The sequence below is a fragment of the Sphingomonas sp. UYEF23 genome, assembly GCF_040546165.1.
Taxonomy (GTDB): domain Bacteria; phylum Pseudomonadota; class Alphaproteobacteria; order Sphingomonadales; family Sphingomonadaceae; genus Sphingomonas; species Sphingomonas glacialis.
The window spans coordinates 115,343-171,289 of sequence record NZ_JBEPNG010000006.1; the positions used below are offsets into that span (position 1 = coordinate 115,343).

A 55,947-nucleotide genomic window follows, 5' to 3' on the forward strand; every position below is an offset into this window, starting at 1 on the left:
GGCATCGCCACTCCGGCGTTCGCGAATGAGAGCGCACCCCCGCCCCGCCCGCTCCCCGATGCGGCGCAGGTCGGCGCGCTGCTGTCGAGCCCGCTCGTCCAGGAAATCATCGCGACCACGGTCGACCAATATGCCGATGCGCTGCTCCAGACGCATGTCGGCCCGCTCGCCAAGCTGACCGACACGCGCGACCATGTCCGCCCCGAGGACACGCTCGGCGATCTCGCCGCGCGCACCCACCCCGATTACCGGCGCGACCTGCACAACCAGACCCGCAGCGCGGTCGCCGCGACTGGCCAGGCCGCGCGCGACATCGCCAGCCTCAGCGCCCAGCTCAAGCACACCACCGAACGCCTCCGCGCGGCGATTGCGCTCACCCAGGCCGAGGTTAACGCGGTCCGCTGATCCGGGGTGGCCCGACACAAAGTCGCGTGACGCCTTCCCCTCCCGGCTCGTGCGTTCTACCAAGCGGGCATGTGGCAACTCTACCAATTCCCGCTCTGCCCGTTCTCGCGCAAGGTCCGGCTTCTGCTCGGCGAAAAGGGCGTCGGCTGCGAGCTCGTTCGCGAAAACCCGTGGGAACAGCGCGATGAGTTCCTCGACATGAACCCCGCCGGCCAAGTGCCGGTGATGACCGATCCACAGCGCGGCATCCGCCTGATGGATTCGATGGCGATTTGCGAATATCTCGAAGAGACGGTCAAGAAGAACGCGATGATCAACGGCACCGCGGTCAACCGCGCCGAGATTCGTCGGCTCGTCGCCTGGTTCGATTCGCAATTCTTCGCCGATGTCGTTGCGCCCTTGTTGCACGAGCGGATGGAGAAGCGCCTCGTCACCAAGGAACCGCCCGATTCGAAGCGGCTGCGCGATGCGATGAAGGCGGCGGTGCGCCACCTCGATTATATCGATTATTTGCTCGACCATCATAACTGGATGGCCGGCGCGACGATGAGCCTCGCCGATCTGGCGGCGGCAGCGCAGATCTCCGTCGCCGATTATCTCGGCGGGATCGACTGGCGCAACCACGAGCAGACCGCGAAATGGTATCGCGGCTTCAAGAGCCGACCGAGCTTCCGTCCCCTGCTGTCCGAACGGATGGAAGGGATCATGGCACCGAAACATTATGACGATGTCGATTTCTGAGCAGGTCACCTTCGACGATTTCGCGAAGCTCGACATCCGTGTCGGGACGATCGTCGAGGCCTTGCCCTTCCCGCAGGCGCGCAAGCCCGCATTCCGCCTGACGATCGATTTCGGCCCCGAAATCGGGATCAAGCGCTCCTCGGCGCAGATCACCGCGCGCTACACGCTCGAGGAATTGCCCGGGCGGCAAGTCGCCGCGGTGGTCAACTTCCCGCCGCGTCAGATCGGCCCGATGATGTCCGAAGTGCTGACGCTCGGCTTTCCCGATGAAAATGGCGAGGTCGTGCTCGTCCAGCCCAATCTGCCAATCCCCAACGGCGGTCGGCTATACTGAGCCGCGACGCTCGGCCCGGCGGGTCCACCACAGCATCAGCCCGAGCATCGGCAGCGCCAGATCGAGATACAGGATCAGCCCGATCCAGGGCGAAAATCCCCAATACATATTGGGCACGGTGTTGAGATAGCCGTGCGCGAGCAACCCCATGATGTTTCGCGACCACACCGGCGTCATCATCGTCTCGGGCGCGAAGATGTCGGTCGCCGCGACGATCAGGTTGAGCAGGATAGACACGGCGAGCAGCGCGATCGCCTTGATCTTGTCGCTGCGCCGCTCGATCGACGCCCAGATTGGCGCGAGGCCAATCGCGAAAAACGGGATCGCCGGGACCGAATGCCGCGGGCCGACCGACGCGCCGCCATCCCAATAGGCATAGGATGCGTTGATCGACAGTACGATAACGATCATCGCGACGCACAGCACGCCAAGGTCGCGCGTCGCGGGGTCGCGCACCAGCTTCACCACGCCGAACCAGCCGAGCAACAGGATCGGCGCAACCCAGAACAGCCCGCGCCGTACGCCGAAGGTGATTCCGAGCAGCGCGGTGATCTTGGGATAGGTCAGCCCGAACAGCCCCTGGTTCATCCCGCTGAACCCGACCACGCCGGTATAGCCCGTCATGAACGGCGTCCCGAAGGCGAGCTGGTTATAGGAGAGCATCGGCAGCACCGCGACGAGCGCGGTCGCCACCGCGACGAGATACAGCCGCCGCCGCACCGGCCAGGCCGCGTCACGGCTGCGCCACAACGCCCAGCCACCGATCACCAGCCCGCCGAGCGCCGCCTGGAACTCGATCGTCACGGCAAAGCCGAGCACCGCGCCTGCCATCAACGGATAGCGCCAGCGGCCGAACTCGCGCTCGCCCGACGTGCCGCGCCAGATCGCCCAGGTCGCGATCAGGAACAGCGCAGCAACGGGCGCATGGCCGAACAGCGTCGTCGACCAGCCCCACACGATCGACCCCAGCGAATAGCCGAGCGCGGCAAACATCCCCGCGGCCGGGCTGCCGGTGATCCCCGTCGCCAGATCGAGCAGCAGCACCGCGGCAAACGCGGTGAGGATCGCTGCGCCACACGCGACCGCGAGTTGCATCCGGAGCCGCAGGAACTCGGCAAGCCGGGGATTGGTAATGTCGATGATATGATCGTAAGAGCTGACGCCCGTGACGCGGTTGGTCGCCCACACCACCGGCGCCGCCATCAGCGTCATGCCCGGCGCCTTGTCCATATAGTAATGCGTCACGCCGCCTTGCTTGAACTCGGCCTTGTCGATCGTCAGCGTCTGGTAGCGATCGATCGTCGCTTCGCCGCGCTCGACCAGCGCCAGCGTCCCGAACAGCCGCGTCGCGCTGTTGGGATTGAATACGAACGAGCCGAACCACACGCACGACAGCCAGACGAGCGCGAACAGCAGGAGCGCGACCGCATGCGGCGCGCGAACGATCGGAGCGGAGGGGGTCATAAGGTCAGGCGGTCAACCATTGGCCGAGCAGCCGGAACGGCGGCAGCGTGAAGAACCCCGCGATGAGCAGCGCCCCCGTCACCATCCCGCGAACCTGTCGGCGATGCGCCGCGATCCGGTGCGTCCGCGCGGTCCACCAAATGAGCGGCGCGGCGAGGACGACATAGGCCGACAGGATATGGATGAAACTGAAGCGCGGCGGCGTGCCGTGGCGGACGAAGAAGGATTCGGCGGCGGTCAGGAACATCGCGACGACCCACACCTTGCCGAGCATCCGGTGCGCGGCATCGCCGCGCGGACGCAGCAGCATCACGGGGGTCAACGCCAGCGCGATCACAACCGTCGCGAGATGGCCCCATACGGCGAGCGGCACGCTTCCCCAATGCGCCGCGCCTTTGGCGAGCGCGACGAGGATGGCGACCAACAGCACCACCGCCGCGCCGGCAAGCACGGTCTCATAGCGGTCGGCGCGTAGCGATTTGCTCGCATTCGTCCGCCCTGCCCCCGCAGGCGTCGCCATCCCCCCGGCCTGCGTCAGGGAACCAGCGCAGCGTCGACGGCGCGCTGGTCGGCCTTGGCGTCCTGCTTCTCGCGCTTGTACTTGCGCCCCGCCTGCGCGAAGCAGCCCATGCCGCCCCCGGCGCCGACGTTGCTGCAGCTGCCGATTCCCGTCGCACCGACCCGATCGTTGGCTGCGCCCTTGGCGGCCCAGCTTTCGTTTTCGGGCGTAACCTTCAATTCGCGCAATTCCTTGGGAATGCGGAACTGCTCGCCCGGCGCACGCCGCACGCAGACGACGATCTCATTCCCATCGGAATCGGTCGGGCATTTCTGCTTGCCGTAGATCACCAGCGGCGGGTTGCTCACGCCCTGCGCCGCAGCAGGCGCAGAGGCGAGCCCACCCGCGCCGAAGCCAGCGAGCACGAGCGCGGCAAGCGCGCCCTTCGTCATCAGGTTCTGCATGATCCTGTCTCCCCGTCAGATACGTTTCGCGGTCGCGATCGCGACCTTGCAACCGAGCCGGATCAGCCCGCTCAACACTGGATAGCCCGGCGTGTTCTCGGCGCCCGCAGCGAGCGCTGTCTCGCGATGCTCGACTTCCTCGGCCTGGAAATCGCGGATCGCCTCGGACAGTTCGGGATCGCTGTCGCCGAGCGCGACGAGCTGGTCCTCGTAATGCTTGTCGATCTCGGTCTCGACCGCGGCGGTGCACGCCATTGCGGCGTTGGGCCCGAGCGCCGCCGTCACCGCGCCGAGCGCGAAGCCGGCGACATCCCAGAGCGGCGCGAGCAATGTCGGCCGTACCGAGCGCCGCGCCATCATCGCATCGAAAAAGGCGCGATGGCGCTCTTCCTGATTGGCCATCCCAGCGATCGCACGCGCCGCCGCGCTGCGGTCGCCGAGTACCGCCAGCTGCCCGGCATAGATCCGCGTCGCGCCGAATTCACCCGCTTGATCGACGCGCACCATCGAGCGGGTGTCGCGCTTCGGGTCGCCGGGTTTCCAGCCGCTCATGCTTTTGCTCCTCGCATCAGGCCAAAGATGGTGATCGCCCCGCCGACCGAAAAGAGCGCGTTGAAGCCGGCGAGCGAAACATGGAACAGCGTCCATTGCGCGACATCGCAGCGGATGATCGGCGCGGCCATGATGCTGTCGAGCGTGATCGCGCCCGACACGGTCGAAGTGCAGGCCGTAACACCCGCCCACCAATGATATTCGACGCCTGCGTGATAGGCGCCGATCACGCCGCTGATGAGGATCGCGACCGCCGCCAGGCTGACGAACACCTCGCGCTGCGCGCGGCTCGGCACCACGAACGCGAGCAACGCGAGCGGCAGCGCGGCGATGTGCGGGTAGCGCTGCCACCAGCACATCTCGCACGGGTAGAGCTTGCCGATATATTGGAAGGCGAGCGCACCGCCGAGCAGAGCGAGCGGAATCAGCAGCGCGAGCAGCCGGGCGAGGATGAAACGGTCGCGCGCCATTACCGCGCCGCCACCGCTTGCGTCGTGCTCGACAGCCGCGCGAGCGTCTTCAGCGCGTAGTTCAACTGGAAATCCTCGATCCCCTTCGCCTTGAGCTGATCGGGCGTCATCACGAAGCGCGGATCGGGCTTGCCGTCTTCCTCGACCGCGGCGTTGGTGGTCTTGGCTTCGTTGATCAGATGGCGGCGCAGATCGTCCTCGCGGAACACGGGGCGCGACTTGTAGTCGGGGTCGGAAAGCTGCGGCACGGCGATATCGGGCTCGATCCCGCCCTCCTGCACCGACCGGCCCGACGGCGTGTAATAGCGCGAGGTGGTGAGCCGCAGCGCGGCGTTGGCGCCCATGTCGATCACCGTCTGGACCGATCCCTTGCCGAACGAGCGCTCGCCCATCACCAGCGCGCGGTGATGATCCTGCAATGCGCCCGCGACGATCTCGGAGGCGGACGCAGTGCCGGCATTGGTCAGCACGATCACCGGCAGCCCGTGCGCGAGATCGCCCTTCACGTACGATTCGGCGTAGAACGGCTCGATATCGGCCTTGTCGCGCCCGCGCTGCGAGACGATCTCGCCCGACGACAGGAAATTGTCGGCGACCGCGATCGATTCGTCGCGCAAACCGCCACCATTGTCGCGCAGATCGATGACATAGCCGAGCGGATCGTGTCCGAGCTGCTTGACGATCCCGCGGATCGCACCCGTCACCGCGTCGCCGGTATGTTCGGAGAAGGCGGTGATGGTGATCAGCCCGACGCCGTCCTTGACGCTCCATTTGACGGGCTTCTGAACGATCTTCTCGCGGATCAGCGAGACGACGATCGGCTTGTCGTGTCCCGGGCGCAGCAGCGTCAGCGCAACCTTGCTGCCGGGCAGCCCCCGCATCTTCTGGATCGATTCGTCGAGCGTGTCGCCGAAGATCAGCTTGCCGTCGATATGCGTGATGTAATCGCCCGACTTGATCCCGGCGCGCGCGCCCGGCGCATCGGGCTGCGGCGACATCACCTTGACCGCGCCGTCCTCCATCGTGACGGTCAGGCCGAGCCCGCCATAGCTCCCCATCGTCTGGATCTTGAGGTTGTCGTAATCGAGCCCGGTTTCGTACGCGCTGTGCGGATCGAGCGCCGCCAGCATCCCTTCGATCGCGCCCTTGACGAGCACCTTGTCGTCGACCTTGTCGACATATTCGGCCTTCACGCGGTTATAGACGTCGAGGAACACCGCCATCTCGCGATACGTGCCGTTGTCGACCGCCGCCATTGCGCTCGTACCGACCGGCACGATCGCCAGCACCGCCGCGATCGCGGAAGCTTGGAGCAGCGAAGTGGTGAAACGCGACATCGGTCAATACTCGGCAAGCAAGAGGTCTTGGAGGCACCGTAGCGGGGTTTGCGCGGGGATCAAAGCGGGGCAATCGATGGCGTGCCCGGGCTGAACCGAAGCTGAGCGGGATTGCCGCCGCGGATTTCGCCTCACCCGAGCAGCGGCGTCATGTCGACCGCGCGATCGCGGCGGCGCAGCTCGACCGTCACGGTCGGCGCCTCGCCGCGCGCCGCCTGCCCGATCGGCGCGCCTTGGCCGATCGTTTCGCCGATCCGCGCGCTGGTGCTGCCGAGCCCTGAGACGAGCGTCGTCCAACCGCCGCCATGATCGAGGATGACGATCGTGCCATAGCCGCGGAACGGCCCGGCAAAGGCGACGCGCCCCGCCGCTGGGGCGACGACTTGCGCGCCTGCCAGCGGCGCGATCGTCAGCCCACGCGAATGGACGCCGGTGTCCGAGAGTTCGCCGAGCCCGGTGACGATCTTGCCCTCCACCGGCAGGCGATACGGCGGTGCGCTGTGCGACCAGGTGCCGCGGTCGATCGGCGCGGCGACCTCGCCCGGGCGTGGCGGGCGCGCGAGCGGGCCGGGCAGCGACGCAAGGCTCTCGCGCGTCGCCGCCTGGTTGCCGATCGTGTCCATCAGGTCGACGATGTCGCGCGCCTTTTCACCGAGCGCGATCGCGCGATCGGATTCGATCAGCGCATCGCGTCCGAACGCGCGCGAGCGCAGCCGGTGCGCCACCTCGAGTCGCGTCAGCGCAAGCCGCTGGACTTCGAGCCGCGACCGGCTCTCGGCGAGCGCGCGGGTCGCGACCGCGCCTGCCGCCTGCAACTGGCGGGTGCGCGCAAGATCGGCGCGGACGTCGGCGGTGCGCGCGCGGATCACCGGCATCGTGTTCGCCAGCACCGCACGTACATGGACGAGATCGTCGACCGATCCGGGCTGGACTAAACTGATGATCGCAGGCCGCCTCGCGAGCGATTGCAGGGCGCCCATCAGCCGCGCGACGGGCACTTGCTTGGCGGCAAGCTTGGTGCGCTGGGCATCGAGCAAGCGATCGACGATCGCGAGCCGCGCCTGCCCTGCGGCGATGTCGGCCTCGGCCTGCTGGATGCGGGCGGCGACCGCGGCTTCCTGCGCTTGCGCCTGGCGCGCCTGGTCGCGCTCTGCGGCGGCCTGGCGTTCGAGCGCGGCGGAGCGGCGCGCGGCGGCATCGGATTGCGCCTTGGCCTCGGCGAGCCGGGTGCGCTGGTCGACGGGTTCCTGCGCGACGGCCACGCTCGCGCCGATCGCCGCTGCGACACCCGCGATCATAAGAGCCCGCCCCCGCATCGCGCTACCCTTCGCGGTGGTAGGGGTGATTGGCAAGGATGCTCGTCGCGCGGTACAATTGCTCGGCGAGCATCGCGCGGGCTAGCAAGTGCGGCCACGTCGCCCGCCCGAAGCTCAGCAGCAGATCGGCCGAGGCGCGCTGCGCATCGTCGAAGCCATCGGCCGCCCCGATCAGAAAACGCGCCTCGCGCACCCCGGAGTCCCGCCATTTCTCGAGCGTGGCCGCGAAATCGCGCGATGGCAGGACCTGCCCCGTCTCGTCGAGCATGACGATCCGGCAGCCGTGCTCGACCGCCGGCATCTTGCCGCCGGTGTCGGGCAGCTCGGTCAGCTTGTACGGCCAGGACAGCCGCTTGACGTAGCGCTCGACCAGTTCGGCCTCGGGACTGCGCCCGATCCGCCCGCGCGCGACGATGTGGAGCAGCATGCTTGCCTCCGTTGCGAGCGATGCTCAGCGCTGTACCGCTACACGTTCCGCGGCGAAGGCCGGGGCCCAGTCGCGAAGGTCGCCATAGCCGGGCGCTGCGCACTCCGCCGCACCGCTCGCTCCTGGACCCCGGCCTTCGCCGGGGAGCAGGAGATCCAGCGATCAGTCCTCGATAACCGGCGCGGCGGGCGGGGTCGGCGCATCGCCGAACGCCCACATCCGCTCGAGATTGTAGAAGGTGCGGACCTCGGGGCGGAACAGATGGACGATCACGTCGCCGGCATCGAGCAGCACCCAATCGGCGGTCGGCAGGCCCTCGATACGCGACGGCCGGCCGTATTCGGCCTTGATCTTCTCGGACAGCTTCTGCGCCATCGACGCGACCTGGCGCGTCGAGCGGCCGCTCGCGATCACCATGTAATCGGCGATGCTCGATTTGCCCGCAAGCGGGATCGAGATGACATCGACGGCCTGATCGTCGTCGAGCGACGCGAGCACGAGCCGAAGCAGCGCGTCGACCTCTTCGGGTTCGGACGCGCGATAGACGGGAGAAGATGAGGCCAAGATGATTCCTATGCAGAAGGTGGGGTCGGGACGGCTGGCAGGAAATGCCGCTGCCAGGCGGGGTCGGCAGCACGAAGCTGTGTCGCGGAGCGCGGGTCGGGGCGGAAGCGCAACAGCACGAGTGCCGGCAATCTCCACTGCGTCCAGTTCTTCGCCTGGTGTGCGGGCCGACGTGCGCGCCGCAACCAACCCATCGCGGGAGCCGCGAGAGCAGCACGTTCATACCCCGGACGCGCGATTACCGCAATCGGAACCTCGCGGGCGATCCGGCGCCACCCTTTCCACTGGTCGAACTGCGCGAGATTGTCCGATCCCATCAACCAGATGAAGCGCTTTTTGGGGAAAGCGCGGCGGAGTTTGGTGACGGTGTCGACGGTGTAGCGCGTGCCGAGCTTGTGCTCGATCGCGCTGACGCGGATCGGCGCGTGGCGCGCCATCCGCACGGCGGAGGCAAAGCGTGCGGCGTAGGGCGCCATGTCGCCGCTCTTCTCCTTGAGCGGATTGCCGGGCGAGACGAGCCACCACACTTCGTCGAGCCCCAGCGCATCGAGGGCGGCAAGGCTGATCGCGCGGTGGCCGGCATGCGCTGGATTGAACGAGCCGCCGAGGATGCCGATGCGGGTCAGGTCCGTATCCAATTTTCGCGCGCATGACGGATACGCAGCACCTCGATGTGCGTGTCGCTTACCCGATACAGAAGGAGATAGTCGGTGGGCGCGACGCGCCATTTTCGAGCGTCGACCTCGGGAATCGCCGGCCCTGCTGCCGGGGTGGCCGCGACAAATTCGGCTGCCTCCTCAATCAGGGCTGCAATCCGCTCGGCGGCGTCGGGCGAATATGCCGACCAGTAATCGTCAATCTCCTCGAGATCGGCGATCGCGGGGTCGCTCCATTCGACGGTCCTCATGCGACGGCGCGCTGCTGCCTCCGGCGGCGCAGGTTTTCGAAGACGGTAGCTTGCGGGGTCAGGGCACCACGATCGGCCGCATCAATCCCGACTTGGACGAAGGCGAGAAGATCGTCTTCGCTCTCAACGACTCGCCGGATGGCTTCGGCCGCAAATGCGGCTCCGGTTATCCCTTGCGCAGCCGCTGCTTTGGCGACCCGCGCAGCCGTCTCATCGTCCAGGTCGATCGTGACCGATCGCGAAAAAGGCGCAGGATGGTTCATCGCGGTAAATTACACCGGAGCCCCACCGCCATCAACCCCGCACCTGTCCGCTGCCGTAACCCACCCATTTGTACGTCGTCAGCCCCTCGAGCGCGACCGGCCCGCGCGCGTGGAGGCGCCCCGTCGCGATGCCGATCTCTGCACCGAGGCCGAACTCACCACCATCGGCGAACTGGGTCGAGGCGTTCCACAGCACGATCGCACTGTCGACCTCGGCAAGGAAGCGGGTCGCCACGGTCTCGTCGGCGGTGACGATCGCGTCGGTGTGGTGCGAGCTGTGCGCGGCGATGAAGCGCAGTGCGCCATCGATGCCGTCGACCAGCCCGGCGGACGCGATCGCGTCGAGATATTCGGTGTCCCAATCGGCGTCGGTCGTGGGGGTGAGGCCCGGCACCAGCGCGCGCAGACCAGGCCCGCCGCGCACTTCGCAGCCGGCCGCCGAAAGCACCGTGACGAGGCCCGCCGGATCGGGATAGGCGCGGTCGATCAGCAGCGTCTCCATCGCGCCGCACACGCCGGTACGCCGCATCTTGGCGTCGACGACGATCGCCTTCGCCATCGCCGGATCGGCCGAGCCGTCGACATAGATATGGTTGATCCCGTCGAGATGCGCGAGCACGGGGACGCGCGCCTCGGCCTGGACGCGCGCGACGAGACCCTTGCCGCCACGCGGGACGATCAGATCGATCGCGGCAGCGCCCGCCGACCCGTCTGCCGTCAGCATCGCCCCGACCGCAGCGCGATCGGTGGTCGGCACGAGTTGCGCGGCATCCGCCGGAATGCCCTCGGCCACCAGTCCCGCGACGAGCGCGGTATGGATCGCACGGTTGCTTTCGATCGCCTCCGACCCCCCGCGCAGGATGACGGCATTGCCCGCCATGACGGCGAGTGCGGCGGCATCCGCGGTAACGTTGGGGCGGCTTTCATAGATGATCCCGATCACGCCGATCGGCACGCGGACGCGCCGCAAGCGCAGCCCGTTGGGACGCACGCTCTCGTCGATCACCGCGCCGACCGGATCGGCGAGTGCTGCGACCGCGGCGACACCGTCGGCCATGCTCGCGACGCGCGCGGTATCGAGCTTGAGCCGGTCGAGCATCGCGCCCGACAAGCCGGCGGCAGTCGCCTTCGCCATGTCGCTGGCATTCGCCGCGAGGATTACCGGGGCGGCATCGCGCAGCGCCTGCGCCGCCGCCAGCAGTCCGCGCGCCTTCACCGCAGTCGGCAGCGTCGCGAGCGTGCGGGCAGCGCCGCGGGCGCGATCGGTCATGGTGGCGAGCAGGGTCGTGGCGTCGGTCATGACGCTCGCGGTATCACGACCGCGCCCCTTGCGGCAAAAGCTATCGCATTCGCCAAAGCCACTGCTATGCTGCCGCAATGTCGGGGGGAATCGATACAGCGGGCGATATCGCCACGGGACTCTTTGTCGCGCGTGCGGTCGAGCCGCCTGCGGGCGAAACCGCGCATCGGACACTCGCGCACGGACTGTGCCTCAATTGCGGGACCGCGTTGCACGGCGAGTTTTGCCATGCCTGCGGGCAAAGCGGGCATGTCCACCGCTCGCTCCACTCGATCGGGCATGATCTGCTTCACGGCGTCTTCCATTTCGAAGGCAAGATCTGGCGCACCGTGCCGATGCTGGTGTTCCAGCCCGGCGCGCTGACGCGGCGCTACATCGCGGGCGAACGCGCGCGCTTCGTGTCGCCGCTGGCGCTGTTCCTGTTCGCGGTGTTCCTGATGTTCGCGACGATCCACGCCTTTGGCGGCGAGCTCGGCACCGACTTGCCCCCCGCTGCGCGCGAGACCGCATTGCAGAACATCGACGCCGACATCGCCAAGGGACAGGCCAAGCTCGCCCGGCTGCAGACCGCCCCACGCCGCGCCAATGCCGACGCCAAGATCGCCAAGGTGCAGGAAGATCTGCGCAGCCTGCAGGTCGCGCGTAGCGTGATGGATGGCGGGTCGGGCGTCACGATCGGCGACGTCCCGCTTTCCGGGCTGCGCACCGACTGGCACGCACTCGACAAGGGCATCGCCAAGGTGAAGGCCAATCCCGGACTGGCGCTCTACAAGCTGCAGTCGAGCGCTTACAAATACAGCTGGGCGCTGATCCCGATCTCGACTCCGTTCGTCGCGCTGCTCTTCCTGTGGCGGCGGCGCTACAAACTCTACGACCACGCCATTTTCGTGACCTATTCACTCGCCTTCATGATGATGCTGGTCGCCTCGCTGAGCACCGCCGGCGCGGTCGGCGTTCGCAGTGGACTGATCGGGTTGCTCGTGATGTTCGCGCCGCCGGTGCACATGTTCGCACAGTTGCGGGGTGCCTACACGCTGCGCAAACGCTCGGCGCTGTGGCGAACGGTCGCGCTGATCGTCTTCGCCTGGATCGCGCTTACCGCCTTCGCCTGCCTGTTGCTGGCGATGGGGTTCATGGAATAGCGGCGACCGGCCCGCTTGCAGCGCCACGGGAGGCGCCCCGTAAAGTCGCACTGCCTACGCGTCCTACTCGTTCCTCAGCGCAAACGGCGGCTTAGCGCTGTGACGGAGCACGCAAGCGACCGCGTTTCGATCGCGCCCGCCTAGTCCCGGTCGTGCTGTGCGCGTCGAAGCTCGTCCATTCTCTTGGTCGCAGCGAGAACGATAGTCCTTTGACACGCTCAAGGACGACCGGATGCGGAAAACAGCGCAGCAACGTCCGCACACCGCGCAGATATGAAAAAGCCGCGCCCGACACTTGTCGGACGCGGCTTTTTTACCGTTCCAGTCCCGCGAGCGTTACGCCCCGGCAGGCGCCGGGTTACCGAACGGCCCGCCGCCCTTGGGCCGGCGCGTCTTGGGGATCGAGGTCCCCGCGCCGGGCACGATCGATACCTTCGCATCGGCATCGTCGCGGCCGATATCGCCGTCGAACGCGAGCCGCTTGATCTCGTCGCCGGTCAGCGTCTCATATTCGAGCAGCGCACCGGCGATCCGGTGGAGCTGGTCGATATGCTCGGTCAGGATTTCGCGGGCCTGCGCCAGCCCGCCATCGACCAGCTTGCGGATCTCGCTGTCGATCATCAGCGCGGTCTCGTTCGACATGTTCTGGCGCTGCGTCTGCGAGTAGCCGAGGAAGGTCTCGCCCTGCTGCTCTTCATATTGCAGCGGGCCGAGCGCGTCCGACATGCCCCATTGCGACACCATCGCACGCGCAAGCTTGGTCGCCTGCTTGATGTCGCCCGAGGCACCGCTCGACACCTTGTCGTAGCCGAAGATCAGTTCTTCCGCCACGCGGCCGCCCATTACGGTCGCGAGATCGGCATACATCTTGTCGCGGTGATACGAGTAATTGTCACGCTCGGGCATCGACACGACCATGCCCAGCGCACCACCGCGCGGGATGATCGTCGCCTTGTGGATCGGGTCCGACGCGGGCGTGTGGACACGAACCAGAGCATGGCCCGCCTCGTGATAGGCGGTCATCCGCTTCTCATCGGTGGTCATCACCAGCGAGCGCCATTCGGTGCCCATGATGACACGATCCTTGGCGGTCTCGAACTGCGCCATCGCCACCAGCCGCTTGCCGAGCCGCGCCGCCATCAGCGCCGCCTCGTTGACGAGGTTGGCGAGATCGGCACCCGACATGCCCGGCGTGCCGCGTGCGAGCGTGCGCGCATCGACGTCGGGCGCGAGCGGCACCTTCTTCATGTGCACTTCGAGAATCTTCACGCGGCCCTCGATATCGGGCAGCGGCACCGTGACGCGGCGATCGAAGCGACCCGGACGGAGCAGTGCGGGATCGAGCACGTCGGGGCGGTTCGTCGCCGCGACGATGATGATGCCTTCCGAAGCCTCGAAGCCGTCCATCTCGACGAGCAGCTGGTTGAGCGTCTGCTCGCGCTCGTCATTGCCGTTGCCGAGGCCCGCACCACGGTGACGGCCGACCGCGTCGATTTCGTCGATGAAGACGATGCACGGCGCCGACTTCTTGGCTTCGGCAAACATGTCGCGCACACGGCTCGCGCCGACGCCGACGAACATCTCGACGAAGTCCGACCCCGAAATCGTGAAGAACGGAACGCCAGCCTCACCCGCGATCGCGCGCGCAAGCAGCGTCTTGCCGGTGCCGGGCGAGCCGACGAGCAGCGCGCCCTTGGGAATCTTGCCGCCGAGGCGGGCGAACTTGGTCGGGTCCTTGAGGAACTCGACGATCTCCTGCAGCTCTTCGCGGGCCTCGTCGATGCCGGCGACGTCGTTGAAGGTCACGCGACCTTCCTTCTGCGTCAGCATCTTCGCGCGGCTCTTGCCGAAGCCCATCGCGCCCGAGCCGCTGTTCTTCTGCATCTGGCGCATCACGAAATAGCCGAGGCCGAGGAACAGGAAGAAGGGTAGCGAATTAACGAGCAGGACCTGCCAGATCGGCGCGCCTTCTTCAGGCTTGGCGGTGATCGTCACGTTCTTCTCGCGCAAACGATCGGTCAGGCGCGGGTCCTGCGGCGCATAGGTGCGGAACTTTGTGTTGTCGCTCATCGTGCCGGTGACGACTTCGCCGGCGATGTTGACGTCCTTGACCTGCCCGTTCTGGACACGGTCGAGGAACTGCGAATAGGCGATCCCGTTGACGTTGGGGCCGACCGAACGATTGTCGATCAGCGTCACGAACAACGCCAGCGCGACGAGGATGCCGACCCAGATCAGCAGCGATTTCATCCAGGGGTTGGGCCCGCCAGAGTCGTCGCCGGGCTGCTTGTCATTGTCGTTCATGGGCACGGGATACCTTTCGTGACCCATAAGATAAGCACAGCGCGATTAATGGCAATGCAACGGCCCGCGCAATCGTCGATCAAATCGTCGATCAGTGTGAGTGACGCGGCGGTTGTGGCGCAAAATTCCAGAGGGTGTCGCGCACCGCGACCAGGATTCCGGCATGGGTCGCGGTTTTGCCGGCTTCGAGCGCGTCGAGCAGCGGTTCGATATTGGCCGAGTCGGTGAAGGCTGGCGTGGTGAGCGCGTGCGCCGCGCGGACGGCGTGGATCGCGCGCCGGGCGAGGCGGCGTTTCAACTCGCGGGGTAGGTCCGCGACGTCGAGGTCGATGACGACGCCCCCCGCCCCCGTCATACCGGGCGCGTCGCGGCATCCACCGTGCCGCACGTCGTGCGGATGTTGCTCGTGGACGGCGGTGGTCCCCGGCACGAGGCCGGGGTGACGGTTGGGGGTGGGGCTGCGGCGGGTCTGCCATAGCCAGTCTTCCATCCCCCGTATCGTGGCATCGGCTTCGGCCGCGTGCGCCGCGGCGCGCGCGATCTGCAACGGGTCGAGCCACGGCGTGTCGCGGAGCAATGCGCGAAAGCGGGTGCGCTCGTAATGCGGATCGGCGTTGCTCGGGTCATCGACGAAGGGCAGTGCGTGCGTCACAGCAAGCGCGCGCAGCTCGGCAACCCGCCAGCCGAGCAACGGCCGGATCAGCGCGATCGCGCCGAGCTGCTGGTGCGCGCGAATACCGCCGAGCCCGGCGACCCCCGCCCCGCGCGCCGCGCGCATCAGGAAAGTTTCGGCCTGATCGTCGGCATGATGTGCGGTGGCGAGGCACGTCGCCCCCGCCGCTGCCGCCCAGTCGCGCAGCAGCGCATAGCGCCGGTCGCGTGCGCGACCCTGGACCGCGCGCGAGCCGATCGCGTCGTCGACCACCAGTGTCGCATGCGCGATGCCCTGCGCGGCGCACCATTCGGCGACCATCCGCGCCTCGTCGGCGGCGGCAACGCGCAGCCGGTGATCGACCGTCGCAGCGATGATCCGTCCGGGAAAAGCGGCGGCGGCGAGCGCGAGCAGCGCCATGCTGTCGGGCCCGCCCGATACCGCGAGCGCGAGGCGTTCAGTCGAGCCCAGCGGGCGCACCCGTTCGAAATCCTTGCGGAACCGCGCGACCAGTGCCGGCTCCACCGGCACGCGGTCGGGCGCTCTCATCTCACGAGCAGTTGGAAGCGGCACGACCCTTGGCGACGCCCGCCTTCATCCGCGCATCGGCATCGACCTTCGCGCCATAGCTGCGCTGGAGCTCGGTATAGACCTTGCACACTTGCGCGGCGGGCTTGTCGAGCTTCACCAGCGCCTGGGCGAGGTAATAGAGGCTTTCGGGCGCACGATCGCCATCGGGCCATTTCTTGTAATTGTCGTAGAAAGCGAGGCTCGCGCGCGACGGCTGGCCATCCTCGAGATACGAACGGCCGAGCAGGTTCTGCGCATAGCTCGCGCGCTTGTGCGTCGGGAACTTGGTCGTGACGGTGGTGAACTGCGCCTCGGCCTCGGGATAGAGGTGCGCCGCCCACAGGCGATAGCCGTAGAGATAGGTGTCCTCGGCGACGTCACCCGAATCGGGTCGCTCGACCGCGGCGACTTGCTGCGCGCGTGCCGGATCCTTGGTGCTGACCACTGGCGGCGGGGTCACCGTCGACTTTGCCGGCGCGGGGCGTGTTGGGGTGGCGGGTCGGTCGAACCCGCGATCGGGGGTGCGATCCGCCGTCGGGCGCGCGGGCACGGGCCGGTCGAAGCTGCCGCCGTCATCCCCTGGCACAGCCGCAGGCGTCGCCGCAGCAGCGGCCGCGGCGGCATTGGCCTCGAGCGCCTTCAGGCGGCTGTCGAGCCCTTGCAGGCGGTGCTGGTTGGTCTCGGTCTGCGCGGTCAAGGTGCGCAGCTGGTTTTCGAGCGAATCGACGCGTGCGGTCAAATCGGCGACCGGGCTGGTCGGCGATCCGCCGAGGATCGCGTCGGGATCGGCCGGACGATTGTCGGGCTGGATATACTGGCCACCGCTGCCGCCACTGCCACCGGGGAACACCTTGCGCTGCACCGCGCGCATCTCGCCTTCGAGCCGGTCGACCCGGCCCTCGATCGCGCGCCCGTTGCCGCTGCTGCTCTGCGCATTCGCGGGCGGCGCGCTCAGCATGCTCCCGGCGAGCAGGAAAGCGGTCAATAGATGGTTACGCATTCGTACACCCCCCGGTGCTGATGAAGCGAGTAGCATAGCCGACATTAGCCTTGTGCCGCCAGCGTTAAGGGGCGGGCGTCGGAGCGGCGGCGGGTGCGGCCGGTTCGGGCGCCACCGCGGCAGGCGCCGCGATGTTGAGCGGCTGGAGCGACGACGACGGCGCCGAAGTCGATGCCGCAGTGCGCGTCCGCGTCGAGCGTGTCTCCTCGCGCCGCGCCGTCGGTCCAACAGCGGCCGAAGGCGTCACCGCGGCCGCGGGCGCGGTGCCGCGCGCGGTGAGCGCAGCGGCGTCGAGCGGTACGTCCTTGATCGCGCGCTTGCCGTCGCCGAGCGGCGCGACAGCCGTGCCACCGACGGTCACCTGCAGCTTGTCAGGGCGCCCGACATTGATCATCGGGCCGACCGCGTCGGCGGGGATGGTATAGCTCTCGCCCGCTTTCATCGTGCCGAGATGGATCGTCTTGCCGGCCGTGTCATAGATCCGGAGCCACACCTCGTCGGACGCGGTCAGCACGACTGCACCGGTCGGCACGCTCGGCGACGGGGCTACGGTGGGGGCGGCCGCGATGGTATTGGCGCTTTGCGTGCTCGGGGCGCTGGCGGGCTCGCCATCGCCGCGGAACAGCGAGGTGCCGTAGAACAGCCCGGCGCCGATCAGCACCACGACCGCGATCAGCAAGGTGGTGATCGCCAGGCCGCGCGGCGGAACGCGCGACGGCTCGTCGATTTCGTACGCTTCGTAATTGGTGCGCTTGGCGCTCGGCTGGTCGCTCGCGCCGCGGACTTCGCGCGCGATCGCGACCTCGTCGACGCCGACCGCGCGGGCATAGGCCTTGGCGAAGCCGACCGAATAGGTGATCGACGGAAGCGCCGCATAATTGCCCTCCTCGATCGCCTCGAGCTGGCGCACCGGGATCCGCGTCCGCGAGGCGACTTCGGCAAGCGACAGGCCCTGCGCCTCGCGCGCCTCGCGCAGCGTGTCCCCCGCGGTCTTGGGAAACAGCTTCGGCTCGTCGGCCGGGATCGGTTCGGTCATCACTTCCTCCGGCAAGGCGCGTGCGGCCCGATATGTCCCTTGCCCAGCGGCTGTCTCACAAAGGGGGCGGGACAAGTCAACGCCTTGTCACGCCGCCTGCCGTACGATCACGCCAGTTCGACACCGTTTTCGCCCGCCCATGCAAGCAGCGCCCCGCGCATGTCGCGCGGCGGAGTCTTGAGCAGATCGGCCATGAACACGGTCAGCGCGGCGCGATCGAGCGAGCGCACCATCGCCTTGATCGGCCCGACCGCCGCCGGGGTGATCGACAGCCGCTCGATCCCGAGCCCGATCAGCGCCATCGCCTCGAGGGGCCGCCCGCCCATCTCGCCGCAGACGGTGAGCTGGACGCCGGCCGCGCGCGTCGGCGCGACGAGCTTTGCGAGGAAGCGCAGGATCGCCCCGCTCAGCCAGTCATAGCGTTCTGCTAGCTTGGGATTGGCGCGGTCGGCCGCGAACAGGAACTGCGTCAGGTCGTTGGTGCCGACCGACAGGAACGCAATGTTGGGCAGCAGCAAATCGAGCTGTTCGGCGAGCGCCGGGACTTCGAGCATCGCGCCGTAGCGGATCTCGCTCGGCATCTTCTTGCCACGCGCGCTCAGCCATTCGCGCTGCGCCTCGAACAGCGCGCGCGCTTCGTCGAACTCCCACGGTTCGCTGACCATCGGGAACATCACGCTGAGCGTCCGCCCCGCCGCCGCCTCGAGCAGCGCGCGCGCCTGGACCTTCATCAACCCGCCGCGCTCGAGCGCAAGCCGGATCGCGCGCCACCCCATCGCCGGGTTCTCCTCGTCGGCGTCTTCCTTGTTGAGATACGGCAGCGCCTTGTCGCCGCCGATATCGACCGTGCGGAAGATCACCGGGCGGTCGCCCGCGGCGTCGAGCACGTCCTTGTAGAGCCGCTGCTGGCGCTCGCGCGATGGCAGCGTGGCCGAGACGAGGAACTGGAATTCGGTTCGAAACAGCCCGATCCCATCGGCGCCGGTCACGTCGAGCGCCGCCACGTCGTCGCGCAAGCCCGCATTGACCATAACCGTCAGGCGATGTCCGTCCTTGGTCACCGGCGCCTCGGTCTTGAGCGCGGCGAAGACCGCGCGGCGCTTCTGGCGCAGGTTGAGCGCGGTATCGAAAACCTCCTCCATCGCGGAGGACGGCCGCGCGAAGACATTGCCGGCAGTAACGTCGAGCAGCAGCAGATCGCCCTCGCCGATCAACCGCCGCACGTCGCGAACGCGGCCGAGCACGGGCACCCCCATCGCGCGCGCGACGATCGTGACGTGCGCGGTGAGCGACCCTTCCTCGAGCAACACGCCCTTCAGTCGCCGCCGATCATATTCGAGCAGTTCGGCGGGTCCCAAGTTGCGCGCGATCAGGATCGTGTCCTGCCGCAGTCCCATCTGCGCCGCGGTCCCCATCTGGCCCGAGACGATGCGCAGCAGCCGGTTCGACAGATCCTCGAGATCGTGCATCCGGTCGGCGAGCAACGGATCGTCGATCTGCCGCATCCGCATCCGCGTGCGCTGCTGGACGCGCTCGATCGCGGCCTCCGCGGTCAGCCCCGAATCGATCGCCTCGTTGATCCGCCGTGCCCAGCCCTCGTCATAGGCGAACATCTTGTATGTCTCGAGCACCTCTTCATGCTCGCCACCGCCACCGAACTCGGCCTGGCTGGCGAGCCGCTCGATCTGCGCGCGCATCTTGTCGAACGCGGCATAGACGCGGTGACGCTCGGCCTCGGTATCCTCGGCGACGGTATGCTCGACATGGACGCGCGGCTGGTGGAACACGGCGTAACCGCTCGCCATGCCCTCGACGAGCTTCAACCCCATGATCCGCATCGGCGCGGTCGATTGCGGGCGCATCGTCGCGGCGCCACTCGCATCGACCAGTTCGGCATTGGCGATCAGCTCGGACAGCACCATCGCGACGGTCTGCAACGCCTCGATCTCGACCTCGTCATAGCGGCGCGGATCGACATGCTGGACCGACAGCACGCCGATCGCGCGCTCGCGCCGGATGATCGGCACGCCGGCGAAGCTGCGAAACTTCTCCTCGCCCGTCTCGGGATTCTGGACGAAGTCGGGGTGGCTCGACGCTTCGTCGAGGTTGAGGATCTCGGCCTGCTGCGCGATCGTGCCGACTAGCCCCTCGCCAAGCGCCAATTTGGTGACGTGGACCGCCTCCTGCGCAAGGCCGCGGGTGGCATAGAGTTCGAGCACGCCCTCGCGCAGCAGGTAGATCGAGCACACTTCGCTCGCCATGCCTTCGCCGACGATGGCGACCACTGCGTTGAGCTTGGCCTGCGGCGCGGTGCGCGAGGCCATCACGTCGTGGAGACGAACGAGGATTTCGCGGGCGGAGGCGGCTGCAGTCATACGAATGGGCTAACAGATTGGTGCGGGGCTTGGCTATCGTGCGCCGCACAAGATTTGCTTCTCTGGTCCTTCCCTCCCCTTCAGGGCAGGGGCTTTTAGGTCAGCTATCGAACAGGCTCTCCTGCGCGCCTTCGGGCGGCGTGAGGCCGAGATGCTTCCACCCGCCCGCATTCAGGCAGCGCCCGCGTGCGGTCCGCGCGATCAGGCCCAGCTGGATGAGATACGGCTCGATCACTTCCTCGACCGTGTCGCGCGGTTCGCTCAACCCCGCCGCCAGCGTCTCGACCCCGACCGGACCGCCGCGATAGATGTCGGCGATCATCATCAGATAGCGCCGGTCCATCGCGTCGAGCCCGAGCCGGTCGACCTCGAGCCGATTGAGCGCGGCATCGGCAGCCTTCGCATCGACCAGGTCATGCCCTGCGGCGTGCGCAAAATCGCGCACCCGGCGCAGCAGCCGCCCGGCGATCCGCGGCGTCCCGCGCGAGCGGCGCGCGACCTCGGTCGCGCCATCGCTCGACAGCGGCAGGTCGAGCAGCCGCGCCGCACGCGACACGACCTTTTCGAGCTCCTCGATGGTGTAAAAGCTGAGCCGCACCGGGATGCCGAAGCGATCGCGCAAAGGGGTCGTCAGCAACCCCTGCCGCGTCGTCGCGCCGATCAGCGTGAAGCGCGGCAGGTCGATCCGCACCGAGCGCGCCGATGGCCCCTCGCCGATCATCAGATCGAGCGCGCGGTCCTCCATCGCCGGGTAGAGCACTTCCTCGACCGCGGGCTGGAGCCGGTGGATCTCGTCGATAAAGAGGACGTCGCCATCCTCGAGATTGGTGAGCAAGGCGGCAAGATCGCCCGACTTGGCGATCACCGGCCCCGAGGTGGCGCGGAAGCCCACGCCCATTTCGCGCGCGACGATCTGCGCGAGCGTGGTCTTGCCGAGCCCCGGCGGGCCAAAGAAGAGTACATGATCGAGCGCATCGCCGCGTGCCTTGGCGGCGGCGATGAACACGCGCAGATTCTCGCGCGCGGCCTTCTGCCCGACGAAATCGTCAAGCGATTTGGGGCGCAGCGCGGCGTCGATGTCTTCGGGCGTCCGCGCGGGAGAGAGGAGAGGCTTGTCGGTCATGCTGTCCAAATCGTTCGATAGCCTTGGGCGCCGATCTGGTCGATCCGCCAGAAGCGATCCTTGAGATAGGCGAGCACCGGATCGGGCACCGGGCCGACCGCCATGATCGATACCTTGTCGGGATCATCGAGATAGGCGCGCGCGATGATCCCCGACTCTTCGAATCGATAGATCAGATGGTTGTAGATCTCTGCGATGCCGCCATCGTCGTTCCATAGGATCTCGCGGATATGCTCGATCGTCGGGACCGCGTGCATGGCGTCCCCGGTTCGCGGATCTGATGCCCGTCCGCTCACGACGTTGCGAAATCCGAAACGGTGCTCCGGCGTTCGCCGATCGAGGCCTTCCACACCGTCACCATGCTACTTCGCCGCCTTGCGCAGCGCCAGCCGGACCAGCGCATCGAGCGTAGCGCCCGCCCCCAATTCCTCTTCCGCGGCCGCAACCGCGCCCGACGCTTCGGCCGGGCGGAAGCCGAGGTTGAGCATCGCCGACACAGCATCCGCGCCCGCCCCAACCGGCGCGATCGCCGTGCCAGCGTGGCCGAGCTCGACCCCGCCGATCTTGTCCTTCAATTCGCGCACGATCCGCTCGGCGAGCTTGGGGCCGACGCCGTTCGAGCGCGCCACCATCGCCTTGTCTTGGCTCGCGATCGCGCGCGCGAGGTCGGTCGGTTCGAGCGCCGAGAGGATCGCCAGCGCGACGCGCGCGCCCACCCCCTGCACGCCGGTCAGCAGGCGGAACCAGTCGCGCTCGGCCGCGCTCGAAAAGCCGACCAGGCGGATGAAATCCTCGGCCACCAGCATTTCGGTATGCAGCATCACCGCCTCGCCAACCGGGCCGATGCTGGCGAGCGTGCGGCTCGACGCGCCGACGAGATAACCGACGCCGCCGACGTCGATCACGGCATGGTCGAGTCCGGTCGCATCGAGGCGGCCTTTTAAATGGGCGATCATGCGCCGGTACGTAACAGGAACGAGCGGTCGCGGGAAAGCGAAATCAGGGCAGCCGCCGCGCGCTCGCGATATGATGCGCGTGGCAGATCGCCACCGCGAGCGCATCGGCGGCGTCGGCGCCGTCGATCTTGACGCCGGGGAGCAGCACCGAGACCATTGCATGGACCTGCGCCTTCTCCGCGCCGCCGGTGCCGACCACCGCCTTCTTGACGAGCCGCGCAGCATATTCGCCGACCTCGAGCCCCGCGCGCGCCCCCGCGCACAGCACGACGCCGCGCGCCTGGCCGAGCTTGAGCGTCGATTGCGGGTTGGAATTGACGAACACTTCCTCGACCGCGCAGCCATCGGGCGCATGGTCGATGATCAGCGCCGAGAGCATCGCGTCGAGATGCGCGAGCCGGCGCGGCAGCGGGGCGGCGGTGTCGGTCTTGAGCTTGCCGTTGGCGACATGGCTGAGCCGGTTACCCTCGGCGCGGATCAGCCCCCAGCCGGTGGTGCCGAGGCCCGGGTCGAGGCCGAGGATCAGCATTGCGCTGCGCGAACAGGATTCATGCGAAGGCGCGAAGGCGCGAAGAAGGCGTTTGTTCGCGCGGAGGCGCGGAGGCGCGGAGAAGAAGAAGAGGAAGACGGAGAGATTTTCTCGACCGCACCCTGACCGTCACCCCGGACTTGTCCCGGGGTCCACCGGCGTCCGAGCGCATCACGCGCAGGAAGTGCGGCACGGTGGATGCCGGGACGAGCCCGGCATGACGCGCGGGGAATGGTGCCCGATCCGGAGCGCACCATCTCCGCGCCTCCGCGCCTCCGCGCGAACGAACCTTCTTCTCTTCGTGCCTTCGCGCCTTCGCGTGAAACCCAAATCACCCAAGCTTCTCGAGGATCGCGTCGGACACTTCGTAATTGCCCCACACGGTCTGCACGTCGTCGTCATCGTCGAGCGTGTCGATCAGCTTGAACAGCGTCGCCGCATCGTCCTCGCCGACTTCGACCATCGTCTGCGGGCGCCAGGCGAGCTTGGCGCCTTCTGGCTCGCCGAGCACCGGTGTCAGCGCCGTCACGACTTCGTGGAGCGAATCGTTCGAGGTCCAGATCTCATGGCCGTCCTCGCTCGACTGGACGTCCTCGGCGCCGGCTTCGAGCGCGGCCTCGAACACCTTTTCGGCATCGCCCGCCGACGCCGGATAGGAAATCAGCCCCATCCGGTCGAACGCATGGCTGACCGAGCCCGAAGCGCCCATGTTGCCGCCATTCTTCGCCATGCCGGTGCGAACGTTGGTCGCGGTGCGGTTGCGGTTGTCGGTCAGCGCTTCGATGATCAGCGAGACACCGCCGGGGCCGAAGCCCTCATAGCGGATTTCCTCGTAATTCTCGGTGTCGCCCTTCGACGCCTTGTCGACCGCGCGCTGGATATTGTCCTTGGGCATCGACTGCGCCTTGGCGGCGTTGATCGCCATGCGCAGCCGCGGGTTCATGTCGGGATCGGGCAGGCCCATCTTCGCCGCGACGGTGATTTCGCGGCTGAGCTTCGAGAACATGCCCGAGCGCTTCTTATCCTGCGCGCCCTTGCGGTACATGATGTTCTTATATTTGGAATGGCCTGCCATTGGATCTCTCTCAAACTACAGTGTCGTCACCCCGGACGTGGGAGCCGGGGTCCATGGGCGACGCTCGGCCGATCGCATGGATGCTGAAACGAGTTCAGCATGACGGGTCGGCTTAGTCGAGCCCGAGCGCTTGCTTGTAGGTCTCGAGCAGCGCCTCGGCTTCCTCGCGGTGATGCTTCTCCATCTTGCGCAGCCGCACGATCGAGCGGATCGTCTTGACGTCGAAGCCGGTCGACTTCGCTTCGCCGTACACGTCCTTGATGTCGTCGGCGATGCCCTTCTTTTCTTCCTCGAGGCGCTCGATGCGCTCGATGAGAAGGCGTAGCTGGTCGGCGGCGATAATGTCGCTCACGGTAAATCCCCCGGGGTTTGAATCAGTGAAAGGCGCGCGCTTTAGGCCAGCGCAGCGCCGCCGTCACGCATTCTTCGAAACACTCTGGCGCATCCGCTCGAGTTGCTCGGGCGTCGCATCGCCCTGATGCTCGGCTTTCCACTGCGCGTACGGCATGCCGTAGACGATCGCGCGTGCCTCGTCCTTGGTCATGCCGCCGTCAGCCTCTTCGACCCAGTCCGACAGGCAATTGCGGCAGAAACCGGCCAGCCCCATCAAGTCGATATTCTCGGCGTCGCTGCGGTGGCGCAGATGGCGCACCAGCCGCCGAAACGCTGCCGCCGCTACGGCATCATCCAGTCCATCCAAATCGCGCATCGTTTCGCTCCACGGTTGATCGTGGCGAGATAGGAGGTAGAGCAGCAGCCGTACAGCCTCCCCACGGCAAGGACCTCCCCATGATCAAGACCATCGCCCCGCGCGCGCGTAAGGTACGTATCCTCGCCACGCTCGGCCCCGCCAGCAGCACCCCCGAGATGATCGCCGCTTTGTTCGAAGCGGGCGCCGACGCCTTCCGCGTCAACATGAGCCACGGCGACCAGCAATCGAAGATCGCCGTCATCCAGGCGATCCGCGCGCTCGAGAAGATTTATCAGCGCCCGACCACGATCCTCGCCGATCTGCAGGGGCCCAAGCTGCGCGTCGGCAAGTTCGAGGGCGGCAAGATCGAGCTCGTCAAGGGCCAGACCTTCACGCTCGACCGCGACACCACGCCCGGCGACACGACGCGCGTCGAGCTGCCGCACCGCGAGATCTTCGAGGCGATCGAGCCCGGCGCACGCCTCCTGCTCGACGACGGCAAGCTCGTGCTGCGCGTGACCGACCACACCGACACGACGATCGTCACCGAGGTCGTGGTCGGCGGCGCGCTGTCGAACAGCAAGGGGCTGAACGTCCCCGACGTCGTGCTGCCGATGGCGGCGCTGACCGAAAAGGACCGCAGCGATCTCGCCTTCGCGGTCGACCAGGGCGTCGACTGGATCGCTTTGTCGTTCGTCCAGCGCCCCGAGGATCTCGCCGAGGCGCGGAAGCTGATCGGCGGCAAGGCGTCGCTGCTCGCCAAGATCGAGAAGCCGCAAGCGATCCAGCGGCTCGAGGAAATCGTCGAGATGTGCGACGGCGTGATGGTCGCGCGCGGCGATCTCGGCGTCGAGATGCCGCCCGAGAGCGTCCCGCCGCTGCAGAAGCGCATCATCGAAGTGTCGCGCCGCCTGGGCCGCCCGGTGGTGGTCGCGACGCAGATGCTCGAATCGATGATCACCTCGCCCTCGCCGACGCGCGCCGAGGTGTCCGACGTCGCGACCGCGATCTATGACGGCGCCGATGCGATCATGCTCTCGGCCGAAAGCGCGGCCGGCGCGTGGCCGACCGAATCGGTAGCGATGATGAACGCGATCGGCGAAGCGGTCGAAAAGGATCCGACGCATGGCGACCGGATCCACTTCACCGTGATCCGCTCGGACCCGACCACCGCCGATGCCCTGGCCGAAGCCGCCAAGAACATCGCGCAGACGGTCGAGGCCGCCGCGATCATCTGCTTCACCGCCTCGGGCTCGACCGCCCGCCGCGTCGCGCGCGAGCGGCCCGGCGTCCCGCTGATGATCCTTACCCCGAATGCCGAAACCGCGCGGCGTGCGGGCTTGCTGTGGGGCGCCTATGCGATCCTGACCAAGGACGTCGATTCGTTCGAGGAGATGGTCGCCAAGGCCAAGCGCATGGCGCTGCGCCACAACCTCGCCAAGGCGGGCGACCGCATCATCCTGATCGCGGGCGTGCCGTTCAAGACGCCGGGGTCGACCAACGTGCTCCACGTCGTGCGGGTCAGTGGCGATGAGCTGAAGGGGTATGCGAGCTAGGTCCAACCCCTCACGGTCACCCCGGGCTTGTCCCGGGGTCCACTGCGATGCCCACCCTGCCGCCCGAGCGCGCGCGGCACGGTGGGCCCCGGCACAAGGCCGGGGTGACGAAGTGGGTGCTACGCGATGGAACCGAAGGCGTGGCTTAGGCGAGAATGCCGTAGCGCGCGAGATCCGCGCGCAGCGTCGCGGCGTCGGTGAAGACCACCGCGCCCATCCCGACGCTCTGCGCGCCCGCGACATTGTCTTCGCGGTCATCGACGAACAGCGTGTCCTCGGCGCGCAACCCGAACCGCTCGAGCGCGAGGCGATAGATCGCCGGATCGGGCTTGGTCAGCAATTCGTCGCCCGAGACGACGATGTCGTCGAAGCGATCGAACAGATCGGCCTCGCGGTCGCGGAACGACGGCCAGAACTCGCCCGAGAAATTGGTGATCGCATACAGCGGCACGCCCGCCTCCTCGAGTTCGCGCACGAGGTCGCGCATCCCCGGCAACATCCCGCCAAGCTGCTCGCCGAAGCGCGGCCCCCAGGCGGCGATCAGAGCGGCATGCTGCGGATGCGCGGCGGCGAGCTCGGCCGAGGTGTCGGCGAACGGACGGCCAGCGTCATGCTGGAAATGCCATTCCTTGGTCGCGACATCGCGCAGGAATGCATCGAGCGCCCGATCGTCACCGATCAGGCGCTCATAGAGGAATCTGGGATTCCAATCGTACAAGACGTTGCCGACGTCGAAGACGACGGCCCGCGTCACGTCGCTTAGCCCTGGCGGGCCTTGAAGCGGCGGTTGGTCTTGTTGATGATATAGGTACGCCCACGACGACGGATCACGCGGTTATCGCGATGACGGCCCTTGAGCGACTTCAAGGAATTGCGGATCTTCATGATCGATTCGCTTTGCAAAATCTGGAATGTGGAAAAGAGCCGCTGCGCATATGGTCGCGCCCTCCCCAAGTCAAGCGCGACCGCGTCGATACGCCGCGCTATAGCGACGGAACCCGAAGCCCGGGTCCAGGCGTTACACCCCTGCAACGACTGTGATAACAAGGACAAGAGTATGAAGCTGGCTTTGGGAATGGCAATTGCCGCGGCAGCGAGCTTGAGCGCCTGCGCGACGACGACGACGAGTGGTCCGGTCGAAGTGACGCGGTTTCACCTCGGATCGACGGCAACGCCGCTCGAGACGGGGACGCTCGCGGTCGAACCCGCGCCCGGTGGCGGCCCCGCCAGCCTCGAGTTCAAGACCTATGCCGCCGCCGTCCAGACCGAGGCGCTGGCGCACGGCTTCACCGTCCCCAAAACCGATCCCGATGCGCAATATCTCGCGGTCGTCGGCTTTACACGGACGACGCGCCCGGCGCCGCCGCGCAATGGCGGCAGCGGCGTGAGCATCGGTCTCGGCGGCGGTGGCTATAGCGGTGGTGGTGGCTATCGTGGCGGCGGCGGCGTGGGCCTCGGTGGCGGCATCTCCTTCCCGATCGGCAAGCAGAAATACCGCACCGTGGTGCTCACCGACCTCACCGTCCAGATCCGCCGCCGCCGCGACGCGACGGTGATCTGGGAAGGCCATGCGCAGACCTTCTCGCCCGGCGAGGCGCCCGCTGCACAAGCCAACGCCGCGGCAGCCAAATTGTCGCATGCGCTGTTCCTGGGCTTCCCCGGGGAATCGGGTCGCACTATTACGGTGCGATGAGCATCACCATCAACGCCGCTTTCGATAGCGGAAACATCGACGTGGTCGCCATTGACGGCGACCACGTCGATCTCGCCATCCGGCTCGACCATCAGTCGGACTTCTTCCAGTGGTTCCACTTCCGCGTCGCGGGCGCGAAGGGGCGGACGCTCACCTTGCGCATCACCAACGCTGCGCAATCGGCCTATCCGTTTGGCTGGCCGGGCTACAAGGTGCGCGCGAGCACCGATCGCCTGGCATGGCGGATGATCCCGACGCGCTACGTCGACGGGATGCTTGAGTTCGAGTGGAACGGCGACAGCGAACTCGTCTGGTTCGCCTATTTCGAACCCTATACGATCGAGCAGCACGACGCGCTGGTCGCCCGCATCGCGGGGCAGCCAGGCGTGACGCATCGCGAGCTCGGCCAGTCGCTCGACGGCCGCGCGATCGATTGCCTCGATATCGGCAGCGGCCCCAAGCATGTCTGGCTCTACGCGCGCCAGCATCCCGGCGAGAGCATGGCCGAGTGGTGGATGGAAGGCGCGCTCGACTGGCTGACCGATGCCGCCAATCCGGTGGCCCGCGCCTTGCGCGAAAAGGCGACCTTCCACTGCGTCCCCAACATGAACCCCGACGGCTCGTTCCGCGGGCATCTGCGCACCAATGCAGCGGGCGTGAACCTCAACCGCGAATGGCATACGCCGACGCCGGAGAAGAGCCCCGAAGTGCTGTGCGTCCGCGATGCGATGGACGCGACCGGCGTCGCCTTCGCGATCGACGTGCACGGCGACGAGGCGATCGCGGCGAATTTCTTCGCCGGGTTCGAGGGCATCCCCTCCTGGACCGACGCGCTCGGCGCCAAATATACCGAGTTCGGCGAGCGGCTCGCGGCGCATTCGCCCGATTTCCAGACCGCACGCGGCTACGACAAGGCGGCGCCGGGCAAGGCCAACCTGTCGATGTCGACCAACCAGCTCGCCGAGCGGTTCGGCGCGGTGTCGATGACGCTCGAAATGCCGTTCAAGGACCATGACCCCAACCCCGATGCCGAGTTCGGCTGGTCGGGCGCGCGCTCGAAGACGCTGGCGCATGCGTGCCTCGAAGTGCTTGCCGACATGATCGACGCAATCTAGGCCCCCTCGCAAAGGAGACCCAGATGCCCACCCTCGTCCTGATCCGCCACGGCCAGTCGGCCTGGAACCTCGAGAACCGCTTCACTGGCTGGTGGGATGTCGATCTGACCGACAAGGGCGTCGAGGAGGCGCGCGCCGCGGGGCGGCTGATGGCCGAGAAGGGGCTCGATTTCGATCTCTGCTTCACCTCGCTGCAGACGCGCGCGATCAAGACGCTCAACCTGGCGCTCGAGGAAATGCGGCGGCTGTGGCTTCCGGTCGAGAAGGACTGGCGGCTCAACGAGCGGCACTATGGCGGGCTGACCGGCCTCGACAAGGCCGAGACCGCCGCCAAGCACGGTGCGGAGCAAGTCCATATCTGGCGCCGCAGCTTCGACATCCCGCCGCCGCCGCTGCAGGCCGGCAGCGAGTACGATCTGTCGCAGGATCGCCGCTATGCCGGGATCGATGTCCCTGCGACCGAGAGCCTCAAGGACACGATCGCGCGCGTGCTGCCGTATTGGGAGGGGCGGATCGCGCCTGCTCTGCGCGATGGGCAGCGGGTCGTCATCTCGGCGCATGGCAATTCACTGCGCGCGCTCGTCAAGCATCTGTCGGGGATCCCCGATGACGAGATCACCACGCTCGAGATCCCGACCGGTCAGCCGATCGTCTACGAACTCGACGATTCGCTGGCGGCGACCGATCGTTATTATTTGAGCGAGCGCTGAGCTCGTAGCTCGGCCGCTGGGCGGAAAGGGGAACTGCCCGCCTTCTTCAAACGGATGGTGGAGGGAGATCGATAGCGCGCACAGCGCATGTTGCCCCCTCCACTATTCGCTGACTGCTCAGCGTCCACCTCCCCCGATCGCCGGGGGAGGGGATTAAACCATCGCTAGGGCTTACTGGCCCGTCGTAACCGTCGTGGTGGTCTTCTCGGTCACGCGCGCAGGTGCAGCGCGGCGCGTCGTTGCCTTGCGCACGACGCGCTTGACTGCGGTGTGACGAACGGCAGGCGCCGCGGTCTTCGTCGTCTCGGTCGTTACCGTCGTGGTCGGTGCGGGCGCCTGGACCACAACCGGCGGCGCCGACCGTGCTGCGGCTGCGTCGGCGGCTGCCGAAGCGGCGGCCTGCTCGGCGGCGTTCGCACGGGCGTTGGCGGCTGCGGCATCGGCCTGCGCGTCCATTGCGACGTTGCGGGCGTTGGTCGTGGCGGCATGGGCGGCATCGTTATGCGCACGCTGCGCCTGGCCGAGCGCGGTGTCGGCAAGCTGCGACGCGCGATGCGCATCGTCGATCGCTTCGGCCTTCTTGCCCGCGGCAAGATGCTCTTCGGCGGCGCGGAGCTGCGCCTGTGCATCGGCCTGGAGCCGTGGCGTCTCGGTCGTCGCGCCGACCTTGGCCGATGCTTCGATCTTGGCGCGCGCTTCGGCGATCGCCTGCTCGGCGCGGTCATGCTTGCCCTCGGCGAAGGCGGGGGCGGAGAAAGCCAGCACGCTGGCAAGCGCGACGGACGAAAGGGTCGAGAAACGGGTCATGGCGTGTATCCGATATGACTGTATGGATTCGCCCAACCCGCGCCGCGCCAAACAAGTTCCGCTTGCGATATGACGGCGGGAACGGTTGCCCTGCGTCACCCCGCTCGCTAGTCCGGCGCCATGGCACAGAGCGCGTCCCCCCTTGTCGGCATCATCATGGGCAGCACGTCCGATTGGGAGACGATGCACCATGCGGCCGATCTGCTCGCCGAATTGGGCGTGGCGCACGAGACCAAGGTCGTTTCGGCGCACCGCACGCCGCAGCGGCTCTACGACTATGCGACGGGTGCCGCCAAACGCGGCTTGCAGGTGGTGATCGCCGGCGCGGGCGGCGCGGCGCATCTGCCGGGCATGGCGGCGGCGATGACGCATCTGCCGGTGCTCGGCGTGCCGGTCGAGAGCAAGACGATGAAGGGCCTCGATAGCCTCTATTCGATCGTCCAGATGCCTGCGGGGATTCCGGTGGGGACGCTGGCGATCGGCAAGGCCGGCGCGAAGAACGCGGCATTGCTGGCGGCGGCGATCCTCGCACTGTCGGACGAGGCGTTGAGCGCGCGGCTGCAGGCCTGGCGTGCGGCGCAGACCGACGGCGTGGCTGTCGATCCGGAATGACGCGCAGTCCCCACCTTTCTCCCCTCCCTGAAAGGGAGGGGTTGGGGGTGGGTCGGCCTAGGGCGGGCGTCCGGTCGAACAACGGGCCAACCCACCCCCGGCCCCTCCCTTCCAGGGAGGGGAGCCCCGCTCCCACGATCTCCCCTTACCCAACGGATAGGCACGCATGACCCCCCTTCCCCCCGGCTCGACCATCGGCATCCTCGGCGGCGGGCAGCTCGGGCGGATGCTTGCAGTCGCCGCGGCGCAGCTCGGCTATCACACGCGGATCCTCGCGCCCGACGAGGAAGCCGTCGCCGCGCAGACCGCTTCCAGCTACATCCGCGCCGATTATCACAGCCATATCGTGCTCGACGAATTCGCCGCGGCGGCCGACGTCGTCACCTATGAGTTCGAGAATATCGCGCTCGCGCCGGTGACCTATCTCGCGGGCAAGGTCCCGGTGCATCCCGCGCCCGCCGCGCTCGGCATCGCGCAGGACCGCGCGGTCGAGAAGGCGTTCGTGGCGGAGATTGGCGGGCGGACCGCGCCTTGGGCGAAGGTCGAGACGCGCGCTGAGCTCGAAGCCGCGGTGGTGGAGATCGGCACGCCGGCGATCCTCAAGACGCTGCGGATGGGTTATGACGGCAAGGGCCAGGTGCGCATCACCGCGCCTGACCAGATCGACGCCGCGTGGGACGCGATCGGCCAGCGGCCCGCGATCCTCGAAGGCTTCGTGCAGTTCAGCCACGAATTCTCGATCCTCCTCGTGCGCCGCGCCGACGGGCTGATGGTGAGCTATCCGCCACCGTGGAACCAGCACGAAGACGGCATCCTCGCCACCTCCACCCTCCCCGCCCCGCCCGAGATCGCGGCGCAATGGGGCGAGGCGGCGGCGCTCGCCGGGCGGATCGCCGATCGGCTCGAGTACGTTGGGGTGCTCGCGTGCGAATTCTTCGCCGGTGCTAACGGCCCGGTGTTCAACGAAATGGCGCCGCGCGTCCACAATTCGGGGCATTGGACGATCGAGGGCGCGGTCTGCTCGCAATTCGAGAACCATATCCGCGCAATCTGCGGGCTACCACTGGGAGACACGGCGCTGACGGCGCCCACCGTGGCGATGGAGAACCTGATCGGCGACGATGCTGACCGCTGGGCCGAGATTCTCGCCGAGCCGGGCGCGCATCTGCATCTCTACGGCAAGGGCGCAAGTCGGCCGGGCCGCAAGATGGGGCATGTCACGCGGCTGGGGCGGTAAACGCTTGATCCTCCCCTCGCTGGGCGAGGGAGGATTTAGGGGACGATCGGCAGCGCGATATAGCTCTGGTCCGGCCCGCTCACCGTCACCTGCTGCGTCGCCTTCACGTAATCCGCCGGCTTGGCGTAGAAGATGTTGGGCACGAAGCGCTGCGGGTTGCGGTCATAGAGAGGGAACCAGCTCGACTGGACCTGCACCATGATGCGGTGCCCCGGCAGGAACACATGGTTCGCCTGCGGCAGCGCCCAGCTATACGCCAGCGGCACACCGGGCTTCAGCGCGACGGCATGGTCGAGCCCCTCGCGATACCGCCCGCGGAAGATGTCCATGCCGACGGCGAGCTGATATCCGCCCATCTTCGGGTCGCTCGGCACCTGGTCGGGATAGACGTCGATCAGCTTGACCACCCAGTCGCTGTCGGTGCCGCTCGTCGCCGCGGTGAGATGGACGACCGGCTGCCCCGCGATCGTCACGGGCTGAGTCAGTACGGGGCCAGTGAAGGTCAGCACGTCGGGGCGGCTCGAGACGATGCGCTGGTCGCCGACCAGCCACGCCTTCCAGTGATTGTCCTCGTAGCTAACCGGCCGAACCGGACGCGGCACGTTGGTCACCGGATGCGCCGGATCGGAGACATAGTCCGCAGTCTGCGCCGGTCCAGCGGCGGGTGCGAAACCAACCGCGTCGCCCGGCTGGAGGAACAGCTTGGTCATCGCCGGCTGCGCCGACCAGCTCGGTAGGCGCTGCCACTGGTTGGTGCCGCTCTGGAACGCGGTGACGGGCGCGACGTCCATGGGCGTGCCCTTGAGGTAATGCGCAAGGAACGGGCCGAGCACTTGGCGGCGCCACCATTTGGCGGTGTCCTGGTCCCATTGGATATCGCCGAGCGCCTTGCCGTCGTCGATCTGCTGGCCGTGATACCACGGGCCTATCGTCAGATAGACCATGTTCCCGGCGGTATCCTTGGGTTTCAGCGCGCGATACACCGCTGTCGCGCCGTAGATATCCTCCTGGTCCCACAGGCCGTGGACGAGCATCACCGGCACCTTGAGCGGCTGGCGGCTGAGCACCTGGTCCATCGCCTGCGCTTGCCAGAAGCTGTCATATGCCGGGTGCGCGGCGATCTTGCGCCAGAAGCCGATCTGGTCGAGCCCGTGCGCCGTGGCGAGCGCGCCGGTCGAGCCAGCGCGCATCACCGCGTCATATTCGTCATAGGTTGTGCGCGCATAGGGCGACGAATTGTCGCGCGTCGCGATCTGCTCCCAGATATAGTCGATCCCGACGCGGAACGCGCCGTTGTGGAACCAGTCGTCGCCGCGCCAGCCATCGACCATCGGGTTCTCGGGGACAGCCACCACGAGCGCCGGATGCGGGTTGATCAGCGGCATCAGCGACAGAAAACCGTCGTAGGAAATGCCTAGGATCCCGACCTTCTTGTTCGACTCTGGCAGATGTTTCACCAGCCAGTCGATCGTATCGTAGGTATCGGTCGAGTCGTCGGTATGCGTCGGGTTGAGCGCGGTGTCGTGGAGCGGCGGGTTCATCATCGCGATGCCCTGCGACCCGTATTTGCCGCGCACGTCCTGCACGACGCGGATGTAGCCGCCGTCGACGATCACGTCGGTGGCATTGTCATAGCCGGTAAGGCTCGTCGCGAGATCGGCGTTGTTGCCGCCTTTGCCCGTCATCCCGTCGGCGTTGTACGGCGTGCGCGTCATCAGGATGCCGGCGTCGTGCGCCCCCTTGGGCAGGAGGATGACGGTGTGGAGCTTGACCCCGTCGCGCATCGGGATCTCGACGATGCGACGCTCGTAGTTGAAGCCTTCGCTCGGGGGGAAGAGCTTCGCCGGGCGCTCGTCATAGGTTTGCGCGTGCGCGGTGAGCGGCGAGACCGCCAATGCTGCGCCCAACAACCAACGTGCCTTCATGCCCCGCTCCCCAGCTCTTCGCTCCGGTCACACGCATGACGCCCCCCCCCGCCGTCATCCCCGCGAAGGCGGGGATCCCGCTGCCTGGCCCCGCCCCCGAAGAAGAAGCAGGACCCTCGCTTTCGCGAGGGTGACAGGAGTGGGGCGATCGAACGACCTCATGCTGCCGGGGCACACCGGATTGCAAACCCCGACGCGCAAAGTGTGCGGCACGGTGGGCCCCGGCACAAGGCTAGGGTGACGGTCGCGCGATACAAAAACGGCCCGCGCTCCGATTGGAGCGCAGGCCGTCTTCATCGCTCAAACGAACGGCGTTACGCCGCGCGCGTGCCCGTCATCGGGAAGCTGCCGAACGCGCCTGCGCCGACGGTGCCGGTGAGCGTGTCGCCCTCGGCCGTCGCCTTGCAGTCGAGCGTCATCGGCATCGGGACGACGATCGACATCTTCCAGCTGATCGTGTCACCTTCGACCGTGCCGTCGGTGATCTCGACCGAACCCATCGCGCCGTTCTGCGAGCCGGTCCAGCTGGTGCCGTCGGTCTTGACCGTCAGCACCGCCTTCTGGTCGCCGAGCGGCGACTTGACGATCGTATCCCACGTCCCATCAACTGCAGCCATGATGTGTCTCCTGCCAATAATTTCTAGCGCACGTCCGCCACGGACGCCGCAGGGATCACCTCGACCGGCAACCCGATGCTGTCAAGCTGACCGCGGACCTTCGCTGCGTCACCAACGACGATCCAGACGAAGCGTTTCGGGTCGAGCGCCGCGCGTGCCGCAGCGTCAAGCTGGCCTGCGGTGAAGCCCCGATATTTTTGCGGCAGCGTCGCATAATAATCGTCGGGGCGGCGATACAGGTCGTTCGACTGCAGCGCGCCAAGCACCGCGCCCGACGTCTCGAAATTGCCCGGCAGCGAGCTGATCGCGTCGGTGATCGTGCGGTCGAACTCGTCGCTCGTGATCCCCTTGGTCGTCACGAAATCGGCGAAGTCGGTGCGCAGCGATGCGATCGATTCGCCGGTCTTGTCCGCCTGGACGCCGGTGCCGAGCAGATACGGCGTGGCGTATTGCGCGCGACGGAACGATCCGTTGACGCCGTACGACCAGTGCCGCGCCTCGCGCAGGTCCATGTTGACGCGCGACAGGAAATCCCCGCCGAGCGTGTCGTTCGCAGTTTCCAGCGGCAGCAGATCGTCGGTGCCGACGAGCGCGGTGGGTGCGCCCGCGATGATGAACGACTGCGGCGAATCGGGCCGGTCGATCAGCACGATTTTCGGCGCGGACGGCGCGGTCTTCACGCTGAAATCCTTGACGCCGGCGGGCCCGGTCGGCGTCCAGTCGCCGAAGCGCGCGTCGAACGCGGCCTTGATCTCGGCGAGCGGACGATCGCTGACAACGAAGATCTTGGCCTTGTCGGGACGGATCCAGGCTTGCTGGAAGGCGACCAGATCGTCGCGCGTCAGTGCCGCCACCGCCTTGGCGTCGCCGCTGCCGAGCGCCTTGGCGTAGGGATAGGCCGCGCCGTAGACGAGTTTGGGGAACACACGCAGCGCGAGGCCCTGCGGGCTCGTCAGCTCGGCGGAGATACGCGAGAGCTGCTGGTTCTTGAGCCGCGCGACCTCGGCCGGATCGAACTTGGGATGGCGCACGATATCGGCGAGCAATTCGGTCGACGCCGCGAGATTGGCGCTGGGCGTGAACATGCCGACGATCGTGCGGTCGGGCGCCGAACCACTGGTGATGCTCGCGCCGAGCCGCTCCTTGGCCTCCGCGATCGCGATCGAATCGCGGGTCGTCGTGCCCTCGTCGAGCATGTCGAGCGTCAGCCCCTGTGTGCCGAGCTTGCCCGGCACGTCGGCCGCGACGCCCGCGTCGAAGCTGATCGACGCCTGCGTGATCGGCACGGCGTTGCGATAGGCGTAGATGAGCTCGATGCCGTTCTTGAGCTTGGCATGCTCGACCTTGGGGAAGACCAGGCTCGACAGCGTGCCGACCGGCGGGAGCGCACCGCGCGTGCCCTTGAATTCCGGCTCGGGCGCGGCGGCGACCTTCACCGGCGGCGTCGCCTCGACATAGGCGTCGCGCGCGCCGGGGATGACGGTCAGCGCATAGACCGGGCGCGTCAGCCATTTGGCGCTCGCCGCCTTGACGCGCGCCGGCGTCTGCGCGGCGAGCTCGGCGAGCTGCTTCTTGTAGAAGCCTGGATCGTTTTCATACAGCGCGCCCTCGGCGAGCGCGACCGCCTTGCCACCGAAGCCGCCGGTCGATTCGAGCCCGGCGATCCGCCCTGCGGCGTCGCGCGTCGCGACGCGCGCGACTTCGTCGGCAGTCGGGCCGTTGGCAATGACGTCGGCGATGATCTCGTCGAGCCGCTTGGCGACGAGCGCGGGGTCGACACCAGGCCGCGCATCGGCGCTGACCACGAACATGCCGACTTGCGCGAAGCTCTCATTGTTCGCCGAGACGCGCACCGCGAGCTTTTCCTTGCGCACCAGCGCATTGTCGAGCCGGCTGCTCGACAGCCCGCCGAGCACGCCCGCCGCCACATCGAGCGCGACCGCGTCGGGGTTGTTGATGCCGGGTACCGCCCACATCCGGTAGATCCGCGTATTGGCGACGCGATCCTTCATCACCTCGCTTTTCGGCGCGGCGAGCGTGGGGACATCGGCGGTCGGGACGACGCTTTCGGGCCCCTTGGGGATCGCACCGAAATATTTGGTGACGAGCGTCTTGGCGGTCGCGGCGTCGACATCGCCCGACAGGACGAGCACGGCGTTGTTCGGCCCGTAATGCCCGCGGAACCAGTTCTTCACATCCTCGACGCTCGCCGAATCGAGATCCGCCATCGCGCCGATCGTGGTGTGGCCATACGGATGCGTGGCGGGGAACAGCGCTTCGGTCTGCTTGTACTGGACCAGGCCGTAGGGCTGGTTGTCGCCCTGGCGCTTCTCGTTCTGGACGACGCCGCGCTGCTCGTCGACGACGGCGGGGGTGATCGCGCCGAGCAGATAGCCCATCCGGTCGCTTTCGAGGAACAGCGCACGGTCGAGCGCCGCGACCGGCACCGTCTCGAAATAATTGGTGCGGTCGAAATAGGTCGTGCCGTTGAGATCGGTCGCGCCCATCGCCTTGGTATAGGTGAAATAGTCCTTCGGCGCGTTCTCGCTGCCGTTGAACATCAGATGCTCGAACAGATGCGCGAAGCCGGTCTTGCCCTTGGGCTCGAACTTCGAGCCGACATTGTACCACACCGACACCGCGACGACGGGCGCCTTGCGGTCGGTGTTGACGATGACGCGCAGGCCGTTGGGCAGGCGGAATTCGCTATAGGGGATGTCGACCTGCTTCACGAGGTCCGCCACCGGAACGGGCTTCGGCGCGGTTTGCGCGAGCGCCGGCGTGACGAAGGTTGCGAGCGCTACACCAGAGAGCGCGAGCAGCTTGACGGTCATGGAAATCCCCTGGGAATGGCGTCTGAAAGATGAACTGTAGTGTGAGGCTATAGCAGCCGTATTGCCCTGGCAACGCGTCTCTTTTGAGCGCCTCCCCTTCAGGGGAGGCGCTTTAGGGCCGGTATACGCGCTCGACATTCTTCCGCAGATCGTCGCGCCAGAACAGCACCGGCTTGAACCGGTGCGCCGCGAACAATGGCGCCTGGTCGGCATAATGCGGCGATTCGGGCCGCGTCGTCGCCGCGCCGTAGGGCTGGATCGACTCCGACGCGACGCGCCCGGCCTTGTCCCACGCCATCACCATGACAAAGCTGTCGCCATGCTTGACGACCAGCCGCCCGTCATCGGCTTCGTCCCACGTCGAGGCCGCGCGCAGCACATCGGGGGCGCCATCGAGTGGCAGATCGGCGCTCCCGTGGCGCAACCGCAGCAGCGTGCCGAGCGGCGGATCGAGCGTGCCGAAATGCGTCTGCAGATATGCCGCGGCCTTGGCCAGCGCGTCGCGCGGGTCGAGCTCGGGGCGGCGCTGGTAATGCCATTTCTGCCCCGTCCGCAGCAGGATCGCGGCGAGCGCCTGGCCACTGTGATGGCCGTCGAAATCCCAGTTCCAGCCGCGCAGCAGGCCAATCGCTTGCTTCAGCTGCGCATCGCCCTTTGGATCGATGCGCGCGACATCGCCATACCATTTCGCGGCCCAGCTCAGCTTGCTGACGCCGGTGTCGAACTTGATCCGCAGCAGATCCTCGGCCGAGATCGACGGATCGGCGCCCAGGAGCTCGACCGCGCGTGTACCGCGATTGGTCGTGTCGGTCTCGATCCCGAGCAGCGGGGAATAGTCGCCCGGCTTGAGCTCCGACCCAGCCCCCGCCGCCTGGAACGGCGTGTTGTTGGCATTGGCGAGAAAGCCCGATGCGGGGTTCACGTTGCGCGGCACTTGCGCGAACGGCACCGTGCCGGCCGCAAGATCGCGCGAGGTATCGCCGCGCAGGAGGTGGCGATAATCGAACCCCGGCTTCCGGTTGGGGAAGCTGGCATTGTAGACATAGGCAATGTTGCCCGCGGCATCGCCATAGAGGAAATTGGTCGCGGGAACGCCCTGGAGCGCCAGCGCCTTCTGCCACTCGCCGAAATCGCGCGCGCGCGTCAGGCGGTAATATTCCTCGACCATGCGGAGTTGGTCGGCACCGGCATAACGGATCGCGAACGCGCCGCTCTTGTTGACGATCACCGGCCCCTGCACCGCGCGATAGACCATCTTCGGGATCGGCAGCACGAACGGCCCGAAGCGCACCTTGAGCCACACGCGCCGCGCCTCGAGCGGAAGCCACTTGCCGTCGAAGCGATACTCGGTGCCCGCTTGATTGCGCACGAGCTTGTAGACGTCGGTCAGGTCGGGCCGGTTGACGGTGTTGGTCCACCCCAGATGTTCGTTATGCCCGAGCACCGGGAACGGCACGCCGGGGAAGGTCGCGCCCGAGAAATGCCAGCCAGTGCCCGATTGCACGCTGAGTTCGTACCACGCGACTGGCCCGCTCCACGGCTGGTGCGAGTTCGAGATCGCGCGCGTGAAACCGTCGGCCGAGCGTTTCGGCGCGACGACGAAGGCGTTCGAGCCATTGGGCATCGCTTCGCCGGTGGCGGGGAGCGCGGTCGGATCCGGGCTGTCGGGCACGGCCCCCGCGGTCTCGGCCGGCAGCGGCTTGTCGCCCGACAGCGCACCGAGCGTCTGGTCGAGCCCGAAGAAGAACGGCGTGCGCAGCACGAAACCCGTCGCGATATCCTCGCCATTCGCCGGGAACAGTCGCGCGAGCCGGATCTCGCCGGGATGCCGCCGCGCATAGGCGTTGAGCCCGCTGGCATAGGCATCGAGCAAGGCGCGCACATCGGCGGGCTGCTTGTCGTAATCGCGCTGCGCGGTCTCGCGCGCGCCGAGTAAGGCGAGCGTGTAATCGACCTTGGCGCCGTCCGCGCCGGTCATCGCGCCGAGCCGCCCGCGCGCCATCGCGACCGCCTCCTGCAGCGTTGCGAAATCGTCCTCGGCATGGGCATAGGCGACACCGTAGGCGACATCGGGATCGGTCTTGCCGAAGATGTGCGGCACGCCGAAGCGATCCCGCGCGATCACGCTGTCGTAAGGGCGCTCGGCCGGTGCGACGACGCGCGCCGCGGTGAACGGCTCCCACACCGCCAACGCAATTGCGGCGCCGAGCAGCACCACCGCCAGCCATACCGCCCCGGATCGTATCGTCCGCATTCGGATCCCCTCTCGGGGCGAATAGAGCAGCCTTCGGGGGATTAGGCTAGACGTGCTTGCGCGCCACCGACCAAATGAAGCTGTCATACCAGAAATGCAGCAGCGAGCAGGCGATGAACGGCGCCAGGAACACGCGCACGCTCCCCGTCATCGCCGCCGCATAGGCCAGGCCGAACAGGATGCAACCGCCCCAGAAATACAGCATCGTGCGGCCCTGCCGCCCGCCCGACGCCTGCGTCATCCGCCCGCCCTCCTTCACCCAGACGAGCGCGAAATATTGCACCGCATGATAGAGATTGATCACCGCCAGCGCGACGATCGGCGGCGTGAAGCCCCAGGCGAGGATCGACACCGCGCCCGTCGAGACGAGCGTCGCGACCTTGTGGGCGGGGAGGCGATACCCAGCGCGCATCGCCTGCCGATAGTCGAGGATCGCCCACACCAACACGATCGCATAAGCGAGCAGCGCGGCGGCGCGGATGCCGGTATTGTAGCCGGCAAGCACGCCCGGCACGCTGGCCAACGTGGCCAGCGCGGTATGGTCGAACTTCGCAAAACTCTGGAGATGCGTCGCGAGCGCGGCTCCCGCCGCGAGCGGGCCGACATAGAGCAAGGTGTTGAGCCGCAAATCGGTCTTGCGCAGCAGCTCGGGCGGATTGCCCGCCTTCATGTCGTAGATCCGCGCGAAGCCGAAATTCTGCATCGCCGAGTGGTAGACATCCCAGAACACCGCCAACACGCTCGCCGCGACCAAAGCGATCGGCGAGAGGAACAGCGTCGCGATCAACGCGATCGGCGCGACTGTCAGCTTGCCGCGATGCGCCGCGAACACCGTGCGATTGCCATAGGCGCGCGGGACGACGGCGACGAGATGCGCCCAAGTCGTGATCGCGATCACCGCGAACATGCCCTTGATCGCGACCGACGCGGCGTCGTGCGGTGCCGCCAGCGCCCAGCCGTCGAGCCACAGCTCGACCGCGAGGAATGCGACGAGCGGCGCGCCCCAGAACACCAGCGCATCACGGCGTGGCCCGAGGATCGCGCGCGACGGGTCGGACAGCGAGCCGGGTGCCGGTGCTGCGGCGGTCCAGCGCAGAGTGTCATAGTGCGTTGCCACGGTATCCCCGGATTGCCTGCGGTTTCGGCGCGATCCTATGGCAGTCAGGGTTAATATCGTATTCGCGTCCCGGAGCGAATGGAGGGCAGCCCGATCTTGCGACCTGCCCTCCTCCTTTGGCTTAGAAGCCTGCCTTGATCGTCACGAAATACTGCGCGGGCGCGCCCGCCAGCAGCGTCTGGTTGTCGCCCTTATAGCCAAAGCCGTTCGATCCGATCGTCGCGACATATTTTTTGTCGAACAGATTGGTCGCGTTCGCCTGGATCTCGAACTTGCGATCGGCGATCGTGACGCGCGCGCCGATCGTCGCATCGACCAGCACGCGGCCGGGCACCGACTGGTCGTTGGTGTAGGTGAAGTAGCGGCGGCTCATATAATCCGCCCCGACGCGGCCGAAGAAGATGCCCTTGTCGTAGGTCAGCTCGCCCTTGATCAGGTGTTTGGGCGTGTCGACCGTCTGCTTGCCGCGGATCGCCTGCACCACGCCGCCGACGGTCACATTGTCGCGATAGGTCGAGTCGTTGTAGCTGTACGAGCCATAAACCCCGAAGCCGTAGCCGAGCTTCGCCTCGAGCGCGGTCTCGAGCCCGTAGGCCCGCACCGAACCGACGTTCGACAGGATCGGCGGGTTGCCGACGATCCCGGCGCCGACGCTCTGCGCGAGCGTGCGGTTCGAGAAATCGACGTAATAGCCCGCGAGCAACGCGGTCACGCCGCGATAGTGGTATCGCCCGCCGAGCTCGAACGTGTCCGACGATTCGGGCTTGAGCTTGTTGGTGGTGAGCAGCGCATTGAACCCCGCCTGCGTCGTCGCGAACGGCCCGCTTGTCGCGGCGGAAACGAACGCACGCTTCACTTGCGTGAAATCGCCGAACAGTTCGAACGCATCGCCGATCCTGTAATTGAGCCCGGCGTGCGGCTGGAAGAAGTCCTTGACCTGGATTCGCCCCGAGGCGAGCCCGCCCGACACGATCGGCGTCGCTTTATTGGTGACGGCAAACCCCTTCCAGCCGAGATCGATCGTCAGATCGCCGAGCGCGATCTTGTCCTGCACGTAATATTGGACGGTGTCGGTCTGGTAGGTGTTGTACCACTGCGTCGCGAACGGAAGGTATTGGAAGTCGCGCGCGCTGCGGCTCGGCGCGGTGCGGCTGTCGAGCGCGTAGAAGCGGCGCGCCTGGCGGAAGTCGTTGACTTCGTACCAGCCGCCGACGGTGATGTCGTTGAAGCCGAGCTTGGTGCCGAGCGAACCGAACACGCCCTTGCGGTGGATGTCATATTCGGTCGTGCGCACCGAGATCGGCACGCCCGACGGCGACGGGACATACGGCGTGAACCACAGGCCCTGGCCGTGATTGGCGTGATAATAGGCCTTCAATTCACCGTGGACGGTCGCGTCCTTGGCGGTCTCGACGCCGAGCGAGGCGAGGTAATCCTGACGCAACCCGGCCGCGTCGAAATAGGCGTCGTCGGCATTGGCATAGGGTGCGGGCGTGACCGACCCTGCCGCCGGGTTAAGCTTCGGCGCGCCGGTATAGCCGCTGTTCGCGCCGGTATCGGCGATCAGCACCGCGAGCGGGAAATTGTTGGCGATATTGTCGACGCGGTAGCCGAGCCGCTTGATCATATCGAGCGACAGATCCTGATAGTCCTGCTCGCGGCGATCCGAATAGTTGAAGGTGCCTACGAGCCGTACCGCACCGACCGGCGCGACGAACTTGGCGTTGACCTGGTTCTGCCGCTGGACGCCAAAGCCCTTCCACTTGTCGGTATCGAGGAAGCCGTACGAGACATAGGCGCTCGGCCCATTGTCGCCGAGCACGCCGGTGTCGAACCGCCCGAACGCGCGCACGGTGTTCGCGCTGCCATAGCTGCCGTTGAGCGTCAGCGCGGTGGTCGGCTTGGGATCGCTCGAGAAAAATTCGATCGTCCCGCCGAGATTGTTGGTCGCCTGCGCGCCGATCGAGCCCGATCCCTGCGATACCAAGGTCCGCCCGATATTCTCCGACGAGAGCGCGCGGCTGATGTGCAACCCGTTGGTGTTGCCATACGATCCGTCGCCGAGCGGGATGCCGTCGAGCGTGAAGCCGATCTGGTTCTGGTTGAAGCTGCGGATCGAGACGCGCTGCGACCATTCGTACGCGCCGAACGCATCAGCCGACTGGAAGTTGACGTTGGGCAGCTTGGCGATGGCTTTCAGCGGGCTGGTGCCCGGCGCGAGAATCGCGATGTCGGCTTGCCCCAATTGCTGGACCTGCCGCGTCTGGCCCTTGCCGACGATGATGATGTCGTTGCCGGCATCATCCGCAACCGGCTCGGCCTCGGGTGCCGGCGCGGCGGGTGCCGGCGTCGGCGCGAGCGCGCCATCGCGCGCGGACGCGGACGCGGACGCGGACGCGGACGCGGACGCGGACGCGGACGCGGACGCGGCCAGTGGCCAGGAAAGGGCGGCGCCCGCAAGCAGGCAAAGCGTGAAACGACGCATGATAGGATCCCCGATTTGATCGTTTGTGGGGCACTACTCCCCGCGCCCTGCCGCGGTGCCTAGCCATGCTGCGTTGCCGAAATGCGTAGATTCCGTGGCACGCCGATGACGGTCTTTACAGCTAGACGTGTTTTGAGAGATCGCGCCGGCACGGCCCCTTGTGTTGCATAAGTGCAACACTACATCGATTGGCAAGAAGGAGGGACACTTCCCAATGAACATCGAGAAATTCACCGACCGCGCCAAGGGCTTCCTGCAATCGGCGCAGACCGTCGCGATCCGCATGAGCCACCAGCGGATCGCGCCCGAACATGTGTTGAAGGCGTTGCTCGAGGACGAGCAGGGCATGGCGTCCGGGCTGATTACCGCCGCCGGCGGCGACCCCAAACGCGCGCTGAGCGAGACCGATCTCGCGCTCGCGAAGATCCCCGCAGTGTCGGGTAGCGGCGCGCAAACGACGCCGGGGCTCGATAACGACGCGGTGCGCGTGCTCGACCAGGCCGAGCAGATCGCGACCAAATCGGGCGACAGTTTCGTGACGGTCGAACGACTGCTCGTCGCGCTCGCGCTGTCGCTCAACACCGTCGCCGGCAAGGCGCTGAAGACCGCGGGCGTCACCCCGGAGGCGCTCAATGCCGCGATCGAGCACGTGCGCAACGGCCGCGTCGCCGACAGCGCGGGGGCCGAGGACAAGTTCGACGCGCTCAAGAAGTTCGCGCGCGACCTGACGCAGGCGGCGCGCGACGGCAAGCTCGACCCCGTCATCGGCCGCGACGAGGAGATCCGCCGCACGATCCAGATCCTCGCGCGCCGCACCAAGAACAACCCGGTGCTGATCGGCGAACCCGGCGTCGGCAAGACCGCGATCGCCGAGGGGCTCGCGTTGCGCATCGCAAATGGCGACGTTCCGGACACGCTGAAAGACCGCAAGCTGATGTCGCTCGACATGGGCTCGCTGATCGCGGGCGCGAAATATCGTGGCGAGTTCGAGGAGCGGCTCAAGGGCGTGCTCGACGAAGTGAAGGCTGCCGAGGGCGACATCGTCCTGTTCATCGACGAGATGCACCAGCTGATCGGCGCAGGGAAATCCGAAGGCGCGATGGATGCGGGCAATCTGCTCAAGCCAGCGCTCGCGCGCGGCGAGCTGCACTGCGTCGGCGCTACCACGCTCGATGAGTATCGCAAATATGTCGAGAAGGACGCCGCGCTCCAGCGCCGCTTCCAGCCGGTGTTCGTCGGCGAGCCGACCGTGCCCGACACGATCTCGATCCTGCGTGGGCTCAAGGAAAAGTACGAGCTGCACCACGGCGTGCGGATCACCGATGCGGCGATCGTCGCGGCGGCGACCTTGTCGAACCGCTACATCACCGACCGCTTCCTCCCCGACAAGGCGATCGATCTGATGGACGAGGCCGCGAGCCGGATCCGCATGGAAGTCGAGAGCAAGCCCGAGGAGATCGAGATCCTCGATCGGCGGATCATCCAGCTCAAGATCGAACGCGAGGCGCTGAAGCGCGAGAGCGACGAAGCGTCACGCGACCGGCTGGTCAAGCTCGACGGCGAGCTCGCCAATCTCGAGCAGCAATCGAGCGAGCTGACCACACGCTGGCAGGGCGAGAAGGACAAGATCTCGGCCGAGGCCAAGCTCAAGGAACAGATCGATGCCGCGCGGCTCGAGCTCGAGCAGGCGCAACGGGCCGGCGACCTCGCCAAGGCGGGCGAGCTGTCCTACGGGCGCATCCCCGATCTGCAGCGCCAGCTCGATGCCGCGGCGGGCGCGACCAAGGGCGCCATGCTGCGCGAGGAGGTGACCGCCGAGGACATCGCGGGCGTCGTCGCGCGCTGGACCGGGATCCCGGTCGAGCGGATGCTCGAGGGCGAGCGCGACAAGTTGCTCGCGATGGAAGCGACGATTGGCAAGCGCGTGATCGGCCAGCAGAACGCGATCCGCGCGGTGTCGACCGCAGTGCGGCGGGCGCGCGCGGGGCTGCAGGATCCGAACCGGCCGCTCGGCTCGTTCCTGTTCCTCGGGCCGACGGGCGTCGGCAAGACCGAGCTGACCAAGGCGCTCGCCGAATTCCTGTTCGACGATCCAACCGCGATGGTTCGCATCGACATGAGCGAGTTCATGGAGAAACATGCGGTCGCGCGGCTGATCGGTGCGCCTCCCGGCTATGTCGGCTATGAGGAAGGTGGCGTGCTGACAGAGGCGGTACGGCGCCGGCCGTACCAGGTCGTGCTGTTCGACGAGGTCGAGAAGGCCCACGGCGATGTCTTCAACATCCTGTTGCAGGTGCTCGATGACGGGCGGCTGACCGACGGCCAGGGCCGCACGGTCGACTTCACCAACACGATCATCGTGCTGACTTCGAACCTCGGCAGCCAGGTGCTGACAACGCTTGGCGAAGGCGAGGATGTTGCGAGCGTCGAACCGCAAGTGATGGAGATCGTCCGCGCGCACTTCCGGCCCGAATTCCTCAACCGGCTCGACGAGATCGTGTTGTTCCACCGGCTCGGCCAGGCCGAAATGGCGCCGATCGTCGATATCCAGGTCAAGCGGATCGCGACGTTGCTGGCCGAACGCAAGGTCGAGCTCGATCTCACCGATGCTGCCCGGCTGTGGCTCGGCCGGGTCGGCTATGACCCGGTGTACGGCGCACGGCCGCTGAAGCGCGCGGTGCAGCGCTATCTGCAGGATCCGCTCGCCGACCTGATCCTGCGCGGGAGCGTGCACGACGGCGCGACGGTGCGGGTCGACGAGGGCGACGGCAAGCTCGAGCTGGCGGTCGAGTAAGCCGCCTGCCTTTGGCGAGACCGACAAAAAACGGGCGACCGCGAGGCCGCCCCTTTTCCCGTTCGCGCAAAGTGCGATCTTACAGCTTGAACTTTGCCCCTGCCAGGAAGCGACGGCCGTAAATGCCCTCGCCCGACTGGACCGGGTTGTACAGATACCCGCCATAGGTGACCGGATCGATCGACGGCAGGCGATCGAACAGGTTGATCGCATTGACGTAGAAGGTCATCCGGTCGTTGACCTTGACGCTCGTGTTGAGGTCGAAGGTGATATAGCTCTTCACGCGGCAGCCGGTGTACGCCGGCGACGGTGCCAGGCCGCAATCCTTATAGCCCGTGCCCTGGTCTTCCGCCGAGAGATCATAGCCCGACGTATAGTTGACGGTGCCGGTCAGCGCGACCGGACCTGCCTCGAAGGTGTTCTGCCAGTTGCCGTGCCAACGATACGTGCCCGAACCCGCGGTCAGGTTGAAGTTGCCGAGCGTGTCGACATACGTTTCGGAGTGGCCATCGGGGAAGCTCGTGCTGAGCTCGATCTGCATCGTCGCGTCGAGGTTGCTGGTCCAAGTGATCCCGTGGAAGCGGACGCGGCTGTTGATGCCGAAGTCGATACCCGACGACTTGATCGTGTTGGCGTTCACCAGCGCCGATGCAACGTAGAGCACTCGCGGCTTGGCATTCGGGAAGGCGGGGTCCGCCGCGTCCGGCGTGATGGTGAAGCCAGCCGGGATCGCTGCACCCGAATAATACGCGTTGAGCGCGTCGCCCGACGTCAGCGAGGTGATCGCATTGGTCTTCTTGATGTTGAAGTAATCGACCGTCAGCGTCACGTTGCGGATCGGCTCGAACACCACGCCGCCGGTGAAGCTGCGCGACCGCTCGGGCTTCAGATTGGGCGAGGCGAGCGTGGTCGCACCATAGCTTCCCGAACGCAGATAGGTCGGGCACGCGGTGCTGAAGGTCGCGGTCGTGCAGTTATACTGCGCGAGGTAGGCGTTGTTGAACAGGCCTGCCGAGTTCGTGACATAGCCGGTGGTCGGCAACGCATTGGCTTCTGCAAAGCTCGGGATGCGGAAACCGCGCGACCAGGTGCCGCGAATTGTCAGCTGCTTGAACGGCGTGAACTTCGCGCCGACCTTCGGCGAGAAAGCGCCCTGGCCGGTCGAGTAATGGTCGTACCGTCCCGAAGCGTTGACCGTGAACTGGTCGACGATCGGTGCGTTCAACTCGGCGAAGCCCGAGGTGACGGTCCGGTGACCGCTGGTGCCGAACGCATTGATCGTGAAGTAACGCTGAGTCGGGCCGTTAATGTCCGAGTTTGCGCTCGGCGAGTCGACGGCTTCGTAATAGACCGACGCACCCGCGCCGAGCTCGAGCGGACCGCCCGGAAGCTGGAACAGCGCCTTATTCACGCTTGCCTGCGCCTGATACAGATCCGAGCTCGAATCGGTGGTGTTGGTCGGCGTCAGATAGTTGCGAACCGCCTGGCTGTTCGCCGCGGGGTTGGCGAAATTGTAGGTGCCGTCCGCGACGACATCGAGCAGATGCTGGATGTAGACATAGCCGTCCTGCTTGCGCCGCAAGTCGGTATGCATCGCGGTCAGGTCGAGGCGATAGTCCCAATCGCCGAACACCGTGCCGTGGATGCCCGCCGCGGCGCGATACACACGGTAGCGCGTCTCGTCGCGCATGACGGTGTCAGGCAGCGTGCCGATCACCTGTGCGGTGCGGCCCGAGGCGGCATAGGGGTTGTTCGGGTTGAACGTGCCGTTGGCCGCGGTGCAGTTGACGCGTGCCGCGCAGACGAACACCGGCAGCGTCAGCGCACCCGAACCCGCCGCATAGGAGGCAGCGTTCGAGCGGGTCGAGTATGGCTGGAAGAAGATGCCGGCCGGAGCGTTCGCGTAGATCTGCGACGGGTTTCCGGTGTAGCTGCTGCGCGTCTGCAGGAAGTTGAACTCGGCATAGGCTTCGGAAGTGCTGCCGACCTTGGCGGTAAACTTGGCCGACCCGCCGAAGCGATCGATGTTCGGGGCGACGACGCCATATTGGTTGATCGCGTCGGTCCCGCAGACCGTCGAGGGTACGATCCCGCCGACGGTGTTGGTCGACGGCGTCCCGTTGGCACAGCCATTGCCCAGCAGCGAATATTGCGTGCCGCCGGTCGGCCGTACGTAAAGGTTGGAACCGGCCGTGGTCGCACCGAAATTGTCGCCGCTGACGATATCGTTCGGGCCGCCGATGCCGCTCTGGTTCGACGAGTTGAACGGCGCGCGCAGGTCGCTGTTGCGGACTTGGCCGCTGTGATAATAAAAGCCGCTGATATAGGCGTTATAGCCCTTCTCGTTCAGATCGCCCGTGCCCGCGGTGAGCGACAGACGCTGGCTCGGCGCAGTGCCGTCCTGCGAGATGCCGGCCTCGGCGCGGCCCGAAACACCCTGGATGCTGCGCTTGGTGATGATGTTGACCACGCCCGCGATCGCGTCGGCGCCATAGCTCGACGAGGCGCCGTCCTTGAGCACTTCGATCCGGTCGACGATGTCGTCGGGGATGGTGTTGAGATCGACGAAGTTGCGCGTCGCGTCGTCGGCCAGCGGATAATAGGCGGCGCGCAGGCCGTCGATCAGCACCAGCGTCGAGCTGCTCGACAAGCCGCGCAGCGACACGGCCGATGCGCCACCGGCGAAAGCGCCGTTCGCGGTGAACGAGTTGGTGAGCGCCGGGCCGTTGTTCGACGACAGCCGCTGGATACCGTCCTGCACCGTCTGGATGCCGCGCTGGTCGAGGCTTTCCACCGAAAGCGTCGTGACGGGCGACGGCGTCACCGCCTGGCGGAACAGCGAACCGGTGACGACGATGTCCTTGCCGCCATTGTCTTCCGGCGCAGCCTGTGTGGGCGCGGGCGCTACGGGAGCGGGAGCGGGCGCCTGATCCTGGGCGAAAGCCGGGACGGCGAGCGAAAGGAGGACGGCGGACGATGCAGCACTGGCCAGCAGCCGGGTCCTACGCGCGATAAAGGTCGTGTCAGTCACATGCGATTCCTTGCTGAACGCACGCCCCGCGATCGCTCGCGGTGCTGCGTAGATGGCAAGTCTCGTAACCGAACATGTGCTCGGCCCCCCGAGACATGGCGATTGATTGGCGGCGCGCCGGGTCGCTGTAAATACGCGAAACGAATCGATGATAACTTCTGCAACGACCTGTAACCGCGCTGCAACATTGCATCCGGACCGGCCATATCGGCCTGTAACTGGGCGATTTAAGAAAGATTCGGGGTCTTTTGCGTGCATCCCCGCACAGATTGCGTCGTGACGGTGCTGGCTCGTCCGCGGCCGCTAAACGCTCCCGCGCGCACCGATCGAGCGCTCAATCGGCGACCGTCAACCGTGGATGATCGGGCCGCAACGGCGGTTCGAAATCCTCGCGCCGCCAGATCGCGTTCGCGGGCTCCTCGGGGTCGGGCCGCGCGAAATCGAGATAGCCGAAATAGGTCAGGATCACGCGTTCGGCGGTGTCGACGATCGCGGTGCGGCCGTGCAGGAAACGGGTATTGTCAAGCATCAGCAGATCGCCCGGATCCCATTCGATCTCGGCGCTGAGCCGATCGCCCGTCGCCTTGATCGCCTGCAACCACTCCTCGGGCACCGGATGGCCGTCGTCGAGCACCGGATGGTCGGCGCGCCCGTGGTTGAAGCGCGAGAACAGCAGGAAATTGCCGAACGCCGGCGCAGTGTTGAACATCGGAATGTGTAGCGCCGGCCGGCTGAACACGCGCAAGATCCCCGCATCGGGATAGCGCCGGAAATAATAGGGACAGCCGGGCGGCGGGGACGCGAGTTGCGCGTCGCTCGGCTCGGGCGTGCCGAGCCAATAGTCGAGCAGCGCCGGCCATGTCGGCTTGATGTAGAGCAGGCGCCGCGTGGCGAGCGCGCGGCGCACGGGCTCGGGCAGTTCGCGGGCGAGCGCGACGCCGTCGCAGATCGTCGTGCGCCCGCCCGATCGCGGCGCGACGATGCAGCCGAAAAACGCGACATCGGGCTTCCACGGCTCGCGCGACAGTTCGGGATGGAGCGCGAACGCGCCGTTTCCGGCATCGACCGTGAAGACGTTCGCCGCAGGATCGACCGGCTGACGCCCGGGGCTTTCATTGACCACCGAGGTTGCGCAGAACTGTTTAGCGAAGGTCCCGAAGCCGGCGACATCGACGCCGAAGCCGCGAAACAGCAGCGCGCCATGCGCCTTGTAGAGCGCGATGAGCTGCGCCCGGTCGAGTTCGAAGATCGAGGTTTCGCCGGTCGCTTCGATCACGACGTGCGGCTGGTGAAGCGCGGGCAAATGAATGGCGGCCATGGCCTACCGGGGATAGCCGCCATCACGCCTGCGCGCTACAGCGAAGCGTGGCCTTGACCTTCGACGATCTCTTCGGCTCGCCCGATCATTTCCTGCAGGCGTTCGAGCAGGACCATGCGGTGTTCGTGCCGATGGACCGCACCGCCTATCATCGTTCGATCTTTCTCGATCACCGGATTTCGCCGGCGGCGGCGCAGCGCATGGCATTGCCGCTCGCCGATCTGATGCCGCGCGCGCGGGGCGCCGCGCCGACCGCGTGGATCTTCCACATGGCGCATTGCGGATCGACCTTGCTCGCGCGCGCGCTCGACGATCCGGCCGCCAGCCTGGTGCTGCGCGAGCCGCTCGCGCTGCGGCAGAGCGCGATCCAGCGCGACCCTGCCCGGCTCGCGCTGGTGCTGGCGATGCTCGGCAAGCGCTATCGCGGTGATGCGCCGACGCTGGTGAAGGCGAACGTGCCGGTCAATTTCCTGCTGCCCCAGATCGCCGCGGCACAGCGCGACGCGCCCGCGATCCTGCTCTATCTCCCGCTGCGCGCGTATCTGCTCGCGATCCTGCGCGACGACAATCACCGCGGCTGGCTGCGCCACGTGACGACGCAACTGGCGCCCTATCTCGGGGACTGGTCGGCGCTGAGCGATGCCGAGCGCGGTGCCGCCTTATGGCTCGCGCAGGTCGAGGCGTTCACCACCGCGCTGTCGGCAATGCCCAATGCCCGCACGCTCGATGCCGAAACGCTGTTCGATGCGCCGCTCCCGACGCTGCGCGCCGCCGCGGCGCAGTTCGGCGTGCCGATCGCGCCACAGACGCTCGAGACGGTCGTCGCGGGCCCGCTCTTTTCGACCTATTCGAAAAATCCGAGCGTCGCGTTCGATAATGCGGCGCGGCGCACCCGCGCGGCCGAGGTTGCCGCCGCGATCGCGCCCGAACTCGACTTGGCGGAAGCCTATGTCGCACGCCACGCGGCGACCGCGGCCCCCGACGCCGCGCTTCTCGCCGCAGCGCTCAGTCGCTGACGCCGAGCGCGGACTGACCCGCGACGTCGGTCTCGGCAGCGACCGCGTAGAAGCGGCGCAACAGCTCGCGCTCGGTTTCGGTGATATACGGGTTCCACACGTCGAAGATCAGGATCGCGCGCATCTGGTCCGAGCGATTCCACGCCTCATGCTCGATCGTGTCGTCGAACACCCACGCCTCGCCCGCGCGGCAGTCGCGCTCCTCGCCGCCGACGCGGAAGCTGCAGCCGGGCGGCACGATCAACGGCAGATGGACGATCGAGCGAACGTTGCTAACCCCGGTATGCGCCGGCAGATGCGCGCCCGGCTGGAGCAGCGAGAAGAACACCGTCGGCGTGCGGCCCGGCAGATCGGACAGCGGCAATGCCGCGATCGCTTCCGCCGTACGCGGCGCGCGCGCGCAGGCAGCGTCGTCGCGCACGCCGTCCTTCCACAAATGCAGCGCCCCCCATTGCAGCGAATGATCGAGCGCCGACCATTTGTTCTGCGGCGTCCCCGGCGGCATCGCGACATAGGGGCGGATCGCCTGGGCATCCTCGGCAAGGATCGCCTCGAGCTCGGCGCGGATCATGTCGGTCTTGGCCTCGATCTCGGCGAGCCACGGGAAATGCGCACGCGCGAAATATTCCTCGGCCGGAAGGAAGGGAAAGTGCATCCCGGCACAGACGTTCGCATAGATCGCGCGCCGCCCGAGCGCATGATCGATACACGCATCGGCGCGTCGACGCTCCGCCACCGGGATCGCCTCGCGCACAGCGGCGAGCCCGTGGTCGATGGTATCCCCGAACGCCGCGCGCTGCCCGCGAACGAAGGCACGCGCATGGTCGAACATCAACTCGAGCGCCGGGCTGCGCTCCTCGATCGAGGCTTCCATCGCGAGCACGCTGCCCCAGCGATCGGCGGCACTGGCGACATCCCCCTGGCGCTCGCGCAGTTCCGCCATCCGCACCAGCGCCATGAAGTGCCGCTGGTCGATCGCCAGCGCGCCTTCGAGCGCGGCGGCCTCGGCCGCGTCGTCGCGCTGCTCGCGGCGCGCGCGCGCGAGGTTCATCCACAATTCGGGGGCAAGCGCGTCGGCGGCGATCGCGCGCTCGAAATAGGCCGCGGCCTCTCCCGGACGCGATAGCGCCAAGGCATGCATTCCCAGCGCGTTGAGCGCCAGCGGATGCTCGCCGGCCTGTGCCAGCACGTCGCGAAACAGGCCCGCGGCGATTTCAGGCCGTCCGGCGCGCCGCTCCTGGACCGCCGCCTGAAGCATCCGCTGAATATCCGCATCGTCCATGCCACCTGCATATCGGCGTCGAACCGACTAGACAACGCGCGCGCGGCTGCACAAACAGGCGCAATGACGCCGGCCACCTTGTCGGGCGGCCCGCAAGGCCAGCCGGGATCGATCGCCGAAGCGGTGCGCGATGCGAGCTGGCTCGCGCATCGCTACGATCCCGGCCACGACGCCGTGCATTTCGTGCCGGTGCCGCGCGCCGAGCACCGCCGCGCGACCTTCCTCACCGACGAGTATTTGCCCGCTGGCCTCGCCCCGCTCGTCGTACGCCGCGCCGACGCGATCGCCGCCGCACCGACGGCCGCGCCGATCCACTTCCTGTTTCACTCGGCCTTCTGCTGTTCGACGCTGCTGGCGCGCGCGCTCGATCACCCCGGCTGGGCGATGGGGCTGAAAGAGCCGGTCATCCTCAACGACATCATCGGCTGGCGCCGCCGCGGCGGCCAAGGGCCCGACATGGCGGAGGTGCTCGACGATGTGCTGACCTTGCTGGCGCGTCCGTTCGAGCCGGGCGAAGCGGTGTTCGTCAAGCCGTCGACCGCGGTCAACGCGCTGGCCCCTGCCCTGCTGACGCTGCGCGGCGATGCCTGTGCGGTGCTGCTCTATGCGCCACTGCGCACCTATCTCGGCTCGATCGCGCGCAAGGGTTTGGACGGGCGGCTCTGGGTGCGCACGCTGCTGACCGGAATGCTCGACGACGGGCTCGTCAATCTCGGCTTTGGTCCGCGCGACTATCTCGGGCTGACCGACCTGCAGGTCGCAGCTGTCGGATGGCTCGCGCACCAGCAGCTCTTCGCGCGTCTGGTCGCGCAATTCGGGCCGGCGCGGGTGCGCACGCTCGACAGCGCCACGTTGATGGCGGATCCGTCGGCTGTGCTCGCGAGTCTGGCTGCGCTGACGCAGCGCGCGATCGATCCGGTGACGCTCGCGGCGATGGCGCACGGACCGGCCTTCACCACCCATTCCAAATCCGGCGCGGCGTTCGATTCACGCGATCGTGCCGCCGAGCTGGCCCGCGGTGATATGCTCCATGCCGATGAAATCGAGAAAGTCGCGATCTGGGCGGAAGCGGTCGCGGCGGCAAACGCGATCGCGTTGATCGCCCCGGCGGGCTTGCTTGACTAGGCGCTCAGCAATTCCCGCTGATGCCCTGATTGCCGCAGACACCGGATGTGAGACCGCTCGCGCGGATTCTTTCGCGGTCGATGTCCCATTCGCGCCGCGTCTTGCACACCTTCTGGCTTCCGACCAGCGAGCCGGTCACCGGAAATTCCCGGCAAACGCGCTTCTCGGGCGCGGTGGCGGCCGTCTTCGTCGCTTGCGCGGGCGTTGGCTGCGGATCGGGAGCCGTCAGCGATAGCAAGAGCAGGATCAGCATGACGTCCTCACAGCATAACAGCATATGGCGATGTGCCTGCGTAACGATACGGATTATGGCGGACTAATGTCAAAGCGAAACACGCAGAACCGCCGTCCGCCGATCGCACCTCGATCGCAAAGATCGCAGATCGATCAAGCGCTTGCAGCGGGCGATGTCGTGAACGCCGCAAGGCTCGCCGAACGCGAGCTCGCGGCGGGGCGCGCCGATCCGCTCGTGCTCAACCTCGCCGCATGGCGTAAGGAGGAAGCCGGCGATTTCGCAGCGGCACACGCGTTGCTCCGCCAAGCGCTGACGCTCAGCCCGGGCGACGTTGCGATCCTCGGCTCGATCGGCGCGGTGCTGCGCAAACAGGGGTTCCTCGAAGACGCGCTCGCGGTGCTCGATGGCGTCGTTGCGGCCGAACCGCGCCATTCGGCGGCGTGGCTCGAACGTGGCTATGTGCTCGATGCACTGCGGAACGATGCCGCGGCGACCGACAGCTATCACCACGCGCTCGCGCTCGATCCGACGCTGTCGCCGGCGCTCGGCAAGCTGAGCGACGCCGCCGCGCGGCGCGGCGATGCTGGGAGCGCGCAAAGCTATGCACAGCGCGCGCTGGCGCTCAACCCGCACGAGCCGTCGGCGATCTTCGCGCTCGCGCTGCTGGCGGTCGAAGCGCGTGACGGCGCAAGTTCCGAGGCCTTGCTGCGCCCCTTGCTCGAGACGCCGCTCGCGCTCGACGATCGCACGCGGACGCTGACCTTGCTCGGCGACGCGCTCGACCGGCTCGACCGCCCCGCCGAAGCGTTCGACGCGTATCGTGCAGCGCAAGCCACCTTTCGCGAGGCGTATCGCGAACAGCTCGCGCCGGCGGTGGACCGTCCGTCGCACCGCTCCTTCATCGATTCGATCCGCGCGCAGGTTGCCGCGACCGGCTCAATCGCGGCGCTGCCCGCCGACGAGCGCGTCGCGGGTGCCGCCGCGACGCACGTCTTCCTGCTGGGCTATCCGCGGTCGGGAACGACGTTGATCGAGAATGTGCTGGCGAGCGCGACCGATGTCGTCGCGCTCGAGGAACGCGACACGCTGGTCGATATCGACGCCGTGCTGCTTGCCAATGACGGCACGATGCCCGACCTCGATACGCTCGACCCCGCGCTGCTGCTCGATTTGCGGACGCGCTATTGGGCGCGCGTCGCAGCGCTCGCCGAAACATCTGTCGCGGGCAAGGTGCTCGTCGACATGAACCCGTTCAACGGGATCAAGCTGCCGATCCTCGCGCGGCTGTTCCCGCAGGCGCGCTTTGTCGTGATGCGCCGCGACCCGCGCGACGTCGTCCTGAGCTGTTTCCGCGTCAATTTCACGCCCGGTGCGGGTGCGTGGGCGTTCAGCGATCTCGAAGAGACCGCGCGGCATTATGATTCGCTGATGCGGCTGATCGACCTTGTGCGCGAGACGCTGCCGATCGCGACGCATGACGTCCGTTACGATCGACTGGTCGGGGAGTTCGAACCCACCGTCCGCGCGCTGGCCGAGTTCATCGGGATCGCCTGGACCGAGGATTTCGCAGCGTTCGCCAGCACGGCGAGGAACCGCGGCGTCCGCACCGCGAGCGAGACGCAAGTGCGCAAGGGGCTCTACAATGGCGGTGGCCAGTGGCGGCGCTATGCCGACCAGCTCGGCCCGGT

52 protein-coding genes (2 of these 52 only partly in view) are annotated in these 55,947 nt (G+C 67.0%); 14 read left to right on the forward strand and 38 right to left on the reverse strand.

Annotated elements, in window-relative coordinates; all coding sequences use genetic code 11:
• From ABIB28_RS12490 to ABIB28_RS12500, 3 genes are all read left to right on the forward strand, one after another.
• Positions 1-405, forward strand: the 3' portion of a protein-coding gene (locus ABIB28_RS12490; RefSeq protein WP_354288420.1) for a hypothetical protein. Its footprint begins 33 nt before the window's first position; only the last 405 of its 438 coding nucleotides appear in the window; its start codon lies off the left edge, out of view; its stop codon occupies positions 403-405.
• 69 nt (positions 406-474) lie between these two features.
• Positions 475-1,146 carry a glutathione S-transferase family protein gene (locus tag ABIB28_RS12495; RefSeq protein ID WP_354288421.1) on the forward strand — a complete coding sequence of 224 codons (672 nt, stop codon included), beginning with the start codon at positions 475-477 and terminating at the stop codon, positions 1,144-1,146.
• Entirely contained in the window at positions 1,133-1,480 is a 348-nt protein-coding gene (locus tag ABIB28_RS12500) for a tRNA-binding protein (RefSeq protein WP_354288423.1), read from the forward strand. The genes ABIB28_RS12495 and ABIB28_RS12500 overlap by 14 nt, the downstream gene beginning before the upstream one ends.
• Here the strand turns inward: ABIB28_RS12500 and ABIB28_RS12505 are convergent.
• The 13 genes from ABIB28_RS12505 to ABIB28_RS12565 all read right to left on the reverse strand — a co-directional run bounded on the left by ABIB28_RS12505 (position 1,472) and on the right by ABIB28_RS12565 (position 11,043).
• On the reverse strand, positions 1,472-2,944 hold the full coding sequence (locus ABIB28_RS12505) for a hypothetical protein (RefSeq protein ID WP_354288424.1): 1,473 nt from the start codon (positions 2,942-2,944) through the stop codon (positions 1,472-1,474). The genes ABIB28_RS12500 and ABIB28_RS12505 overlap by 9 nt on opposite strands.
• Before the next feature lie 4 nt (positions 2,945-2,948).
• Positions 2,949-3,464: a DUF2306 domain-containing protein gene (locus tag ABIB28_RS12510; protein WP_354288425.1), complete on the reverse strand. Its 516-nt coding sequence runs from the start codon at positions 3,462-3,464 to the stop codon at positions 2,949-2,951.
• Between the two features lie 14 nt (positions 3,465-3,478).
• Positions 3,479-3,907 (reverse strand): hypothetical protein, encoded by a 429-nt coding sequence (locus ABIB28_RS12515; RefSeq protein WP_133190736.1) that lies wholly within the window; start codon positions 3,905-3,907, stop codon positions 3,479-3,481.
• A 15-nt stretch (positions 3,908-3,922) separates the two neighbouring features.
• Positions 3,923-4,459, reverse strand: coding sequence for a demethoxyubiquinone hydroxylase family protein (locus ABIB28_RS12520; protein WP_354288426.1), 537 nt, complete (start codon positions 4,457-4,459; stop codon positions 3,923-3,925).
• Positions 4,456-4,929: a disulfide bond formation protein B gene (locus ABIB28_RS12525; RefSeq protein ID WP_133190740.1), complete on the reverse strand. Its 474-nt coding sequence runs from the start codon at positions 4,927-4,929 to the stop codon at positions 4,456-4,458. The genes ABIB28_RS12520 and ABIB28_RS12525 overlap by 4 nt, the downstream gene beginning before the upstream one ends.
• Positions 4,929-6,266 (reverse strand): S41 family peptidase, encoded by a 1,338-nt coding sequence (locus ABIB28_RS12530; RefSeq protein WP_354288427.1) that lies wholly within the window; start codon positions 6,264-6,266, stop codon positions 4,929-4,931. The genes ABIB28_RS12525 and ABIB28_RS12530 overlap by 1 nt, the downstream gene beginning before the upstream one ends.
• Before the next feature lie 131 nt (positions 6,267-6,397).
• A complete protein-coding gene (locus tag ABIB28_RS12535; protein WP_354288428.1) occupies positions 6,398-7,582 on the reverse strand; it encodes a murein hydrolase activator EnvC family protein in 1,185 nt (394 codons plus the stop codon).
• Positions 7,583-7,586: 4 nt separating this feature from the next.
• The gene (locus tag ABIB28_RS12540; protein WP_354288429.1) at positions 7,587-8,009 is read right to left on the reverse strand and encodes a 23S rRNA (pseudouridine(1915)-N(3))-methyltransferase RlmH; all 423 of its coding nucleotides are present in this window, start codon (positions 8,007-8,009) and stop codon (positions 7,587-7,589) included.
• A gap of 162 nt (positions 8,010-8,171) precedes the next feature.
• Positions 8,172-8,573: a ribosome silencing factor gene (rsfS, locus tag ABIB28_RS12545; RefSeq protein WP_133190748.1), complete on the reverse strand. Its 402-nt coding sequence runs from the start codon at positions 8,571-8,573 to the stop codon at positions 8,172-8,174.
• A gap of 8 nt (positions 8,574-8,581) precedes the next feature.
• Positions 8,582-9,199, reverse strand: a complete 618-nt coding sequence (locus tag ABIB28_RS12550) for a nicotinate-nucleotide adenylyltransferase (RefSeq protein ID WP_426265046.1) — start codon at positions 9,197-9,199, stop codon at positions 8,582-8,584.
• Positions 9,196-9,480 (reverse strand): type II toxin-antitoxin system RelE/ParE family toxin, encoded by a 285-nt coding sequence (locus tag ABIB28_RS12555; RefSeq protein WP_133190750.1) that lies wholly within the window; start codon positions 9,478-9,480, stop codon positions 9,196-9,198. Before ABIB28_RS12555 ends, ABIB28_RS12550 begins: the two co-directional genes overlap by 4 nt.
• Entirely contained in the window at positions 9,477-9,743 is a 267-nt protein-coding gene (locus ABIB28_RS12560; RefSeq protein ID WP_189676113.1) for a CopG family transcriptional regulator, read from the reverse strand. Before ABIB28_RS12560 ends, ABIB28_RS12555 begins: the two co-directional genes overlap by 4 nt.
• Before the next feature lie 31 nt (positions 9,744-9,774).
• Complete coding sequence (locus ABIB28_RS12565; protein ID WP_354288431.1) at positions 9,775-11,043, reverse strand: glutamate-5-semialdehyde dehydrogenase; 1,269 nt, start codon at positions 11,041-11,043, stop codon at positions 9,775-9,777.
• A gap of 77 nt (positions 11,044-11,120) precedes the next feature.
• Between ABIB28_RS12565 and ABIB28_RS12570 the strand changes: the two genes are divergently transcribed.
• Entirely contained in the window at positions 11,121-12,185 is a 1,065-nt protein-coding gene (locus ABIB28_RS12570) for a DUF3667 domain-containing protein (RefSeq protein WP_354288433.1), read from the forward strand.
• Positions 12,186-12,521: 336 nt separating this feature from the next.
• Here the strand turns inward: ABIB28_RS12570 and ftsH are convergent, their stop codons facing one another.
• The 12 genes from ftsH to ABIB28_RS12630 form a co-directional block, all read right to left on the reverse strand.
• Positions 12,522-14,489, reverse strand: a complete 1,968-nt coding sequence (gene ftsH / locus ABIB28_RS12575; protein ID WP_354288434.1) for an ATP-dependent zinc metalloprotease FtsH — start codon at positions 14,487-14,489, stop codon at positions 12,522-12,524.
• A gap of 91 nt (positions 14,490-14,580) precedes the next feature.
• Positions 14,581-15,690 carry a tRNA lysidine(34) synthetase TilS gene (gene tilS / locus ABIB28_RS12580; RefSeq protein WP_354288435.1) on the reverse strand — a complete coding sequence of 370 codons (1,110 nt, stop codon included), beginning with the start codon at positions 15,688-15,690 and terminating at the stop codon, positions 14,581-14,583.
• 1 nt (position 15,691) lies between these two features.
• Complete coding sequence (locus tag ABIB28_RS12585; protein WP_354288437.1) at positions 15,692-16,711, reverse strand: tetratricopeptide repeat protein; 1,020 nt, start codon at positions 16,709-16,711, stop codon at positions 15,692-15,694.
• Between the two features lie 64 nt (positions 16,712-16,775).
• A complete protein-coding gene (locus tag ABIB28_RS12590) occupies positions 16,776-17,747 on the reverse strand; it encodes a helix-turn-helix domain-containing protein (protein WP_354288438.1) in 972 nt (323 codons plus the stop codon).
• Positions 17,748-17,854: 107 nt separating this feature from the next.
• The gene (gene ptsP / locus ABIB28_RS12595; RefSeq protein WP_206365587.1) at positions 17,855-20,122 is read right to left on the reverse strand and encodes a phosphoenolpyruvate--protein phosphotransferase; all 2,268 of its coding nucleotides are present in this window, start codon (positions 20,120-20,122) and stop codon (positions 17,855-17,857) included.
• 100 nt (positions 20,123-20,222) lie between these two features.
• Positions 20,223-21,245, reverse strand: coding sequence for a Holliday junction branch migration DNA helicase RuvB (ruvB, locus tag ABIB28_RS12600; protein WP_354288439.1), 1,023 nt, complete (start codon positions 21,243-21,245; stop codon positions 20,223-20,225).
• Complete coding sequence (locus tag ABIB28_RS12605; RefSeq protein ID WP_354288440.1) at positions 21,242-21,502, reverse strand: hypothetical protein; 261 nt, start codon at positions 21,500-21,502, stop codon at positions 21,242-21,244. The genes ruvB and ABIB28_RS12605 overlap by 4 nt, the downstream gene beginning before the upstream one ends.
• 105 nt (positions 21,503-21,607) lie before the next feature.
• The gene (gene ruvA / locus ABIB28_RS12610) at positions 21,608-22,201 is read right to left on the reverse strand and encodes a Holliday junction branch migration protein RuvA (protein WP_354288441.1); all 594 of its coding nucleotides are present in this window, start codon (positions 22,199-22,201) and stop codon (positions 21,608-21,610) included.
• A 43-nt stretch (positions 22,202-22,244) separates the two neighbouring features.
• On the reverse strand, positions 22,245-22,730 hold the full coding sequence (gene ruvC, locus ABIB28_RS12615; RefSeq protein WP_354288442.1) for a crossover junction endodeoxyribonuclease RuvC: 486 nt from the start codon (positions 22,728-22,730) through the stop codon (positions 22,245-22,247).
• Positions 22,731-23,061: 331 nt separating this feature from the next.
• Positions 23,062-23,805, reverse strand: a complete 744-nt coding sequence (locus ABIB28_RS12620; protein WP_133190776.1) for a YebC/PmpR family DNA-binding transcriptional regulator — start codon at positions 23,803-23,805, stop codon at positions 23,062-23,064.
• A gap of 112 nt (positions 23,806-23,917) precedes the next feature.
• Positions 23,918-24,157 (reverse strand): DUF2312 domain-containing protein, encoded by a 240-nt coding sequence (locus tag ABIB28_RS12625; protein ID WP_010185731.1) that lies wholly within the window; start codon positions 24,155-24,157, stop codon positions 23,918-23,920.
• A 63-nt stretch (positions 24,158-24,220) separates the two neighbouring features.
• Positions 24,221-24,514 carry a DUF1244 domain-containing protein gene (locus tag ABIB28_RS12630; protein ID WP_133190778.1) on the reverse strand — a complete coding sequence of 98 codons (294 nt, stop codon included), beginning with the start codon at positions 24,512-24,514 and terminating at the stop codon, positions 24,221-24,223.
• An 80-nt stretch (positions 24,515-24,594) separates the two neighbouring features.
• On the opposite strand from ABIB28_RS12630, the gene pyk reads away from it, so the two are divergent.
• Positions 24,595-26,052: a pyruvate kinase gene (gene pyk / locus ABIB28_RS12635; protein ID WP_354288444.1), complete on the forward strand. Its 1,458-nt coding sequence runs from the start codon at positions 24,595-24,597 to the stop codon at positions 26,050-26,052.
• Between the two features lie 145 nt (positions 26,053-26,197).
• On the opposite strand, the gene ABIB28_RS12640 is transcribed toward pyk, so the two are convergent.
• Complete coding sequence (locus ABIB28_RS12640) at positions 26,198-26,806, reverse strand: HAD family hydrolase (RefSeq protein ID WP_354288446.1); 609 nt, start codon at positions 26,804-26,806, stop codon at positions 26,198-26,200.
• Positions 26,807-26,811: 5 nt separating this feature from the next.
• Complete coding sequence (ykgO, locus tag ABIB28_RS12645) at positions 26,812-26,937, reverse strand: type B 50S ribosomal protein L36 (RefSeq protein ID WP_010160916.1); 126 nt, start codon at positions 26,935-26,937, stop codon at positions 26,812-26,814.
• 172 nt (positions 26,938-27,109) lie between these two features.
• Here ykgO and ABIB28_RS12650 point away from each other — a divergent pair, with 172 nt between their 5' ends.
• Genes ABIB28_RS12650 through gpmA form a run of 3 tightly spaced genes read left to right on the forward strand, consistent with a single transcriptional unit; the run spans position 27,110 to position 29,570 of the window.
• A complete protein-coding gene (locus ABIB28_RS12650; RefSeq protein WP_133190784.1) occupies positions 27,110-27,745 on the forward strand; it encodes a DUF4136 domain-containing protein in 636 nt (211 codons plus the stop codon).
• Complete coding sequence (locus ABIB28_RS12655) at positions 27,742-28,860, forward strand: M14 family metallopeptidase (protein ID WP_354288447.1); 1,119 nt, start codon at positions 27,742-27,744, stop codon at positions 28,858-28,860. The genes ABIB28_RS12650 and ABIB28_RS12655 overlap by 4 nt, the downstream gene beginning before the upstream one ends.
• A gap of 23 nt (positions 28,861-28,883) precedes the next feature.
• Entirely contained in the window at positions 28,884-29,570 is a 687-nt protein-coding gene (gpmA, locus tag ABIB28_RS12660) for a 2,3-diphosphoglycerate-dependent phosphoglycerate mutase (protein WP_354288449.1), read from the forward strand.
• Between the two features lie 171 nt (positions 29,571-29,741).
• On the opposite strand, the gene ABIB28_RS12665 is transcribed toward gpmA, so the two are convergent.
• Positions 29,742-30,377, reverse strand: coding sequence for a hypothetical protein (locus ABIB28_RS12665; protein ID WP_354288451.1), 636 nt, complete (start codon positions 30,375-30,377; stop codon positions 29,742-29,744).
• A 120-nt stretch (positions 30,378-30,497) separates the two neighbouring features.
• Here ABIB28_RS12665 and purE point away from each other — a divergent pair, with 120 nt between their 5' ends.
• Together purE and ABIB28_RS12675 are read left to right on the forward strand one after the other, a co-directional pair.
• Positions 30,498-30,989: a 5-(carboxyamino)imidazole ribonucleotide mutase gene (gene purE, locus ABIB28_RS12670; protein ID WP_354288453.1), complete on the forward strand. Its 492-nt coding sequence runs from the start codon at positions 30,498-30,500 to the stop codon at positions 30,987-30,989.
• A 166-nt stretch (positions 30,990-31,155) separates the two neighbouring features.
• A complete protein-coding gene (locus ABIB28_RS12675) occupies positions 31,156-32,226 on the forward strand; it encodes a 5-(carboxyamino)imidazole ribonucleotide synthase (protein ID WP_354288454.1) in 1,071 nt (356 codons plus the stop codon).
• A 35-nt stretch (positions 32,227-32,261) separates the two neighbouring features.
• Here ABIB28_RS12675 and ABIB28_RS12680 read toward each other — a convergent pair whose 3' ends face one another.
• The 6 genes from ABIB28_RS12680 to ABIB28_RS12705 all read right to left on the reverse strand — a co-directional run bounded on the left by ABIB28_RS12680 (position 32,262) and on the right by ABIB28_RS12705 (position 43,458).
• Positions 32,262-34,151 carry a CocE/NonD family hydrolase gene (locus tag ABIB28_RS12680; RefSeq protein ID WP_354288455.1) on the reverse strand — a complete coding sequence of 630 codons (1,890 nt, stop codon included), beginning with the start codon at positions 34,149-34,151 and terminating at the stop codon, positions 32,262-32,264.
• A gap of 314 nt (positions 34,152-34,465) precedes the next feature.
• Complete coding sequence (locus tag ABIB28_RS12685) at positions 34,466-34,768, reverse strand: hypothetical protein (RefSeq protein WP_133190799.1); 303 nt, start codon at positions 34,766-34,768, stop codon at positions 34,466-34,468.
• Between the two features lie 23 nt (positions 34,769-34,791).
• Entirely contained in the window at positions 34,792-37,602 is a 2,811-nt protein-coding gene (locus ABIB28_RS12690) for a M16 family metallopeptidase (RefSeq protein WP_354288456.1), read from the reverse strand.
• A 112-nt stretch (positions 37,603-37,714) separates the two neighbouring features.
• Entirely contained in the window at positions 37,715-39,856 is a 2,142-nt protein-coding gene (locus tag ABIB28_RS12695; protein WP_354288457.1) for a penicillin acylase family protein, read from the reverse strand.
• A 46-nt stretch (positions 39,857-39,902) separates the two neighbouring features.
• Positions 39,903-40,973, reverse strand: coding sequence for a hypothetical protein (locus tag ABIB28_RS12700; protein ID WP_354288458.1), 1,071 nt, complete (start codon positions 40,971-40,973; stop codon positions 39,903-39,905).
• 121 nt (positions 40,974-41,094) lie between these two features.
• On the reverse strand, positions 41,095-43,458 hold the full coding sequence (locus ABIB28_RS12705) for a TonB-dependent receptor (protein WP_354288459.1): 2,364 nt from the start codon (positions 43,456-43,458) through the stop codon (positions 41,095-41,097).
• A gap of 214 nt (positions 43,459-43,672) precedes the next feature.
• On the opposite strand from ABIB28_RS12705, the gene clpB reads away from it, so the two are divergent.
• Complete coding sequence (gene clpB, locus ABIB28_RS12710; RefSeq protein ID WP_354288460.1) at positions 43,673-46,252, forward strand: ATP-dependent chaperone ClpB; 2,580 nt, start codon at positions 43,673-43,675, stop codon at positions 46,250-46,252.
• 79 nt (positions 46,253-46,331) lie between these two features.
• Here clpB and ABIB28_RS12715 read toward each other — a convergent pair whose 3' ends face one another.
• Positions 46,332-49,283 (reverse strand): TonB-dependent receptor domain-containing protein, encoded by a 2,952-nt coding sequence (locus ABIB28_RS12715; RefSeq protein ID WP_354288461.1) that lies wholly within the window; start codon positions 49,281-49,283, stop codon positions 46,332-46,334.
• A 334-nt stretch (positions 49,284-49,617) separates the two neighbouring features.
• The gene (locus ABIB28_RS12720; protein WP_354288462.1) at positions 49,618-50,601 is read right to left on the reverse strand and encodes a TauD/TfdA family dioxygenase; all 984 of its coding nucleotides are present in this window, start codon (positions 50,599-50,601) and stop codon (positions 49,618-49,620) included.
• A gap of 47 nt (positions 50,602-50,648) precedes the next feature.
• Here ABIB28_RS12720 and ABIB28_RS12725 point away from each other — a divergent pair, with 47 nt between their 5' ends.
• Positions 50,649-51,617 carry a hypothetical protein gene (locus ABIB28_RS12725; protein WP_354288464.1) on the forward strand — a complete coding sequence of 323 codons (969 nt, stop codon included), beginning with the start codon at positions 50,649-50,651 and terminating at the stop codon, positions 51,615-51,617.
• Here ABIB28_RS12725 and ABIB28_RS12730 read toward each other — a convergent pair.
• A complete protein-coding gene (locus ABIB28_RS12730; RefSeq protein ID WP_354288465.1) occupies positions 51,607-52,899 on the reverse strand; it encodes an aspartyl/asparaginyl beta-hydroxylase domain-containing protein in 1,293 nt (430 codons plus the stop codon). The genes ABIB28_RS12725 and ABIB28_RS12730 overlap by 11 nt on opposite strands.
• A 63-nt stretch (positions 52,900-52,962) precedes the next feature.
• Here ABIB28_RS12730 and ABIB28_RS12735 point away from each other — a divergent pair, with 63 nt between their 5' ends.
• On the forward strand, positions 52,963-54,024 hold the full coding sequence (locus tag ABIB28_RS12735; RefSeq protein ID WP_354288466.1) for a hypothetical protein: 1,062 nt from the start codon (positions 52,963-52,965) through the stop codon (positions 54,022-54,024).
• A 4-nt stretch (positions 54,025-54,028) separates the two neighbouring features.
• Here the strand turns inward: ABIB28_RS12735 and ABIB28_RS12740 are convergent, their stop codons facing one another.
• Entirely contained in the window at positions 54,029-54,277 is a 249-nt protein-coding gene (locus ABIB28_RS12740) for a hypothetical protein (RefSeq protein ID WP_133190821.1), read from the reverse strand.
• Between the two features lie 159 nt (positions 54,278-54,436).
• Here ABIB28_RS12740 and ABIB28_RS12745 point away from each other — a divergent pair, with 159 nt between their 5' ends.
• Positions 54,437-55,947 carry the 5' portion of a tetratricopeptide repeat-containing sulfotransferase family protein gene (locus ABIB28_RS12745; RefSeq protein ID WP_354288467.1) on the forward strand. Its footprint extends 49 nt past the window's final position, so only the first 1,511 of its 1,560 coding nucleotides appear in the window; it begins with the start codon at positions 54,437-54,439; its stop codon lies off the right edge, out of view.

Excerpts from the sequence above, each read along its gene's own strand:
- ABIB28_RS12630 (WP_133190778.1), bottom strand. The coding sequence starts at position 24,514 with ATGCGCGATTTGGATGGACTGGATGATGCCGTAGCGGCGGCAGCGTTT.
- ABIB28_RS12730 (WP_354288465.1), bottom strand. The coding sequence starts at position 52,899 with ATGGACGATGCGGATATTCAGCGGATGCTTCAGGCGGCGGTCCAGGAG.
- ftsH (WP_354288434.1), bottom strand. The coding sequence starts at position 14,489 with ATGAACGACAATGACAAGCAGCCCGGCGACGACTCTGGCGGGCCCAAC.
- ABIB28_RS12530 (WP_354288427.1), bottom strand. The coding sequence starts at position 6,266 with ATGTCGCGTTTCACCACTTCGCTGCTCCAAGCTTCCGCGATCGCGGCG.
- ABIB28_RS12605 (WP_354288440.1), bottom strand. The coding sequence starts at position 21,502 with ATGCACGCGGTCCCGACGATCGAGCATATCCGCGAGATCCTATGGAAC.
- ABIB28_RS12705 (WP_354288459.1), bottom strand. The coding sequence starts at position 43,458 with ATGCGTCGTTTCACGCTTTGCCTGCTTGCGGGCGCCGCCCTTTCCTGG.
- ykgO (WP_010160916.1), bottom strand. The coding sequence starts at position 26,937 with ATGAAGATCCGCAATTCCTTGAAGTCGCTCAAGGGCCGTCATCGCGAT.
- ABIB28_RS12495 (WP_354288421.1), top strand. The coding sequence starts at position 475 with ATGTGGCAACTCTACCAATTCCCGCTCTGCCCGTTCTCGCGCAAGGTC.
- ABIB28_RS12505 (WP_354288424.1), bottom strand. The coding sequence starts at position 2,944 with ATGACCCCCTCCGCTCCGATCGTTCGCGCGCCGCATGCGGTCGCGCTC.
- ruvA (WP_354288441.1), bottom strand. The coding sequence starts at position 22,201 with ATGATCGCCCATTTAAAAGGCCGCCTCGATGCGACCGGACTCGACCAT.
- ABIB28_RS12680 (WP_354288455.1), bottom strand. The coding sequence starts at position 34,151 with ATGAAGGCACGTTGGTTGTTGGGCGCAGCATTGGCGGTCTCGCCGCTC.
- ABIB28_RS12525 (WP_133190740.1), bottom strand. The coding sequence starts at position 4,929 with ATGGCGCGCGACCGTTTCATCCTCGCCCGGCTGCTCGCGCTGCTGATT.
- ABIB28_RS12510 (WP_354288425.1), bottom strand. The coding sequence starts at position 3,464 with ATGGCGACGCCTGCGGGGGCAGGGCGGACGAATGCGAGCAAATCGCTA.
- ruvB (WP_354288439.1), bottom strand. The coding sequence starts at position 21,245 with ATGACCGACAAGCCTCTCCTCTCTCCCGCGCGGACGCCCGAAGACATC.
- ABIB28_RS12570 (WP_354288433.1), top strand. The coding sequence starts at position 11,121 with ATGTCGGGGGGAATCGATACAGCGGGCGATATCGCCACGGGACTCTTT.
- clpB (WP_354288460.1), top strand. The coding sequence starts at position 43,673 with ATGAACATCGAGAAATTCACCGACCGCGCCAAGGGCTTCCTGCAATCG.
- ABIB28_RS12565 (WP_354288431.1), bottom strand. The coding sequence starts at position 11,043 with ATGACCGACGCCACGACCCTGCTCGCCACCATGACCGATCGCGCCCGC.
- pyk (WP_354288444.1), top strand. The coding sequence starts at position 24,595 with ATGATCAAGACCATCGCCCCGCGCGCGCGTAAGGTACGTATCCTCGCC.
- ABIB28_RS12515 (WP_133190736.1), bottom strand. The coding sequence starts at position 3,907 with ATGCAGAACCTGATGACGAAGGGCGCGCTTGCCGCGCTCGTGCTCGCT.
- ABIB28_RS12650 (WP_133190784.1), top strand. The coding sequence starts at position 27,110 with ATGAAGCTGGCTTTGGGAATGGCAATTGCCGCGGCAGCGAGCTTGAGC.
- ABIB28_RS12675 (WP_354288454.1), top strand. The coding sequence starts at position 31,156 with ATGACCCCCCTTCCCCCCGGCTCGACCATCGGCATCCTCGGCGGCGGG.
- ABIB28_RS12520 (WP_354288426.1), bottom strand. The coding sequence starts at position 4,459 with ATGAGCGGCTGGAAACCCGGCGACCCGAAGCGCGACACCCGCTCGATG.
- ruvC (WP_354288442.1), bottom strand. The coding sequence starts at position 22,730 with ATGCTGATCCTCGGCCTCGACCCGGGCCTCGGCACCACCGGCTGGGGG.
- ABIB28_RS12555 (WP_133190750.1), bottom strand. The coding sequence starts at position 9,480 with ATGAGGACCGTCGAATGGAGCGACCCCGCGATCGCCGATCTCGAGGAG.
- ABIB28_RS12690 (WP_354288456.1), bottom strand. The coding sequence starts at position 37,602 with ATGACCGTCAAGCTGCTCGCGCTCTCTGGTGTAGCGCTCGCAACCTTC.
- tilS (WP_354288435.1), bottom strand. The coding sequence starts at position 15,690 with ATGAGAGCGCCCGACCGCGTGCCGGTGGAGCCGGCACTGGTCGCGCGG.
- ABIB28_RS12740 (WP_133190821.1), bottom strand. The coding sequence starts at position 54,277 with ATGCTGATCCTGCTCTTGCTATCGCTGACGGCTCCCGATCCGCAGCCA.
- ABIB28_RS12540 (WP_354288429.1), bottom strand. The coding sequence starts at position 8,009 with ATGCTGCTCCACATCGTCGCGCGCGGGCGGATCGGGCGCAGTCCCGAG.
- ABIB28_RS12500 (WP_354288423.1), top strand. The coding sequence starts at position 1,133 with ATGTCGATTTCTGAGCAGGTCACCTTCGACGATTTCGCGAAGCTCGAC.
- ABIB28_RS12585 (WP_354288437.1), bottom strand. The coding sequence starts at position 16,711 with ATGCGTAACCATCTATTGACCGCTTTCCTGCTCGCCGGGAGCATGCTG.
- ABIB28_RS12560 (WP_189676113.1), bottom strand. The coding sequence starts at position 9,743 with ATGAACCATCCTGCGCCTTTTTCGCGATCGGTCACGATCGACCTGGAC.
- ABIB28_RS12735 (WP_354288466.1), top strand. The coding sequence starts at position 52,963 with ATGACGCCGGCCACCTTGTCGGGCGGCCCGCAAGGCCAGCCGGGATCG.
- ABIB28_RS12535 (WP_354288428.1), bottom strand. The coding sequence starts at position 7,582 with ATGCGGGGGCGGGCTCTTATGATCGCGGGTGTCGCAGCGGCGATCGGC.
- ABIB28_RS12620 (WP_133190776.1), bottom strand. The coding sequence starts at position 23,805 with ATGGCAGGCCATTCCAAATATAAGAACATCATGTACCGCAAGGGCGCG.
- ABIB28_RS12655 (WP_354288447.1), top strand. The coding sequence starts at position 27,742 with ATGAGCATCACCATCAACGCCGCTTTCGATAGCGGAAACATCGACGTG.
- ptsP (WP_206365587.1), bottom strand. The coding sequence starts at position 20,122 with ATGACTGCAGCCGCCTCCGCCCGCGAAATCCTCGTTCGTCTCCACGAC.
- ABIB28_RS12665 (WP_354288451.1), bottom strand. The coding sequence starts at position 30,377 with ATGACCCGTTTCTCGACCCTTTCGTCCGTCGCGCTTGCCAGCGTGCTG.
- ABIB28_RS12695 (WP_354288457.1), bottom strand. The coding sequence starts at position 39,856 with ATGCGGACGATACGATCCGGGGCGGTATGGCTGGCGGTGGTGCTGCTC.
- purE (WP_354288453.1), top strand. The coding sequence starts at position 30,498 with ATGGCACAGAGCGCGTCCCCCCTTGTCGGCATCATCATGGGCAGCACG.
- gpmA (WP_354288449.1), top strand. The coding sequence starts at position 28,884 with ATGCCCACCCTCGTCCTGATCCGCCACGGCCAGTCGGCCTGGAACCTC.
- ABIB28_RS12590 (WP_354288438.1), bottom strand. The coding sequence starts at position 17,747 with ATGACCGAACCGATCCCGGCCGACGAGCCGAAGCTGTTTCCCAAGACC.
- ABIB28_RS12720 (WP_354288462.1), bottom strand. The coding sequence starts at position 50,601 with ATGGCCGCCATTCATTTGCCCGCGCTTCACCAGCCGCACGTCGTGATC.
- ABIB28_RS12685 (WP_133190799.1), bottom strand. The coding sequence starts at position 34,768 with ATGGCTGCAGTTGATGGGACGTGGGATACGATCGTCAAGTCGCCGCTC.